General features: G+C 40.8%; 58 protein-coding genes and 9 pseudogenes (1 of these 67 running past the window's edge). 22 read left to right on the top strand and 45 right to left on the bottom strand.

The genetic code is table 11. The features are described from left to right. The 3 genes from M8E35_RS02500 to M8E35_RS02490 form a co-directional block, all read left to right on the top strand. Positions 1-466, top strand: partial view of a methionine gamma-lyase family protein gene (locus tag M8E35_RS02500; RefSeq protein WP_252467164.1) — the 3' portion only. Its footprint begins 800 nt before the window's first position; the window shows 466 of its 1,266 coding nt (coding positions 801-1,266); its start codon lies beyond the left edge, outside the window; the stop codon is at positions 464-466. 62 nt (positions 467-528) lie between these two features. After that, positions 529-1,074 carry a signal peptidase I gene (gene lepB, locus M8E35_RS02495; RefSeq protein WP_252467163.1) on the top strand — a complete coding sequence of 182 codons (546 nt, stop codon included), beginning with the start codon at positions 529-531 and terminating at the stop codon, positions 1,072-1,074. 143 nt (positions 1,075-1,217) lie between these two features. Further along, positions 1,218-2,321 carry a D-alanine--D-alanine ligase family protein gene (locus tag M8E35_RS02490; RefSeq protein ID WP_252467162.1) on the top strand — a complete coding sequence of 368 codons (1,104 nt, stop codon included), beginning with the start codon at positions 1,218-1,220 and terminating at the stop codon, positions 2,319-2,321. A 155-nt stretch (positions 2,322-2,476) separates the two neighbouring features. Here M8E35_RS02490 and M8E35_RS02485 read toward each other — a convergent pair whose 3' ends face one another. Next, on the bottom strand, positions 2,477-2,623 hold the full coding sequence (locus M8E35_RS02485; protein ID WP_252467161.1) for a DUF2281 domain-containing protein: 147 nt from the start codon (positions 2,621-2,623) through the stop codon (positions 2,477-2,479). 107 nt (positions 2,624-2,730) lie between these two features. Beyond that, a complete protein-coding gene (lexA, locus tag M8E35_RS02480; RefSeq protein WP_252467160.1) occupies positions 2,731-3,345 on the bottom strand; it encodes a transcriptional repressor LexA in 615 nt (204 codons plus the stop codon). 109 nt (positions 3,346-3,454) lie between these two features. Between lexA and M8E35_RS02475 the strand changes: the two genes are divergently transcribed. The 8 genes and pseudogenes from M8E35_RS02475 (at position 3,455) to M8E35_RS02440 (ending at position 10,605) form a co-directional block, all read left to right on the top strand. After that, positions 3,455-4,255, top strand: a complete 801-nt coding sequence (locus tag M8E35_RS02475) for a M23 family metallopeptidase (RefSeq protein WP_252467159.1) — start codon at positions 3,455-3,457, stop codon at positions 4,253-4,255. A gap of 154 nt (positions 4,256-4,409) precedes the next feature. Then, positions 4,410-5,432 carry a D-alanyl-D-alanine carboxypeptidase family protein gene (locus M8E35_RS02470; RefSeq protein ID WP_252467158.1) on the top strand — a complete coding sequence of 341 codons (1,023 nt, stop codon included), beginning with the start codon at positions 4,410-4,412 and terminating at the stop codon, positions 5,430-5,432. Between the two features lie 44 nt (positions 5,433-5,476). Further along, complete coding sequence (locus M8E35_RS02465; protein ID WP_252467157.1) at positions 5,477-5,725, top strand: hypothetical protein; 249 nt, start codon at positions 5,477-5,479, stop codon at positions 5,723-5,725. A 665-nt stretch (positions 5,726-6,390) separates the two neighbouring features. After that, positions 6,391-6,558 (top strand): annotated as a pseudogene (locus M8E35_RS02460) (PspA/IM30 family protein); the annotation flags it as partial. 306 nt (positions 6,559-6,864) lie between these two features. Beyond that, positions 6,865-7,272, top strand: coding sequence for a DUF2000 domain-containing protein (locus M8E35_RS02455; protein WP_252467156.1), 408 nt, complete (start codon positions 6,865-6,867; stop codon positions 7,270-7,272). A gap of 456 nt (positions 7,273-7,728) precedes the next feature. Then, positions 7,729-8,379, top strand: a complete 651-nt coding sequence (locus M8E35_RS02450; protein ID WP_252467154.1) for a C40 family peptidase — start codon at positions 7,729-7,731, stop codon at positions 8,377-8,379. Between the two features lie 462 nt (positions 8,380-8,841). Then, complete coding sequence (locus M8E35_RS02445; RefSeq protein ID WP_252467152.1) at positions 8,842-9,741, top strand: NAD-dependent epimerase/dehydratase family protein; 900 nt, start codon at positions 8,842-8,844, stop codon at positions 9,739-9,741. A gap of 660 nt (positions 9,742-10,401) precedes the next feature. Next, positions 10,402-10,605 carry a nucleic acid-binding protein gene (locus tag M8E35_RS02440; protein ID WP_252467151.1) on the top strand — a complete coding sequence of 68 codons (204 nt, stop codon included), beginning with the start codon at positions 10,402-10,404 and terminating at the stop codon, positions 10,603-10,605. A gap of 1,005 nt (positions 10,606-11,610) precedes the next feature. Here M8E35_RS02440 and M8E35_RS02435 read toward each other — a convergent pair. The 11 genes and pseudogenes from M8E35_RS02435 to M8E35_RS02390 all read right to left on the bottom strand — a co-directional run bounded on the left by M8E35_RS02435 (position 11,611) and on the right by M8E35_RS02390 (position 22,396). Beyond that, entirely contained in the window at positions 11,611-14,757 is a 3,147-nt protein-coding gene (locus tag M8E35_RS02435) for a molybdopterin dinucleotide binding domain-containing protein (protein WP_252467150.1), read from the bottom strand. Then, on the bottom strand, positions 14,720-16,021 hold the full coding sequence (gene nrfD / locus M8E35_RS02430) for an NrfD/PsrC family molybdoenzyme membrane anchor subunit (RefSeq protein WP_252467149.1): 1,302 nt from the start codon (positions 16,019-16,021) through the stop codon (positions 14,720-14,722). The genes M8E35_RS02435 and nrfD overlap by 38 nt, the downstream gene beginning before the upstream one ends. Before the next feature lie 80 nt (positions 16,022-16,101). Further along, complete coding sequence (locus M8E35_RS02425; RefSeq protein WP_034596890.1) at positions 16,102-16,989, bottom strand: 4Fe-4S dicluster domain-containing protein; 888 nt, start codon at positions 16,987-16,989, stop codon at positions 16,102-16,104. Between the two features lie 120 nt (positions 16,990-17,109). After that, the gene (locus M8E35_RS02420; protein WP_252467148.1) at positions 17,110-17,754 is read right to left on the bottom strand and encodes a response regulator transcription factor; all 645 of its coding nucleotides are present in this window, start codon (positions 17,752-17,754) and stop codon (positions 17,110-17,112) included. Continuing rightward, complete coding sequence (locus M8E35_RS02415) at positions 17,742-19,187, bottom strand: ATP-binding protein (protein ID WP_252467147.1); 1,446 nt, start codon at positions 19,185-19,187, stop codon at positions 17,742-17,744. The genes M8E35_RS02420 and M8E35_RS02415 overlap by 13 nt, the downstream gene beginning before the upstream one ends. A gap of 4 nt (positions 19,188-19,191) precedes the next feature. Next, the gene (locus M8E35_RS02410) at positions 19,192-20,109 is read right to left on the bottom strand and encodes a substrate-binding domain-containing protein (RefSeq protein ID WP_252467146.1); all 918 of its coding nucleotides are present in this window, start codon (positions 20,107-20,109) and stop codon (positions 19,192-19,194) included. Between the two features lie 152 nt (positions 20,110-20,261). Next, complete coding sequence (tatA, locus tag M8E35_RS02405; protein WP_034596884.1) at positions 20,262-20,450, bottom strand: twin-arginine translocase TatA/TatE family subunit; 189 nt, start codon at positions 20,448-20,450, stop codon at positions 20,262-20,264. 58 nt (positions 20,451-20,508) lie between these two features. Continuing rightward, entirely contained in the window at positions 20,509-20,685 is a 177-nt protein-coding gene (locus M8E35_RS02400; RefSeq protein ID WP_252467145.1) for a hypothetical protein, read from the bottom strand. A 190-nt stretch (positions 20,686-20,875) separates the two neighbouring features. Then, positions 20,876-21,112 carry a helix-turn-helix transcriptional regulator gene (locus M8E35_RS26390; RefSeq protein ID WP_289710659.1) on the bottom strand — a complete coding sequence of 79 codons (237 nt, stop codon included), beginning with the start codon at positions 21,110-21,112 and terminating at the stop codon, positions 20,876-20,878. Positions 21,113-21,187: 75 nt separating this feature from the next. After that, positions 21,188-21,418, bottom strand: a pseudogene (locus M8E35_RS26385) (response regulator); the annotation flags it as partial. A gap of 180 nt (positions 21,419-21,598) precedes the next feature. Continuing rightward, positions 21,599-22,396: a HAMP domain-containing sensor histidine kinase gene (locus tag M8E35_RS02390; protein ID WP_252467143.1), complete on the bottom strand. Its 798-nt coding sequence runs from the start codon at positions 22,394-22,396 to the stop codon at positions 21,599-21,601. A 361-nt stretch (positions 22,397-22,757) separates the two neighbouring features. Between M8E35_RS02390 and M8E35_RS02385 the strand changes: the two genes are divergently transcribed. From M8E35_RS02385 to M8E35_RS02375, 3 genes are all read left to right on the top strand, one after another. Further along, entirely contained in the window at positions 22,758-23,309 is a 552-nt protein-coding gene (locus M8E35_RS02385; RefSeq protein ID WP_252467142.1) for a Chromate resistance protein ChrB, read from the top strand. A 98-nt stretch (positions 23,310-23,407) separates the two neighbouring features. Then, positions 23,408-24,052: an ABC transporter ATP-binding protein gene (locus tag M8E35_RS02380; RefSeq protein WP_252467141.1), complete on the top strand. Its 645-nt coding sequence runs from the start codon at positions 23,408-23,410 to the stop codon at positions 24,050-24,052. Further along, positions 24,049-24,828 (top strand): ABC transporter permease, encoded by a 780-nt coding sequence (locus M8E35_RS02375; protein WP_252467140.1) that lies wholly within the window; start codon positions 24,049-24,051, stop codon positions 24,826-24,828. The genes M8E35_RS02380 and M8E35_RS02375 overlap by 4 nt, the downstream gene beginning before the upstream one ends. An 84-nt stretch (positions 24,829-24,912) precedes the next feature. Here the strand turns inward: M8E35_RS02375 and M8E35_RS02370 are convergent, their stop codons facing one another. The 4 genes from M8E35_RS02370 to M8E35_RS02355 form a co-directional block, all read right to left on the bottom strand. Next, positions 24,913-25,134 (bottom strand): hypothetical protein, encoded by a 222-nt coding sequence (locus M8E35_RS02370; protein ID WP_252467139.1) that lies wholly within the window; start codon positions 25,132-25,134, stop codon positions 24,913-24,915. Positions 25,135-25,139: 5 nt separating this feature from the next. After that, complete coding sequence (tsoY, locus tag M8E35_RS02365) at positions 25,140-26,270, bottom strand: selenoprotein TsoY (protein WP_376797699.1); 1,131 nt, start codon at positions 26,268-26,270, stop codon at positions 25,140-25,142. A gap of 26 nt (positions 26,271-26,296) precedes the next feature. Continuing rightward, positions 26,297-26,629: a CGGC domain-containing protein gene (locus tag M8E35_RS02360; RefSeq protein ID WP_034596872.1), complete on the bottom strand. Its 333-nt coding sequence runs from the start codon at positions 26,627-26,629 to the stop codon at positions 26,297-26,299. Positions 26,630-26,879: 250 nt separating this feature from the next. Continuing rightward, entirely contained in the window at positions 26,880-27,842 is a 963-nt protein-coding gene (locus tag M8E35_RS02355; protein WP_252467137.1) for a LysR family transcriptional regulator, read from the bottom strand. A 159-nt stretch (positions 27,843-28,001) separates the two neighbouring features. Between M8E35_RS02355 and selD the strand changes: the two genes are divergently transcribed. Further along, positions 28,002-29,006 (top strand): selenide, water dikinase SelD, encoded by a 1,005-nt coding sequence (selD, locus tag M8E35_RS02350; RefSeq protein ID WP_309446440.1) that lies wholly within the window; start codon positions 28,002-28,004, stop codon positions 29,004-29,006. Between the two features lie 380 nt (positions 29,007-29,386). Here selD and M8E35_RS02345 read toward each other — a convergent pair whose 3' ends face one another. Together M8E35_RS02345 and M8E35_RS02340 are read right to left on the bottom strand one after the other, a co-directional pair. Beyond that, on the bottom strand, positions 29,387-29,881 hold the full coding sequence (locus M8E35_RS02345; RefSeq protein ID WP_252467135.1) for a GNAT family N-acetyltransferase: 495 nt from the start codon (positions 29,879-29,881) through the stop codon (positions 29,387-29,389). Between the two features lie 101 nt (positions 29,882-29,982). Then, a pseudogene (locus tag M8E35_RS02340) lies at positions 29,983-30,123 on the bottom strand (DUF3102 domain-containing protein); the annotation flags it as partial. 279 nt (positions 30,124-30,402) lie between these two features. On the opposite strand from M8E35_RS02340, the gene M8E35_RS02335 reads away from it, so the two are divergent. Continuing rightward, positions 30,403-31,371, top strand: a complete 969-nt coding sequence (locus M8E35_RS02335; RefSeq protein ID WP_252467134.1) for a LysR family transcriptional regulator — start codon at positions 30,403-30,405, stop codon at positions 31,369-31,371. A 179-nt stretch (positions 31,372-31,550) separates the two neighbouring features. Here M8E35_RS02335 and M8E35_RS02330 read toward each other — a convergent pair whose 3' ends face one another. Then, on the bottom strand, positions 31,551-32,444 hold the full coding sequence (locus M8E35_RS02330; protein ID WP_252467133.1) for a DUF3102 domain-containing protein: 894 nt from the start codon (positions 32,442-32,444) through the stop codon (positions 31,551-31,553). 254 nt (positions 32,445-32,698) lie between these two features. On the opposite strand from M8E35_RS02330, the gene M8E35_RS02325 reads away from it, so the two are divergent. Together M8E35_RS02325 and M8E35_RS02320 are read left to right on the top strand one after the other, a co-directional pair. After that, on the top strand, positions 32,699-32,923 hold the full coding sequence (locus M8E35_RS02325; RefSeq protein ID WP_252467132.1) for a DUF1659 domain-containing protein: 225 nt from the start codon (positions 32,699-32,701) through the stop codon (positions 32,921-32,923). Positions 32,924-32,990: 67 nt separating this feature from the next. After that, positions 32,991-33,230 (top strand): DUF2922 domain-containing protein, encoded by a 240-nt coding sequence (locus tag M8E35_RS02320; protein ID WP_252467130.1) that lies wholly within the window; start codon positions 32,991-32,993, stop codon positions 33,228-33,230. Between the two features lie 154 nt (positions 33,231-33,384). On the opposite strand, the gene M8E35_RS02315 is transcribed toward M8E35_RS02320, so the two are convergent. The 5 genes from M8E35_RS02315 to M8E35_RS02295 form a co-directional block, all read right to left on the bottom strand. Next, on the bottom strand, positions 33,385-34,014 hold the full coding sequence (locus M8E35_RS02315) for an HAD family hydrolase (RefSeq protein WP_252467128.1): 630 nt from the start codon (positions 34,012-34,014) through the stop codon (positions 33,385-33,387). 566 nt (positions 34,015-34,580) lie between these two features. Continuing rightward, the gene (locus M8E35_RS02310; RefSeq protein ID WP_252467127.1) at positions 34,581-34,904 is read right to left on the bottom strand and encodes a helix-turn-helix domain-containing protein; all 324 of its coding nucleotides are present in this window, start codon (positions 34,902-34,904) and stop codon (positions 34,581-34,583) included. Positions 34,905-35,619: 715 nt separating this feature from the next. Continuing rightward, positions 35,620-35,805, bottom strand: coding sequence for a hypothetical protein (locus M8E35_RS02305; protein ID WP_252467126.1), 186 nt, complete (start codon positions 35,803-35,805; stop codon positions 35,620-35,622). A gap of 884 nt (positions 35,806-36,689) precedes the next feature. Then, positions 36,690-37,268: a Uma2 family endonuclease gene (locus tag M8E35_RS02300; protein ID WP_252467125.1), complete on the bottom strand. Its 579-nt coding sequence runs from the start codon at positions 37,266-37,268 to the stop codon at positions 36,690-36,692. Between the two features lie 393 nt (positions 37,269-37,661). Next, entirely contained in the window at positions 37,662-38,588 is a 927-nt protein-coding gene (locus tag M8E35_RS02295) for a DUF1848 domain-containing protein (RefSeq protein ID WP_252467124.1), read from the bottom strand. A gap of 97 nt (positions 38,589-38,685) precedes the next feature. On the opposite strand from M8E35_RS02295, the gene M8E35_RS02290 reads away from it, so the two are divergent. Then, positions 38,686-38,883, top strand: a complete 198-nt coding sequence (locus tag M8E35_RS02290) for a hypothetical protein (protein WP_252467123.1) — start codon at positions 38,686-38,688, stop codon at positions 38,881-38,883. Between the two features lie 148 nt (positions 38,884-39,031). Here the strand turns inward: M8E35_RS02290 and M8E35_RS26830 are convergent, their stop codons facing one another. Both M8E35_RS26830 and M8E35_RS26825 read right to left on the bottom strand, forming a co-directional pair. Further along, complete coding sequence (locus M8E35_RS26830) at positions 39,032-39,115, bottom strand: putative holin-like toxin (protein ID WP_366557028.1); 84 nt, start codon at positions 39,113-39,115, stop codon at positions 39,032-39,034. A 219-nt stretch (positions 39,116-39,334) separates the two neighbouring features. Continuing rightward, positions 39,335-39,859: pseudogene (locus M8E35_RS26825) on the bottom strand (SGNH/GDSL hydrolase family protein); the annotation flags it as partial. Positions 39,860-40,033: 174 nt separating this feature from the next. On the opposite strand from M8E35_RS26825, the gene M8E35_RS02275 reads away from it, so the two are divergent. Then, positions 40,034-40,180 carry a hypothetical protein gene (locus tag M8E35_RS02275; protein ID WP_252467120.1) on the top strand — a complete coding sequence of 49 codons (147 nt, stop codon included), beginning with the start codon at positions 40,034-40,036 and terminating at the stop codon, positions 40,178-40,180. Between the two features lie 90 nt (positions 40,181-40,270). On the opposite strand, the pseudogene M8E35_RS27155 reads toward M8E35_RS02275, so the two are convergent. The 11 genes and pseudogenes from M8E35_RS27155 to M8E35_RS02225 all read right to left on the bottom strand — a co-directional run. Beyond that, positions 40,271-40,426 (bottom strand): annotated as a pseudogene (locus tag M8E35_RS27155) (DUF3102 domain-containing protein); the annotation flags it as partial. Positions 40,427-40,677: 251 nt separating this feature from the next. Continuing rightward, complete coding sequence (locus M8E35_RS02265; RefSeq protein ID WP_252467119.1) at positions 40,678-40,866, bottom strand: cysteine-rich KTR domain-containing protein; 189 nt, start codon at positions 40,864-40,866, stop codon at positions 40,678-40,680. Positions 40,867-40,921: 55 nt separating this feature from the next. After that, on the bottom strand, positions 40,922-41,638 hold the full coding sequence (locus M8E35_RS02260) for an SAM-dependent methyltransferase (RefSeq protein ID WP_252467118.1): 717 nt from the start codon (positions 41,636-41,638) through the stop codon (positions 40,922-40,924). Further along, positions 41,635-42,276 carry a TetR/AcrR family transcriptional regulator gene (locus tag M8E35_RS02255; RefSeq protein WP_252467117.1) on the bottom strand — a complete coding sequence of 214 codons (642 nt, stop codon included), beginning with the start codon at positions 42,274-42,276 and terminating at the stop codon, positions 41,635-41,637. Before M8E35_RS02255 ends, M8E35_RS02260 begins: the two co-directional genes overlap by 4 nt. Positions 42,277-42,658: 382 nt before the next feature. Further along, complete coding sequence (locus M8E35_RS02250) at positions 42,659-44,509, bottom strand: acyltransferase family protein (protein WP_252467116.1); 1,851 nt, start codon at positions 44,507-44,509, stop codon at positions 42,659-42,661. Between the two features lie 208 nt (positions 44,510-44,717). Then, positions 44,718-44,969 (bottom strand): hypothetical protein, encoded by a 252-nt coding sequence (locus M8E35_RS02245; protein WP_252467115.1) that lies wholly within the window; start codon positions 44,967-44,969, stop codon positions 44,718-44,720. Positions 44,970-44,993: 24 nt separating this feature from the next. Beyond that, on the bottom strand, positions 44,994-45,470 hold the full coding sequence (locus M8E35_RS02240; RefSeq protein ID WP_252467114.1) for an RHS repeat protein: 477 nt from the start codon (positions 45,468-45,470) through the stop codon (positions 44,994-44,996). A gap of 92 nt (positions 45,471-45,562) precedes the next feature. After that, positions 45,563-46,159, bottom strand: a pseudogene (locus tag M8E35_RS02235) (DNRLRE domain-containing protein); the annotation flags it as partial. Between the two features lie 296 nt (positions 46,160-46,455). Continuing rightward, positions 46,456-46,590 carry a hypothetical protein gene (locus M8E35_RS26380; RefSeq protein ID WP_289710651.1) on the bottom strand — a complete coding sequence of 45 codons (135 nt, stop codon included), beginning with the start codon at positions 46,588-46,590 and terminating at the stop codon, positions 46,456-46,458. A 183-nt stretch (positions 46,591-46,773) separates the two neighbouring features. Then, positions 46,774-47,067, bottom strand: a complete 294-nt coding sequence (locus M8E35_RS02230) for a hypothetical protein (protein ID WP_252467113.1) — start codon at positions 47,065-47,067, stop codon at positions 46,774-46,776. A 344-nt stretch (positions 47,068-47,411) separates the two neighbouring features. Continuing rightward, complete coding sequence (locus M8E35_RS02225; protein ID WP_373887417.1) at positions 47,412-47,876, bottom strand: cell wall-binding repeat-containing protein; 465 nt, start codon at positions 47,874-47,876, stop codon at positions 47,412-47,414. On the opposite strand from M8E35_RS02225, the pseudogene M8E35_RS02220 reads away from it, so the two are divergent. Further along, a pseudogene (locus M8E35_RS02220) lies at positions 47,865-48,050 on the top strand (tyrosine-type recombinase/integrase); the annotation flags it as partial. The gene M8E35_RS02225 and the pseudogene M8E35_RS02220 overlap by 12 nt on opposite strands. A gap of 41 nt (positions 48,051-48,091) precedes the next feature. Here the strand turns inward: M8E35_RS02220 and M8E35_RS02215 are convergent. The 6 genes and pseudogenes from M8E35_RS02215 to M8E35_RS02190 all read right to left on the bottom strand — a co-directional run bounded on the left by M8E35_RS02215 (position 48,092) and on the right by M8E35_RS02190 (position 56,110). After that, positions 48,092-49,597: a glycine betaine uptake BCCT transporter gene (locus M8E35_RS02215; RefSeq protein ID WP_252467111.1), complete on the bottom strand. Its 1,506-nt coding sequence runs from the start codon at positions 49,595-49,597 to the stop codon at positions 48,092-48,094. Positions 49,598-49,797: 200 nt separating this feature from the next. Beyond that, positions 49,798-50,598: a methyltetrahydrofolate cobalamin methyltransferase gene (locus tag M8E35_RS02210; protein ID WP_252467110.1), complete on the bottom strand. Its 801-nt coding sequence runs from the start codon at positions 50,596-50,598 to the stop codon at positions 49,798-49,800. 95 nt (positions 50,599-50,693) lie between these two features. Further along, positions 50,694-51,324 (bottom strand): annotated as a pseudogene (locus M8E35_RS02205) (cobalamin B12-binding domain-containing protein). Between the two features lie 111 nt (positions 51,325-51,435). Further along, a complete protein-coding gene (gene caiT / locus M8E35_RS02200) occupies positions 51,436-52,944 on the bottom strand; it encodes an L-carnitine/gamma-butyrobetaine antiporter (RefSeq protein ID WP_252467109.1) in 1,509 nt (502 codons plus the stop codon). A 17-nt stretch (positions 52,945-52,961) separates the two neighbouring features. Continuing rightward, positions 52,962-54,374 (bottom strand): trimethylamine methyltransferase family protein, encoded by a 1,413-nt coding sequence (locus M8E35_RS02195; protein ID WP_252467108.1) that lies wholly within the window; start codon positions 54,372-54,374, stop codon positions 52,962-52,964. 281 nt (positions 54,375-54,655) lie between these two features. Then, a complete protein-coding gene (locus M8E35_RS02190; protein ID WP_252467106.1) occupies positions 54,656-56,110 on the bottom strand; it encodes a sigma-54 interaction domain-containing protein in 1,455 nt (484 codons plus the stop codon). Between the two features lie 363 nt (positions 56,111-56,473). Here M8E35_RS02190 and M8E35_RS26820 point away from each other — a divergent pair. Continuing rightward, a pseudogene (locus M8E35_RS26820) lies at positions 56,474-56,622 on the top strand (ATP-binding protein); the annotation flags it as partial. A 93-nt stretch (positions 56,623-56,715) separates the two neighbouring features. Here the strand turns inward: M8E35_RS26820 and M8E35_RS02180 are convergent. Further along, entirely contained in the window at positions 56,716-57,438 is a 723-nt protein-coding gene (locus M8E35_RS02180) for a VanZ family protein (RefSeq protein ID WP_252467104.1), read from the bottom strand. Positions 57,439-57,671 lie beyond the last annotated feature (233 nt).

The following is a 57,671-nucleotide window of genomic DNA, read 5'->3' as shown; positions in this document are numbered from 1 at the left end:
GTACATGGGTGCAACCTTGGAATGGCAACGCTTATTTTATCAAGGATTGTTCTTTAGCCCCTTAACCGTTTCTGAATCCATAAAAGGTGCTGTTTTTTCTGCGGCATTTTGGCGGGCTTTAGGATTTGAAGTGCATCCTCAACCAGAAACGGTGAGAACGGACCTTATTCAAGCCGTCAAACTTGGATCTCGGGAAAAGATGATCGCTTTTTGTCAGGGCTTACAGAAAGGGTCGCCGATTGATTCTCATGTATTGCCTATTCCTTCGGGAATGCCTGGTTATGAAGATGAAATCATTATGGCTGGAGGAACGTTTATTCAGGGTTCAACCAGTGAATTCTCCGCAGACGGACCTCTGCGAGAACCCTATGTTGTCTATCAACAAGGGGGAATATCCTGCACATATATACAGATGGGCAACATCTTAGCAGCCCTGAATTTATGGCAACAAGGACTTCTGAGCTAATAAATCTTCCATTTAAACATCGAAAAATCTATGTTAATATGTAGAGTAGAAAGAGGTGCACTATGGAAAGTTCGGAGAAGCCGAAAAGTTCATTACGTTTTTTTATAGAACTCGTAGAAATAGTACTCATTGCTTTCGCGCTTTCCTGGGTATTACGCACCTATGTGATTGAAGCACGAAAAATCCCGACAGGTTCAATGCTCCCAACAATACAGCTGGAAGACCGGGTCATTGTAGACAAGTTTTTCTTCAAACGATTTGATCATATTAACCATGGAGATATTATAGTTTTTCATCCGCCACCGAGTGCTCATGCCACTGATGACTATATTAAAAGAGTTGTCGGCTTAGCAGGGGATAAAGTAGAAATACGCAACAAGATCACTTACTTAAATGATCAACGTCTTAACGAACCTTATCTGTTAGAAAAACCCAACAACGATTTTGGTCCGATCGTTGTTCCCAACGATTCTGTATTTGTGATGGGGGATAATCGTAACAACAGTGCTGATTCAAGAGAATGGGGATTCCTGCCTGTTGAAAATATTACAGGAAGAACTCTTTTCCGTTATTGGCCTTTAGATGAAATAGGAGCTCTTGCCCGTTAGGCGGGAGCTTTTTTCTTTTTCAAGCATATACTTTTATAGTTGCTTCTTAAACCGATTTTCCCTGTTTAATATCGGGGTCTATATAGGTTGTTGAGCACATACTTAATTAACTATTAATTACTTATTAGAGAGGGTGGGGCATTGTGGATGATCACAAACAAAGTGTGGTTCTTCTGTTTGGCGGTCGCTCAGGTGAACATGAGGTTTCATTGAACTCAGCTCAGTCGATTTACAAAGCGATAGACAGAAACCGTTACAGTGTAGAAACAATTGGCATCAATAAACAGGGGCAATGGTTTTGGGGAGTTTTGCCGGAAGAAATTATTAAGAATGGGTTTCCTGCGATAACTGAGGGGATCCAGGTGACTTTAGTCATTGATCCTACCAAACCGCATTTTATGACCATTGATGGCAGGCCACTTCCAAACCAGGGGAAATTTGATCTTATTTTTCCGGTTCTTCATGGACCCTACGGCGAGGATGGAACTCTCCAGGGATTACTTGAGATGGCCAATGTCCCTTATGTAGGATCTGGAGTATTAGGGTCCTCCCTTGGTATGGACAAAGATCGGATGAAAGCAGTCTTTCTGGAAAAAAACCTACCCTTGGCACGCTATGTTACTCTCCTTAGATCAGAATTCCTTGACGGCCCTGAACTATGTCTTAATAAGATTGAAGAGAAGATAGGCTATCCATGCTTTGTGAAACCTGCCAATCTAGGGTCCAGCGTGGGTATCTCGAAAGCACATCACCGCGAAGAGTTGATGGATGCCTTAAAAACAGCAGCCATCTTTGATCGAAAAATTGTTGTAGAAGAGACGATCATTGGGCAGGAAATTGAAGTCTCAGTTTTAGGAAATGACGCACCAATAGCATCTCTTCCTGGTGAAGTCTTGCCTGCACATGAGTTTTATACTTATGAAGCCAAGTATTCTAATATTGGGTCCAGTCTTATGATTCCGGCGAATCTGGATGATTTAGTCATTAAAAGCTTGCAGAGTATGGCTATTGAAGCTTTCCGTGCTGTCGAAGCAAATGGCTTAGGTCGAGTTGACTTTTTTGTGACTCCTCAAAACGAAATATTTCTTAATGAGATAAATACCTTACCTGGATTTACGGAAATATCAATGTACCCTAAGCTTTGGGAAGCAACAGGGATTCCTTATTCTGAATTGATTGACCGTTTGATCGCATTAGGGTTGGAGCGTTTTCAGGACAGACAAAACTGCAAAATCTCACGAACCTGATCTGCTCTTCAAATACTCTCAAGATAAAATATTCCTAAGATATGCAAGCAAAAAGACCGGTTTTCATTTGAAAGCCGGTCTTTTTTATATTTAGTTAGGAAGCTTAACTTAGCGTTATTTACTTTCTGGAAGATTCCTTCTCGCCTCTGCGGACATCACCAGGATTGGCGATTTTCAATTTCGTCCCAATCGGGCCGAGTATAACGTGCGGTCAAGAACTCTAAGAAATCATAGGCTGATTGCTTTGCTTCTTCAGGAAGTTTACTAACCAGCTTATATAAATCCTCATTACTAATAGCCATGAAAAGACCTCCTCTAATGTATGCGTAGTTTTTTTTCGTAAGTTAACAGTATCAATGTTAACTCATTCTCATAGTGCATATCTTTGTAATTAAGAGACTTCACATCATTAGAGAGTACGGAAAACCCCGACGACCTTACCTAAGATTGAAACATCCTGAGAGTAGATCGGTTCCATTGATGGATTTTCAGGCTGAAGTCGAATAAGCGTTCTTTCTTTAAAGAACCGTTTAACCGTCGCCTCATCTCCAATGAGGGCGACAACAATTTCGCCATTTCGGGCATCACTTTGTTGACGAACGATAATGTAATCTCCATCTAATATTCCTGCTCCTATCATGCTTTCTCCCTGCACGCGAAGCATGAAAATGTTGTCATGGCGTACAAAATCAGCAGAAAGGGGAAAGGTTCCTTCGATGTTTTCAACAGCCAAAATAGGCTGGCCGGCAGTTACATGGCCGACAATTGGGACCTGGACAACTTTCTTCATTTCTAGAGCTTCACTGGAACTGTCTAAAATTTCGATCGCTCTTGGTTTTGTGGGATCGCGTCGGATGTAGCCTTTGTCCTCCAAGGTCTGAAGGTGGCCATGCACAGTAGAACTTGATAACAACCCAACAGCTTCGCCGATTTCCCTAACGGCAGGCGGATATCCCTTTTTACGTATTTCCTCTTTAATAAATTCCAAAATATTCGTTTGTCGTTGAGATAAATCCGGGTACATAAAAAAAACACCCCCATCTTTTCAGGAATATTGTACCATTCATTCTAACAAAGTGCAAACAAATGTTCGTTATGTTTAAAAATTTTAAAAGAGAGCAGGTATAAAATCTATGAGAATTCCTTTGAAAATTGTAAGTGGATTGGCACAGATAAGTCTTTTAGTTGTTTTAGCAATAATCATTTGGCTGGTACTTCATCGTCCACCCAACATTCCTCCAGACGTATATCAATATTTAAATACCATATCTCCTTCGCAAGTGAAACAATGCGTACAAGAAAATCAGAAATCCCCGCATATCGCTTATGAGGATCTTTTAGCAATACATTCGACAATCCCTAAAAATGAGGCTCAAATGCTTATTGACCAACTTCAGGATAATATCACTATGTCAGACCTGAATTGGGGTATGATCTCCGCCGATACAATAAAAGCAATTCGCAGACATCGTGAAATTCTAAGGGAATATTCATATTATCATCCTAATAAATATACTTTTCCGGTCGCAGGAACCACTTGGTATGAAGATAGTTATGGGGCAGATCGAGAGGGTGGGGCACGCAGGCATGAAGGAACCGATCTCTTTGGAAAAGAAGGGACGTATATCATCAGTAGTTGTGGGGGGAAAATCGAACAATTAGGGTGGAATCGGCTAGGCGGTGAACGTGTCGGTGTACGTGGAGATGATGGGAATTATTATTATTACGCTCATCTGCAGTATATTTCTCCAACACTCGTGAAGGGGGAACGAATCGAGGCGGGGGAGTTCATAGGAGGGATGGGACATACCGGAGATGCTTTAACAACACCTGACCACCTTCATTTCGGTATAGAACTGCCGAATGGAGAATGGACTAATCCCTATCCTTTTTTGGCAGTGTGGCATATGTGGGAGAGAGGGGAGAAGTCTTAGTTGTCTCATTTCATAACAATACTCTAGTGTGAAACTTGCCTCGATGCTTTAAATTAGTTATAATAGCGTTGTTTGTATAAAAGTCTAAAAAACATAGAGAACAATGGAATTTAGAAAATAGAAAACATGTCTTTTCAAAAGAGGGGTTAATTTTTTGAAACATCCGGAATATCGTATTTCAAAATCAAAGTCTAAAAGAAAGTCCAGAAAAGTGATAAAAATGACCTTGCTTATCACTGTCATTGTGATGTCGATTATTGGATTTCGTTATTTAAGTCCTGCTGGTGCCAATTCCCTCGCTAATTCTCTAATAACATCAATAATCGATGAGACCCAACCTTCTGATTCAATTAAGGCTGGTTCATCATCTGCTGAACTATCAACAGATGATGAAAGCTACGTTCTTATTGATCCACATACCAATAAGATTTTAAGATCCCATAATGCTGATGTACAACGCGCCCCAGCAAGTACATTAAAACTTATTACTGGTCTTGTTGCAGTCAAGAACTTAAAAGGGACGGATATCGTGAAAGTCGGTACAGAAGTGAATGTTGAAGGTTCACGACTTGGGCTGAGACCGGGTGATCAAATATCAGTTCATGATCTTTTAACTGCCTTATATGTCAACAGTTCAAATGATGCGGCAGCAGCTTTAGCAGTCAAAGCAGGTGGTTCAATTCCAGCTTTTGCTCAGCAAATGAACGAATATGCAGCTAGTCTGGGATGTCAAAACACACACTTTACCAACCCTCATGGATTGCCGGATCCCAACCAATATACTAGCGCCAATGACCTTAGCAAAATCTCAAGAGAATTTGTTAATAATGATACACTCAAAGAATACGTTAAACAAACAAATGCCCATGTTCAATGGAAAGACGCACAAGGGGTATCTCGTGAGTCTTATGTGCAGAATACTAATCGTCTTCTAGAGATATATCCGGGAGACCAGGGTCTGAAAACAGGGACAACGACTGCAGCTGGACAATGTCTTGTTTCTTATGTCTCAAGACCCGACGGGGATTTGTTACTTGTCCTGTTAGGGAGCAAGGAGCGTTATAGAGATACTATCAAATTACTTGATGAAGCTTGGGCTGAACAGCGCTCAAAAGCTGCCCTGCAAGGTCTGGCAGATGACCCAAGATCGCTTATCTTGAGTCCGGGAATATTTTAGTATTATTACTATCATTAATAATGGATTAATTGGAGGTTTGGAAATTGAATAGCCTAGGAGAGCCCTGTTTATTGGAAGATCGTGTTTGCACTGAATGCGGGGAGTGCGATCTTTGTGATCTTGATCCAACGAAACAATGTGATAATTGTTGCCAGTGTATTAATGTTCCTGAGGGAGATTACGCAGAGATAGAGATAGATGATGTTTTATTAAACACCGAAGCTCCAGAAACTGCTAAGCGCCATAATAAGCATAGTAAATATAAAGTGAAATCAAGTTTACTTCCTTTGTAGGCATACTTTTTAGTAGCGTCATTAAATAGTGAGTACAATTTATAGGATTATGGCTTTTCAACGGAAAAACTCTTTTCATCAGGCCATACTCCTTGAGGGATATATAAGCAACCGAAGCCAGATTTCATTTGGGGAAAACTGGCTTCGGTTGCTTATATATGTATTAAAGATAAATTGAATTACGAAAACAATTAAAATAAAAATACCACAATCGATTAAATCATTTTGTGATATCAAAAAAAAATATTTATAAAGTAAGGAAATTCTGTAACCTTTTGACTAACTCAAACCCTCTATATAAATAGGGTCGTAATCTCTTTTTTCACATGGAAACTGAATATAGCTCAATATCCATTCCTAATATTGGGAAATGAGGTGCACAGCCCCTTAGAGCTAGTCTATTATTCTCAAAAAACAGGAGGCGAATATTATGTTTAACAGAAGTAGTTTTAATAAGTATAGGGATGAATTGATATTTATTGGATTATCCTTACTTTTGATCTTTGGTCTAAGTTTATTGCCTAAATGACCTCTATTCAGCTATGATTCCAGATTGCCCTTTGGATATGAATAACCGAAGTAGTTTGATGGGTTAGGAACTAACTAATAAGAAGGAGAGGTATATAGTAGAATTTCTAAGTCTATACGTAAAGGAGAGAAGTTTTATGGGTTTATTTAAGAGGGTTAGTGACAACATCAGAGCAAATCTTAACTCGCTGCTGGATAAGGCAGAGGACCCGGAAAAGATGCTGGACCAATACCTGCGTGATATGGAGGAGGATATCGCAGATGCTGAGGGCGCTGTGGCGAGACAGTTGGCTGTAGCCTGTAAGTCGCAGTACAATGATTTGTTATTTGTTGATGGTAACGGTTGTGGATATAACTACGGGTATGGATCACTGGGAAGGAATTTATGATCCGCTTTATAACTTTCTCGAGTAGGGATAGTTGACTAAGCTTAAATATTTTTCTATATAGAATCATCTTAATTAATTAAAACGCAATTTTTTACAATAGAAATCATTAAATTATATTTATAATAAGAGGATAATCTTTTCTTTGCAAAAGGTTATCCTCTTCAATTTTATGCATGGGTTGAAAAGGGCGGTTTTATTGCATATAAAAGGGAGGTTGCTTAAATGAAAACAGTAATTATTGTTGATAATGAATTGCCACTTGGCCTTATTGCCAATACATCAGCAGCTTTAGGGCTTAGCTTAGGAAGTAATATTGCGGGATTAATTGGGCCCCCAGTAAAAGACAACAATGAGAATATTCATTTAGGGATAACAAATATTAATATGCCTATCCTATCTGCTACAAGGGAGCAAATAAAGAAAATATACAATAATCTTAAGGCAGAAAGCAACAGTGAGCTAATAGTAATTGATTTTTCAACCCTTGCTCAACAAAGCAAAAGCTATGATGATTACGTTAATAAAATGGAAAACGAAGACGCGGACGGCTTATCCTATCTAGGTATTTGTATTTATGGAGCAAAGGGAGCGGTTAATAAAGTTACAGGAAATATTTCTACGCTAAAATAAATTAATATGAGGTAAATGGGGGAGTAGTTCCCTGGTTTTATTTGAGGGTCCAATTCAACAGTGGTCTTCATTACACATATATGAATTTTCTTCGTATATTGCTAGGGTAAGGTTGACTGTGAATATAGCGTTATACTTGAATATGGTAATGGGGGTCGGACATGACCAAAGTGGTGGAAACAAATAACCATACATATTAGGGTTAATAAGCCGTAAAAGCGACCTAGAAGGTCGCTTTCGTTATTGTAGGGCATTTGAAGTAAGTAGTTATCTACAATAACTTTAGGACAAACATAATTGACATTCTAGACATCGTTCTTAATGCCTCTCTTAGCATCTGATTAACGCATTATATGATATGTCAAACTCATAAATTGTTGTTCTTGTGAAGATACTAAGTCTTTAGAAGATTACCTTGAACAACAATAATGCTAAGTGAGTGCAGGAGGAAATTAGGTGTTAAGAATTATAAAGAAAACTTTCTTATTTCCTATAGGTCTTGTGTTACTACGGGTTTGGACTCTGTCCCATTGTCCTTTTCGGTTTGGGTATTCTTATGAAGACAAAAGTATTCTTGGTCCAATACCAAGTTCAACAGAGACTATTTTAGATGATGGCTCATGTGTTATATCTGCCAAGGTTCAGCCTGGAGACATTCTTTTAGTTCGGGGCAACACTTGGATTGACAAGATAATCCGAATAATTACTGGAAGCCCGTATACTCATGTTGCAGGTGTAGTAAATCTTGATGAAGCGGTTGATATTCTCCCGTTTAAGAGAACCGGATTCCAGAAACTGAGGTCGTACACTGGACATGCAGATATATTTACCTGTAAGGATTTAACGGATGAACAACGAAGAAAAATTGTTGAGCATATTGTTAATAAAATAGGAACGAAGTATGATTATAAACTTGTACTCTGGGAAGCTTCCAGATATTTGCTTCATTGGAAATGGGCTTATAAGGCGGGTAACAACATTCTTTGTTCAACGCTCTGGGCTGAAGCCTATCGTAAGGCCGGAGTGAACCTGTGTCCAGACATTCTCTTTCCTTCACCCGGAGATCTAGGAAACGCAACCATATTGCAAAAGGTAGAAAGCTATTAGAGCTAAGCAAGAAAAATAGCCAGTGTAGGTAAAGTTAACTACACTGGTTTTGATTTTTTAAGAAGATGCTCTAAAAACACTTTTAGTCATTTATTGAGCGCTCTCATGAGGTCAAAGATATCTAGGGTTATTCCGAGGTGATGTAAATAACTTTTCTACGATACCCTAATTTAACGTAGCGGAAAAGAAAACCTCGTTATAGCAAAAACTCTTGAATTAGTTTATGAATTGAGGTTTTATAATGGTTCGTTTCAAAGAGTTCCAAGTAGCCTTTCTCATCTCTCTGATGTAGCCATTATCAAAGAAATTATGAAGTTACTTTAATCAGGCGAGTTCATTTTTTTCTTCTCTAAATGCTTATTATAAGTTTTACTACTTTAGACGCGCCTCTGATGGGATAGCATAAAAGGTCCTAAAAGGGATATCCTAATATGGAAAATGCGGAGAAAAGAGGAAGATCTGATGAAAGTAGTGGTGACAGGGGCAGCTGGTAAAATCGGGAGATGGTCTGTAAGGGTAATCTTAGGTGCTGGTCATGAGGTTATAGCTTCAGATAGAATATTGACAGAGGAATCTGCATCTAAAAACTTTATTCAAGCTGAATTGCGTGATTATGGTCAGGTATGCCAGCTTTTGATGGGAAGTAATGCAGTAGTACATCTTGCAAATATCCCTACGGATGTTAGGAATACATCACAGGCTATATTTGAAAATAATATGCTGGTTAATTTTAATATCCTTGAAGCTTGTAAAGACCTTAAAATTCCTAAGCTTGTATGGGCATCAAGTGAAACTGTTTTAGGATATCCTTTTGTACCGGAACAACTTAATTACCTTCCGTTAGACGAAGAGCATCCGAATGTAGTAAAGTCGTCATACGCTATGGCAAAGCTATTAACTGAATACCTCTCAGGAATGTATTATAATCTTACTAACACACAGATAGTTGCACTTCGTTTTGCAAATATATATGAGCCTGATGAATATATAAAAATTCCTGTAATGCACTGGAATGATCAGCAAAAGGATGTTGAAAAGAAAAATGCATGGGCTTACTGCGATGTTCGTGATGCTGCAAAAGCTTGTCTTCTTGCTGTAGAGACTAGTAATTTGGGAAATCAAGTCTTTCATATCACTGCTCCAGATACGATTATGCCAGATCTTAGCCAGGATCTAGTAAATAGGTTTTTCCCAAATGTATTGTTAAAGAGAGTTATACAAGGCTATGAAACCTTAATGGCGATAGATAAGGCTCGTAAGATTCTTGGTTATGAACCACAGTATACATGGCGCAATGTGCTAAATACAGATGGTACATTAAAAGCATTGCCCAAGGATCAGCTTGCTTTGACAAATATATAACTAATATAGAATCCTAACCCATACTGAGTCATAAGTAAGGGTTTATTTAATATTAAGCCAATTAACATGATAAAAGACTAAGGACATCCAGTTCGGATCAAGCACTTTAGCATCTACCACAGTCAAACCATCGATTCAACCGGTATTTTTTCCGATTTCAAAAGTTTATCAAATTGGGGTTTATATAGCTTTTGTCAGACATCTTTTTGGAGAGGTGCTTCATAAGCCGTTTGAGGTGAAGCACGCGGAAAGCGACTTGAGACATCTCAGCTATCATCACAGCCAAATGGTTCGATAGCTATAAAAAATTTTTGTGGTTCCCTTCCTTTAGGGAGCCATTTTTTTATGCTTCAACGAGTTATACTGTAGTCAAGGTCAACTGTTGGGACACAATGCCAATTGGATGAAAGGCGAGATTTTGGCACTTGCCGAGGAAATGGGAGTATCCGGCATTGGCGAGGTTTCTTAACAAAACAGACGATGTACCTGGACAGTACGACAGGATAGAGGGAATGGGGGATGTTGATCAAACTATCAGCATATCACAGCAACCGATATAAAAAATAGTTCGCAATGTTGTTTATAAATACCAGCGGCCCATTATCTATAGATAAGACGAAACAAAGAATATCAAGATAATATTAGATGGGAGGGATAAGAATGAGGATTTGTCGCCAGTGTCAATGTGAAATGCTTGAGGGTTTTGATATCAAAGTTGAAGGAGCGGCGTACGGTATTAAAATCGCTAAAGGTACTGGTATCTTTGCAAATAGGATAGAAAAACCCAAAGTTGCAATCTGTCCTAAGTGTGGTGAAATCTCTTTGTATGTGGAAAACATAGATGAAATTTCTGAAAACAAATAGTAACTTAAAGGGATGTAATTTAAGTTACTTATAAACTAAACAAGCAAGAATGAAAAATACGGTCAGAATAAAATTGATTCAATTATTATATTGGGTCCTATAATAGATATTATGTAAAGTAGCGTGTAAATTACCAATGGGAGTACTCATTAAAATAGCCCAATCTATTGATAGTTAACCAGATCAACTGATTGGGCTATTTTTGTCGAGAGTTCCTGTTCTTCGGATTATTGTAGACTGTAACACAGTCAGGTATGTTTATTACAAAGCCAGAAATCAGGTTGCACGTTTTTCTGTAATTCGTTTGCTAATTCCCTGATGTTAAACCGCTGAAGACTTTCATTTACAAAACGTCCTCTAGAATACACTGTAATGCTTTGTGGAGTCTAGTTCAGTATAAACCCATCTAATACATGAAATCCACACTTATAGGGTTAGTATATACGCATGGCCACATTGTACTTACCAAACTCATCTAAACATTAACATAATAACTAATTTAACCGATTATGTTTAAACTTGTTCACAAGATGATTTTACCGTATTACTGAGAGTTAGTTCTATTGTCGTTTTAACTATGCGCTAAATGCCTATTTAGTGTATAGTTGATGAATATAGTTTTCTATAATTAGTATTCGAATAAGTTCACACACGACTGTTTTACTTGAGTCATTTGAACAATGTTTCATTTTGTTTCCCTTCTTTAAATTAAGTGTCTATTTTACACTTGCTTCTTTTGCATTTGCTTTGCTAATTTAGCAAATAGATTTATACACGGTTTATATTCTTTACCCTTCCCCCACTCTTGCCAAAAATACATACTATGTCGACTTATTTTCATCTTCCCAATCCTCTATCGCATCCGTCTTATTGACTGTCACTTTTGCTATCTGCTATGTCCTTGTTGTAAGCTTCTGGTACCCACTAATTCAGAGAGGAACCCTTAAACAAATAGACAAAAGCTGACCTAGTCAAGACCAGATCAGCTTTTGTAAATCTATCACCTTATACTTTTTGCAGCGTTACCCACGTATCGTAGAATGATGCACTTCCTCCAATAGGTTCACTTAATGGTGTACCGCGCAGATTGTCATCCAGGCGGAAGATTGGATTGACGTGAATCCCTGTAGCTCGTCTTGAATCACCTTTGATGACCACGCCGTCGACTACCACATCACTTGATCCAAAAGCCCAGTGCCCATACCCCGTAGAAACAGCAACGACTCCCGGGCGAATTCCTTCCATTGTTTTGACTTTTCCTTCAACAAATCGTTGTTGACCATTGCCTAAATCTTGTACCCCTTCCGGGTTGCTCTGTGATTTAACTCGTACCATGTCTCCGTTTTTAAGGCCAAGTCTCTGAGCATCTTGGCGACTGATCTGAACATAGTTTTCAGGTTGTAAACTGAGTTCAGACCAATAGTTGCTAATGGTTCTGGATTGAGTGACAAAGACCTCTTTATGCGTGATGAGCTTAAGGTCTCCCTCCACTTCAATCTTTTTACCCATGGAATCTTGAATTTCCTGATAGATCCCATAGCCTGAGAAATAGTTTCCGTTCATCGAATGACGGCTGGTCGCTACTTCTTCGATATAGAAACGTTTTATACCGCCTAAAATATAGCGTTGTTGTGACCCTACATAGGCCTTATCGATACTTTCAAAACGTCCACCCCGGTTTAAGACGGTAACAACCTTTCGCCAGTCTTCTGGTTTTACAGCTTTTTGCCAAGCTTGTTCATTAAATACGGCAGGAGACAGATGTCTGCGGCTTTCCGTAAACAAATTGAGTTCTTGGTCATTAGCCTCAGGAACTACATCACCTTCTTTATCCCCGTAAGCTACATTGGCCATCAGTTTAAGATAAAAATCTTCAGGACGTTTCAGGGGTACTCCAGAGCCAAAAGCATTGGAACCGAAGCCGGAAAGATTCAGTTTCTTAGAAATTGCCATCATTAACGTTTCTAAGGACATGGGCAACTGTTCCCCGTCAAATTCTACAGTCTCAGTTAAAGCCGGAATAACGGGTTGGCGTACCGCCGTCGACTTGACGCGAACATGGTGTGGACCTTGACCGACAGACCAGCGCTCCAGATAGGTTATATCCGGGAAAATATAGTCAGCATACATACTGGTTTCTCCAATTACAATGTCGCAGGCAATCAGAAGCGGAACTTTTTGGGGATCGAGCAAAGTCCTTAACTGGTGCGTACCACCGGGAACGGAATACATAGGCGTATGACTGGAAAGGAGAACGGCTTTAATGGGATAGGGGTAACCATCCGCGATGGAAGGCCAGGTTTCCTGAGCTACATTTCCACTGAAAGGATACCAAGGTCTCTTAGCCGGATAGCCGGAAAAGAGGGTGGACTCTTCATACTGCCAAGTCTCCTTGGTAATCGGCACACCAAAAGCGCTTAATTTGCCAGGATGTAATTTGCCCATGTCATAGGGCTTATTTGGTTTAGAACCGATATAATCCCATCCGCCCGCCGGTTTAACAAGGCCGCCCTTCCAATCCGGGTTGCCAATAAGATAATTTAAGGCAATCAGGGCTTGGGCGTTATACCAGCCATTGGTATGCTTGACTGATCCGCGATAAAATTCAACCGCTGCTTTTTTGCCATGGGAGGTAAACTCCCGGGCCACATCGATGATATCTTGAACCTTGAGTCCCGTTATTTCCGCATACTGATCTAAGGTTTGTTTAAAGGCCTCTTCTCTCACGAGTTGTAACGAGGTTTTGAGCTGGATCTCCTTAAACACGGTATCAACAAGAATATCCCCTTCAACAGGCTTTTCTGTATCATTAGGATCGACCGCAACAAAATTCCCACTGCGGTACACAACGAACTGCTCCTTATTCCCAAGCCCCACTTCATCCGCACGCAGGTATTTACCTGGTCGACCATCCTTCACCTTGACCAGATAACTGGCATCACTCCAAGAAGGTTCACCGTCTGCTTTTGCGGCAGCAGAGTTCGCGTTTTCTAAATACTTTTGATCATAGCGACTATTCTCTAAAATCCAACGAATCATCGCCAGGCCTAAGGCTGCATCAGTTCCAGGTTTCAAAGGCAACCATTTCCAAGCTTTGCTGGCAACCTTGGTCAAGCGCGGATCGGCTACCGCGAGTTTCAAGCGGCCGCTGGCCAAACCTTCCGTAATCGGTTCACTTTCCTGTACAGGGCCGTAGTTCGCTTCAAAAACTATCGTACCGAGCACCAGCGTAAACTCGATGTTAGCCCAGTCCGGACGAGGTGCTTTGACCCCACCGGTCCACTTTCCTTCCTTGTAATCCATTGTCGAGCGAACCCAGGCTTTATTACTGGTCTGTCCACAAAGTGAGGTTTTTTCAATCCAGTTCACACTACCCAGAGCATTATTAACAAAACGTTTCGTAAATTCGATACGGCCATTATGAATACGGCCCACTTGGAAGAGAAACTGATTATTCTTAGGCCCTAAATCAGGATGGTTCGGATCAATGAGCACATCTAAGTGATCTTTGTACTTCTCCTGGAATTGTGCCACTGTAATTTTCTTTTTCCGTAGGTCGGCAATGTCGGCAGCCATATCTTTAGCTAATTTGGCATCCCGTAAAACTGCAATATCCTTGAGTCCGGGAACCTGACGATCTTCCCCAATCTCATTAAACAATTGCCCGCCATTAACGATTTCATCGACGGCCTGTTCAAAAGGAATCACGTTCCATTTTCCTGATCCCCGGGCACCTGCTCGCTTAAGCACTTTGCGCAAGCGATACGGATCGTAGACGTGCTGAATCCCAGCTTGTCCTTTAGGGCAAAGTTTTCCATCCACTCTAACGGCATCTTCCAGAGGCAAGTTATAGGGGAGGTTCGGAACCATGTTGGCTGGGCTATAGGGATTTCCGTCAATCTTAGACAACACCCCATCATATACTTTCGTTTTGATCGAACAGGCAACTGTACACTGCAAACAGCACGTATAAAGAACATTTTCAGGTTTTGCTAATTCATAAGCGTCACCGTTTGTCTCGGTTGCAGCATTGGCTTTACCGATCTTGCCGAAAATTCCCGCTTGAGTCGCTAAAAGTCCCGTTCCTCCAAGAAATGCGGTACTCTTCAAAAAATCACGCCGTGTGAGTTGTCCCTTTGGTGTCGATTCCATAATTTTCAGTCCTCCTTCCAGAAGTTTTGGGATCATTGTTGCTAACAATTGGGAGCAATTCCCAGGCAATGCTAAACAGTAATACCACAAAGGCAATGATTCCGAGTGTGCTTAGTATTTCAATGGAACTCGGGAAGTAATCATAAACAAGGCGAGAATCCACATAGGCATTTTCTAAACCAGGAATTTGGGGTGAAACGTAGGCCGGGAGGACGAGATTGATGCGCACAGCAATAATTCCAATCACGGTAGACAGACCGGCCAATCCCTTCATAACCTCTGAACCATTTATACGAGATAAACGAATCAAGAGGATCGGCAAGATAGCAGCCATACCGATTTGACCGAGCCAGAAAATGAGTCCGTATTGTCCGGTGACCACAGCTTTCAGAGAATGCATATCTTCCGGAATCCCGCTATATAGTCCAACAAGGAATTCCGCTAAAACCAAAATAAGGTCGACCCCAATGAAGAGAATGAGTAGGTTCGTCAAGGACGCAAGAACGTTGGGTTTATCCGAGTCTTTCTTGCCAAAGAAGGCATAGAGAAACGTCACAAGAGCAGATCCGGAAACCAAAGCCGAGACGATAAAAATGATCGGTACGATACTATTGTTCCAAAAGGGCTTCGCAATCTGTACTGCGAAAATCGAACCTGTACCCCCATGAACACCTATGGCCATAGGAATTCCTATCATTCCTAAGATTCTCACCCAACGCTCGGCAGTATGGATTTGTTGGGTTCGTCCTTCTGACGTTGGCGAGGTTCTATATCCTAAGGAAAGGACTTTCCCAAGGATTCTGCGAATCCCTATTTGATTCAGAGACATGGCTGAGAGATCATCCCGCATTACCAACCACAGTTCACCTAGAACAAGTAAGATATAAAGCAGGTAAAAGTGAATTTCCCATTCTAAGACAGAACTCATATTACGATAAACCAAAGTATGCCAAAACCTCTCCGGGTGACCCAGATCGATAAGAACAAACATAAGTCCGGCGACCAGAGAAATTAGAGCGCTTAAGAGGGAGATACGCCCGACCTTTTCCAAGGCATGCATCTTAAACACATAAATCATCGTCGATAACAGAAACGAACCGGCAGACAATCCAATAAAGAAAATATAGAAGACGACCCATAATCCCCAACTAAAATAGCTCGTTAAATTCGTGACATTCATTCCGTCCATGAAACGGACACCTAAAGCCCAGAAACCTACTCCTGTCAATAGGAGCAGCAAACTATAGTAAAAACGCTTCAGCATGTTAACCCTCCTTCTTTATTGGGGACATTCCTCCGAGCGACATATAATTGTTCTTAATAAGGAGGTGTGTCCCCTTTCCTCTAAAGCAAGTAATAAACGTTTGGCTCTGTACCAAGCTCTTCCTTAAGCCGCAGCACACGTGAACTTCCGATCAGTTCGGACACCAAACTTTCCGGGTTACTTTTATCTCCGAAATACGTAGCACGCCCGATACAGGTGGTAACACACATTGGAAGCATTCCTGCATTTAAACGATGTAAGCAAAAGTGGCACTTTCTAGTGTTATTAATGGGAGATTCGTTTTTTGTTCGTGCTCTTTTTTCCCCGTACTCAAAAGCTGGTTCCAATTCATATTTTTGGAGCTCAGGAGTTCCCTCGGTATAGTAATCTCCCCAGTCAAAGGTTCTAGCTCCATAAGGACAAGCTGAAATACAGTAACGACAACCAATACATTTATCGTAATCAATACTGACAATTCCATCCTCCCGTTTGTAGGTAGCTCCTACAGGGCAAACCTTGGTACATGGAGAATTAGTACAGTGCATACAGGGACGCGGCAAAAAGCGGCGAGCAACATTGGGAAATGTTCCGTACTCTTCCTCTATTACCGGTCGATAAATGACTCCCGGGGGCAATTTGTTTTCCGCCTTGCACCCTACGGTACATGATGAGCAACCGACACACTTGCGCTGATCAATAACCATAGCCCACTGTCTTTGGTCAACTGGCTTTTGCATTGCTGTATAAAGTTCCCGTTGCATCCGTAAAACCATCTGATCCTGAGGGATTTGCTTGGAAAGCGACTGAGGCAGTTGCTCCTGCGGTGCACCAGAAGGTTCTGCTTGAACTTTGGTTGCTGATACGACAGCAACTCCCGCTGCTAGCCCAAATGTCGCTTTAGCGAGATCGGAAATAATTTGACGCCGTGATACTTTCTGGGTTCCTTCCTCCTTGGTAATTTCGGACATGCCGTGTCCCTCCTATATTTCTGCTAATTATGACAATCATATTTTAATTATATTCTTCACAAACTTTTGACGCATGAAGAGTTCTCTTCAAATTTTAAGGCTTGATATAGGGGATTTCCCCTATATCAAGCCTTGTTCCATGGCATAACGCACCAGCTTCGATCGGCTGGTTATTTCTAATTTATCTTTAATTCTGGTCTTGTGATTTTCAACTGTTTTAACACTAATGATCAGTTTTTCCGCAATTTCTTGATTTGAATATCCCAAAGCAACATGCTGCAAAATTTCTTTTTCCCTTGGAGTTAGATCAACAGATCCTCGGCTTTTCCCTTGTCCTTCGGGCTTCATAGCCCGAGTTATAAGATAGCGTTGAAAGCTGGTATCAACATACACTTCTCCTCGATTAACAGCTTTAATGGCTGTTATAAGTTCTACATCTGCCACGCGTTTCAGCACAAAACCGTTCCCTCCAGCAGACAGCACCTTCTCTAAAAATACAGAATCCTCATGCATTGTGAGCGCAAGGACACGCTGCTCGGGCTTAAGCGCTTTGATCTTCTTAATAGCTTCGATCCCATTTAGTCCTGGTAAACTAAGATCCATGATTACTACATCCATTGAAATCCGATCTATTAAATCAATCGCCTCTTCGCCGGTGGATGCTTCAGCGATCACCTCAATGTCTCCCTTGTCCTCCAGCACCAAACGTAATCCTTTCCTCATGACCTGATGATCATCAACGAGCATTACCGTTATTTTCTCCATACATTCGCACTCCCCGGAACTTTAACGTAAATCGTCGTTCCTTGACCTGGAGAGGACTCAATCTGTGACGTTCCGCCAAAAGCCATTACCCTCTCCTGAATCCCAAATAGACCAAATTTCCGGTTTTCCACTCTATTTGCCATCACTTCCGGCACATTAAAACCAATTCCATTATCCTCTATCGTAAGATTAATATCTCCCAAATGAGAATTTAACATTAGCACAATACTTACTTGACTAGCTTTGGCGTGACGGGCTACATTCGTGAGAACCTCCTGAACAATCCGGTAAAGAGAGCTAGCCACCTCCTTAGAGAGCCCGTTGGGAATGTCGGCTATTGTGATGTCCACTTCAATTCCAAACCGATTTTCGTATTCTTGAGCATATCGTTTGATTGCCTGACCAAGTTCTCCTTCTTCAAGAACACAGGGTCGAAGTTCAGTCACAAGTCGGCGTATCCCACTAAATGTCTCATCCAGGAACTTCCTAACCTCTGTTAATCGATTTTTAACCTCTTCAAGATTGTGTGCTTCTTCCGCATATTTTAAACCGAGACGAAGAGAAGCTAACGACTGGCTCGTCTCATCGTGCAGTTCCCGCGCCAAGTGAATTCGTTCCTCTTCTTGTAAACCCATAACCTTCTGTGCCAAACCTCGGCGCATGATGCTGAGCTCTTTGATCTTGTGATCTGAAATTTCCATAGTTTCAATCATCCCATTAAAAGCTTGAGTTAGCTGCCCGCCTTCGTCCTGAATGCCCGACTCGGGCAAGCGATAGCTCAAATCACCCTCTGCAATGATTTTGGTGGCTTCCATCATTCTCCGATAGGGCTTTGCCAGAATATGCGAGAGCAGGTAAGCAAAATAGATACCCACCAGTAATACAGAAAACGTCACAATAATTATGCCCGTTAATAGATTGGATCTGGCTTTAGTTATTCCCTTCACGGACATTCCAATGCGAACGGTTCCTAACTTTCCACCGGATATGGGTAGAGCGATATCGCGAATTAACCCTTCTTCAGTGTCGATCACACTGACATGATCCATTTCACTAGCTCCGACTTGGTTGGCTTTTAACAACCCACTCGGTAAAGCATTCCCAAATGTATTCACTAGCACCTTATCTTCGGGGTCGACAATAAAAATATAGCGAATGTTTTCATTGCTGTTTCGAGCATCACGCACCAAGGCATAAAGTTTAAATAAATCCCAGCGATAAATATATTCCGGGCTGCGATCAGCAATATACTTGCCTGTTGAAATCCCCTGAATGTCCAACTGCTGATTCAAGAAAGGATTGATACTGCGTTCGGTTTGGAATATGGCAGCCGCTGCTAAAATCAGGAGCAGGCTTATGACAAGCCCCATAATTTTAGATCTCAATGTAACGCCTAACAAACGGCTTAACGCTTTTTGCAGGACTAAGCTCATAGCCTCACTCCTTAATCAGCTCAAGCAGGTGCCTTACTGAACCATAAAAGTTATCTTCCAACAAATCAAACCGCTCATATCCAGCCATTTTCAAGGCATCCTGCCCTGAAGAATCCTGATCCATATTAATTAGAGCAGCCTGAACGGCTAAATAAGTTTGTTCATCCAGTCTGGGGCTCGCCACAACAGGATTATTGGCATATTCAGGTGAATTATCAATAATTCGGATCGTATTAGTCAACTGTGGTGAACTTGCTAAAGCAGAGGTCAACGTATAATTATCCACTGCTGCTGCGTCTACCAGACGATCGCGAACCGCCGCGATGGAATTGCTGTGACCATAGGTGTAGATATAACTTTTGAAATAATTCAGACCACCGCGTTCTTTCACTTGACTCATGGCATATAAGGCTCCTGATGTGGACTGAGGATCGACAAAAGCAAAGCTGCGGCCTTGTAGTTGTGACCAATTCCGTATATCTGTATTAGCATTTGCGATGATCACCGATTGATAATACGGTGATCCATTCGTAATCGGTACAGCTATCAGACGCTCGCCGAATTTCTCATGACCAATTACATAAGATGATGAGCAGACAAAAGCAATATCTACGTTTCCTTCTTCGATCAAGTCATCGACTTCTTTATAGGTTTTCTTCTGAATCAATTCAACGGGTCGGTTTAATTTCTCGGACAGGTAAGTGGTAAGAGTCTGGTACTTGGCTATACTCTGCGTGGGGGATAAACCAACAGCCAAAGCCACACGGAGAGTATCTTTGGACCCTTGTTCCGGAGACGACACTGGCTCTAAATTAGAAAGCGTCACATATTTAACTGGCTCAGTTTTACTACAGCCGATTAATGATAAAGCAATACCGATAATAGTGAATAGAGTTAAGATCCATCGAATTGTACTGCTCATCTAATTCACCTCAACGATAATAATATATTTATAACAACTTTTTCGCGAGTCATTTTTATGGTCACAATGTTGTTTTATTATAATTGAGTTATGGTATACTATCAAATGTCAGTTTTTGGACTACGTCCAGAGGTTCATCTGAACATATTATCCTAACCTTTTTTTAAATCCTTGGTACTTTCAACATTCTCTAAATCAGTAGTCGCTGATCTAAACTCCTTAATTCCCCGACCTAAGGACTTACCTAAATCCGGTAATTTTCCGGGTCCAAAGATAATGACCGCAACAACTAGCAATACCACGGCAGTCGTTGGTGTGAGAATTCCAAACGTTGTTAACATACTAATCGCTTCCTTTCATATTGAACGTAAGAAGATACTTGTATCAAACGCTCCTTCTCTAGGCCTTCCCTAATGGGCAAACCGGATATCTGCACTCTGAACATTGGAGACAAAGTCCACCGTGTGCTAGTTCAAGCAAATCTTGCTTCTCTAATCTCTCACCAGCTAAAATTCGGGGGAGAATAATATCAAAGGCTGAAGCTTTGCTGTACATCACACATCCAGGAAGACCCATGATAGGAATCTCGCCATCGTAATGCCAGCATTGGAGATGGTATGATCATTATTGTCTTAAACTTCAAGTTTGTAAATAAGAGAAAACCCCTATCATACAGGGAAACCCCTCATAACTAACTATGTTGTGAGTTAATAAAAGGGAGTCAGCTATAACCCCATAACCTGGCGTTAGCCGATTCCCATTCTTGTCACATATAGCCGTTTTCCATAGCAAATTTAATTAAACTGGCTAATCTTTTTGAACCTGTCTTATCTTTAATCTTTAGCTTATGCTTTTCCACCGTTTTGACACTAATGTTCAGCATTTCAGAAATTTCCTTGTCAGTATACCCCCTGGCGACTAATTTCAAGACTTCCACTTCACGCTCAGACAAATTGGCTCCTGAACTCTCTGTATTTTTCTTCTTGGCTAGTTGTCCTGCCATGTTGAGCCGTAAAAGTTCTCCTGCTAAAAAAGGGTCGACGGCAATTTCTCCGTTTTGTACTCTTCTAATCGCTTTAAATAGTTCTTCTTCCCCGGTGGTTTTTAAGACATATCCGTTGACTCCGAGAGCCAGCGCTTTATTTAAAAAGGGTGTCTCGTCATGCTTGGTCAAGAGAATAATCTTTACTTTCGGGAATTGCTTTCTTATCAGAGGAATGACCTTCAGACCATTAACGTTTGGCATACTAATATCGAGCAGGAGGACATCCGGTTCGTTTTTTTCAAGACCTATCATGACCTCCTCCCCGTAACCGGCCTCCCGATTACCTCAAAGCTCTGCTGGCTCTTGAACAAGGACACTAGCCCTTTGCGAAATATTTCGTGATCATCTGCAATAACCATTCTTATTTTCATGAGGCACCTCAACTTCCACAAGATAAAGGAACCGTAAGATAGATGGTCGTGCCTAGTCCGGCTTCTGACTCGATCACCAAATTCCCTCCATGAGTTCAGCTCTTTCCATCATTCCATAAAGCCCCAAAGTGGTGTGCTTACCGGATGATCTTTTTTCAAGGTCAAGCACGTTCGCCGCATCAAAACCTTTACCGTTATCCTCAATGATGACCATAAGCCGTTCAGGAGCCTTCGTGAGGATGATTTCAACTTGATCTGCTTTAGCATGTTTCACAATATTGGTCAAGGCTTCTTGAATGATCCGATAGACTACAATACTCGTTTCCCCATCTAAAACATCGTCATCGGCAAGTTCACAAGTACAGCTGACGTTAATATGATAGTTTTTAGTAAAGGTATCGACATAATTTTGAATCGCTAAGGTTAGACCTACTTTATCAATGGCGCTTGGTCGAAGCTCCCAGGCCAAGCGTTTTAAATCAGTACTCGCCTGCATGACAATCTTTTGCAATTCCTTACTTAATTGTTTACTCTTAGCAACTTCCTCTTCTTCGTACATTCGGTCTAGCCCTAGATTGATAGCTGCTAAACATTGATTCGTTTCATCATGAAGTTCTCTCGATACCCTAGCCCGTTCTTCCTCTTGGGCATGGATAATTTTCTGTAATAATGTCTTACTGGCCTTCTGAGCAGCTTCCATCTTTTGGGATGTCTCCAGAATGTTACCGGCCATCTCATTAAAACTCCCCAATAAGGTAACAATTTCACGGTTTGCCCAGCGATTAATTTTGAGTGTAGCATCGTATTTCCCTTGACCGATAGTTTCTGCGAAATTGACTAATTGTACAATTGGCTTTTTTCTTGAGTTCAACTGTCATCACACAGTCCTCCTCTCTACCACCGAGTTTTCCTCCATATATGCTAATTCCTGATCTCATTTTTCATATAAAATTGAGGATAAGCAAAGGCATCTGCGCGTTTACAACTCATAAAACCAAAGCCTACTTAAGTTTGGAACTTTTCACAATAATAACGAATCCCATTAGTGAAAAATTTCCATAGATAAAAAAGATATACTGATTTGCATTTCGCTCGTTGACTTAATATGAAACAAGTGTTACATTCTAAATAAAATAGGTGTTTTGTTAATAATCTAATAATCATTCACTTTGATTTGCAACCTTATCAACAACTATACTTTCTCAAGTTTGGACAAGGAAAGAGGTAAGACAATGGAATTAACCAATAAATGGCTTGTTTTATTTTATAAAACACCGTCGGACTCAAGTACCAGCAGGGTATATATCTGGCGACAGATTAAAAAATTAGGTGCACTCTACATGCAGGACGGTGGGGTCATTCTTCCCTACTCCAAGGAAAACATGGTAAGTTTCAAGAAATTAAATGATAAGATTAAGGAATTAAACGGAGATCCTACCATTTTAATCTCTTCGTTTTTTGACAATGAAAAGGAGAACGTTATCATTGAAGAATTTAAGCATACAAGAAACCTTGAATACAAAGAAATCTTGGAACAATGCGGCAAATTTTTTGCAGAAATAAAAAAAGAAACTGAAAAACACAATTTCACTTCGGAAGAACTGGAAGAAATTGAAGAAGAACTCGATAAGTTAAAAAACTGGTATGAAAAAGTAAAGAAAAGGGATTTCTTTCAAGCTTCCATGTCGGGTAGGGTAAACGAAACCTTAGAGGAATGTCAACAAGGGCTTGAAGAGTTTTCCGACAAGGTTTATGAAACCATCGTTATGAACAGAAATTTATAATTATTCTTACGGAGTGAGTTGGGAAACTCGAATCATTTATTATCCAAAGAATTGAGAAAACAGTAAGAGAAAGTCGTACGGCAATGGGGGGTATTTTTTTGTTCAGCTTAAATAATGTTCGATTTAAAAATATTTTAGATATAAAACATCTTAAAGTTCCCAGTAATAAGGTCACGTGTATCGTTGGAGAAAGTGGCAGCGGTAAATCTACGCTTTTGCGGCTCTTAAATAATCTAATTAGTTGTGACAGCGGTGAAATCTCTTTCAATGACCGCCCTTTGTCCACTATTAACTCAGTCGAGTTGAGGCGGACCATCGTTACGCTTTCCCAACAACCGGTAATCTTCCCCGGAACCGTTAAGGATAACCTTCTAATAGGGTTGAAATTCGCCGAAAAGCCCTTGGTTGATGAGGAAAAACTTCGGCAAATCTTAAGAATGGTAAGTTTAAGCAAGGAACTCTACGAAGACAGCGATAAACTGTCCGGCGGTGAAAAACAACGGCTGGCTTTAGCTCGAGTGATCTTACTTGACCCGGAAGTATTTTTACTAGATGAGCCTTCTTCTGCCCTGGATGAAGAAACAGAGCGAATTATCGTTGAAATGTTAGTTGCTTATACAAAGGATACTAATAAAACGTTGATCATGGTTACTCATTCTAAAAAAGTCGCCAAAGATTATTCCGATAACATCATCGAAATTAATCAAGGTAAAGTTGTTAACTATACGGGGGATCAAGTATGAACAGTGTCATCGACCTGCAATTATGGCAGATGATTGCAGCCTATGTCTTTGTGTTAGTATTAATGCTAATCACCAAATTGAAGGGGATTCCCAGAGAAAAGGAAATTCTAATAGCCTCCGTAAGAATGACAATACAGCTTATTCTTACCGGGTATATCTTGGTCTACCTTTTCAACGCACCTTCCCCACTGTACACTATCCTTATCTTAGTGATCATGGAGATTTTTTCTGTCTACAACATTATCAAGAGAACGAAAACAGCAATTTCACCAAAACTTAAGCAAATCATAGCCTTTTCCATGATTGTTGGTACAGTGTCCTGCCTGCTGTATTTTTTGCTTGTAGTAATCCATATCTCCCCTTGGTATGACCCGCAATACTTCATCCCAGTTGCCGGGATGCTTATAGGTAATTCTATGACAGGTATCTCACTAGGAATTAATCGCTTGGTTGATGGAATGCAGAAACAAAAATATTTAGTGGAAGGCGCCTTAATGCTTGGGGCTACGCCAAGAATGGCTGCGAAAGAAATCGTTGATGATGCTTTTGACTCGGCAATCCTGCCTACCATCAATTCCATGGTGGGTATGGGAATTGTCTTCTTACCAGGTATGATGACCGGTCAAATATTATCTGGCATTTCACCCATTACAGCGATAGAATATCAAATTGCGGTTATGCTTGGTATACTCGGGAGTGTGACCCTAACAGTCATTCTATTTGTACAATTAGGTTATAAAACCTTCTTCAACGAACACCAACAGCTTAAAATATGAAAACAATTGAATATCTTTCATATCCCTTAACCAAGAGCCAGCAGAACTTTATCTCAAAAGTCTGCTGGCTCGATTTTTCTTTTACTAACTGTCCATCTCCGTAACATAAAACCTACTAATTTGGTAACTAGCTTGCAGGACTGTTTCTAAAATTTGATCATAGGACATTTTTTGGGAATCATACCGAACAAAAGCTTCCCTATGCGTTAGCTTATAAAACAAAATCCCTTCTAACTGTCCTAGGACTTGTTGCAAACCTATATTGTCCTCTTCTCCCAAAACCAGAGTTATTTCACCGGCAGCCATTACTATCACGCCCTCTTGACTCTGTTGGCTCGATAAAACTTAGCCAATACAATGAAATAAATCATTGAAGCTAACAGGATACTTAAATAATTCACAATTGAAAGTATAGAACTCGGATAATAATTTCCGAATGTGTAAACCCCCAAAACTTGAGAGCCAACTAACGCTCAAACCATAGCCCACTGAGTCGGGAAATAGTCACTTTTACGAAAATAAGTTTTGAAGTAATCAGTCATTAAATATACTGTAAATATAGCCCAACCAATTGCTATGAGGTAAGAAAATGTGACGAAGAAAAAGGATGCTAATTGAATGTCAAAGGAAAACCAGGTCTGCAAGTAGAGCATGATTTTGTAATAACTTATGGCATACAAACAAGTAATGGGCACGACTAAAAAAAATGCGGGTTTTATTTGATTATCCGGCAAATTGCCGGATTTTAGCTGTTGGTAAATCAAATAAACAAGTTTAATAACAAGTAAGAAAGAACCCATACTCAAAGCAAACAGAGTTGCAACAGCTGCGAGGGAGGCAATCACTCTGTTACCGGCCATGGAGGCTATTCCTGCCCCGGTTAAATTGACTAACCCAAAGGCAAAAACGTCAAGCAGCCAGACGAAATTCAACTTTGTGACATCCAACGGCTGGCTTAACCAGCTTTTAAGCAATGTAAATTCCAGTTTGAGCAGAATCAACAACAGAAATCCAAACATGATCAAGCCAGGCAGCATCATTCCTTGGATATTGGCATGTAGTTGCGGAATAAAAAATGCTAAGGGAGCTAAAATCACATTCATAGTCATAGACAGGGAGGCGATGGGAACACAAATGCCTGTATTTCTTGAATGTGGGCCACTCAGAAACTCTTTGTAGCCTTCCTTAGTCGCAAGCCATTGAATAAGGTCTTTTGAAAAAACAACAATTGAAAGTAAGTTGATAATGGTAAAAATCAGCATAATCCCAATTAGAGGAACATACAAGCTGGTTTGCAGTGTTGTCAAACTTGCCCAGGGGATATCTGATAGCTTAATTAATCCTTCTCCATGAGGCACTGCAAACTGCAGATAACTGAAGGCCATGAGTGTGATACCACCGGCACCTAAAGGCACCTGGAAATTAAATGGCGAGAACTTCAAAATGCTTCCTCCCTAATCTCATTCAATTAGTGTGTCCAGGTAATTAATGGTACTTCCGGACCGACTTTTTTTTCGACCGCACTTTTAATACTTTCAAAATGGGGACATGGGAAACCGATTGGGTTTCCTTTGCTCATACAAGAAGCAAAGGTAATAATTTCCGCACCCCTCTCAATCATTAGTTTTGCTCTGGCAACGGCTTTCTTGCCAGGACATCCGCCACAGGATACAAAACCGATGACTTCAACAGGACCTGTTTCGGCGAATGCCAGTTTACCTTCACTGGCAACTTTAAAATCTGTGTTTCCCGGACATAAATCCTCAGTCTGCTGACAACGGATGATTCCGACTTTTGGCATATAACTTCCCTCCAGTTATGCTTTGTTTGTTTGTTTGTTTTGATTTTTGCTTTTGTTAATTGTCAGTGTCCATGTTGTTTATGCTATGTTACCACAGGCGAGGCCATAATGGTTATGCATTGTCATCATAGATATTATGCAATTACAGCATACCTTGATGAATATTCAAAAATCATTACAGAATGATAAAACAAAAAGGCTCACTGTCATTTGAGTGAGCCTTTTGTTCTCTGCCGGGTTTACCCGGGCATCATTTATGGATTAATTTATGAATAACTCCAATAAATAAAAGGGCCGGATGAGGTAAGCGAAAATCTTTAGGATATGTTAAAATGACTGGGTAAGTGCAATTTAGAGGGACCCCTGACAAAGCCCCCTGCTCAAGTTCTTCCTTGATTAAGCTTTCCGGTAAAATACTGCTTCCAAAACCGTTAAGCAGGAAGGTTTTAATTCCTTCTAAGGAGTCAACGGTTACGGCTGCATCGGCAGGAGATTGCTCCTCAGGCAGAAACTCTTTAAACTTAGAAAACAAGTCAGTTAAGGGAGGAAAAAGAAAGGGGGAATATTCAGCCATAACTTCGGCAATTCTGGCGTTATCGGGAAAACTATTCCTTGCCGGGTTCTCCTGTTGATTCCACGCTGTCGTGTGATTGGCCAGGCCCGTAGTTTTCAAGGCGGCTCTGGAGCCGGGTTTCGCCGGAGTGACCAAGAAAAGTCTTTCTTGGTACAGCGGTTCAAGGGTAAGGGGTAAATTATCTGCCGGTTCTGCCCCGCAGAAGAAGGCGAGGTCGATCTCTCCTCCGGCCAGAAGATTATATAAATCGCCATGAGGATGAGAACGAATCTGAAGCTGCAGGCTCGGATAGCGACGGTGAAATTCCCCCGCAAAACGCGGTAAGAAGTAGTTGCTCAAATAACGGTCCGCGGCTACTGTAACCGTTCCCTGGCGCAAATCCCGCAGGTCTTGAATGGTCCGGTTGGCCTGCTCTAAGGTTCTGATAATCTCTTCGGCATAGGCTAAGAGCTTCCGCCCAGGTTCGGTAAGGGAAACATGATTCGCCATCCGGACAAACAGTGGTAAGCCGATTTCCGTTTCCAAGGACGATATCTGCCGGGAGACCGCAGGTTGGCTTAAATATAAGGCTGCGGCAGCTTTAGAAAAACTTTTCCAGCGCGCAACTTCATAAAAGGCTCTTAAATGCTGAATGTCCACACTATACTCCTCCCGCATAGGCTTTCTGATTTCGCTGCATTTCAAGCATACATAAAATTATGATACGCTAAAATAGATAAGGAGGCAAGGCAATTGACAGATCTTAATCGTTCAATCCGTTTAACCAATTATTCTCCCGGATCTGGCTGAGCTTGTAAAATAGGTCCGGAGGACCTAAGCATTCTTTTATCTTATTTGCCCAAACAGAACGTTCCCGGTTTGCTGTCCGGTCTGGATGATGATGCGGCTACTTATAGTGTCAATGAAAATCTAGCCATCGTACAAACTCTGGACTTCATTACCCCGGTCGTTGATGATCCGTATTCTTTCGGAGCTATAGCGGCTGCCAATGCCATCAGTGATATTTACGCCATGGGAGCCCGGCCGATATTTGCTCTGAATATCGTCAGCTTTCCCATTAGGACCATGCCGATGGAAACCTTAGGGGCCATTTTGGCCGGCGGTGCTGCGAAGGCTGGGGAAGCCGGTTTCACCATTGTCGGCGGCCATTCTGTGGATGATGCTTCTCCAAAATATGGTCTTTCCGTAACAGGACTGGTTGATCCGCATAAATTAATCCGCAAAAATGGTGCCCTTGTCGGGGATGCCCTAATCTTGACCAAACCTCTGGGCACCGGAATTCTTGCATCAGGGATTGATGCTGGGATCGTGGAGGATGAGGTAGAAGCCGCTCTTACTGCCGTTATGCTGGAACTTAACCTCAAAGCAGCCCAAGTTATGCAGGCCTTTCCTGTTCATGCCTGCACGGACGTTTCGGGATTTGGTTTACTGGGCCATCTCAGAGAAATGTTAAATCCGGATTTATCTGCACAGCTTGACTATGACAAGCTGCCGATTTTACCCCAGGTTTGGGATGTTCTTAAATATGGCGGAATTTCCGGCGGGACTCATTCTAATGCTCGCTATTTAGGAGACCAAGTCCAATGGGAAGAAAAAATAACGTTTTTTGAGCAAATGGTTTTATTTGATGCCCAAACCTCCGGAGGCTTACTCATGGCCGTTCCGGCAGAGGCGGCTGATTCGATGATCTCTGAGTTGAACCGGGCCGGGACTCTTGCTGCAAATATCATAGGCTATATCGGTAAACGAACAGATTTTCCAATTAAGGTTCGAAGGGGTTTGGGAAGTGAAAACCCCTTTTAGCTATCCAATACAAGTACTAGATTAGAGTGAAGAAGACGCGGATGTTTATCTGCGTCTTCTTCCTATTTATTCCACTAGTAAACACTACCCATTCTCTAAGAATCACTATATATCTGAACCAGGGTTAACCTCCTGAACTATATTCATGAGAAACAGTTTCAGATTCCCTTAGAATGCTTTAAGGATTCTTGGTCTCGTCTTTAGCCCAATACGGGATAAGCCCCCACCGAATATATTATGCCAAGTTAATAATTACCTTTATGTTACTTCTTGGGTTCGATAAAGAATTATGACAATAACACCAGTGTTCTAAACACAAAACGCTGTTGCTATTAAAATCTTCCTGGGTGGTATCAGAATAATGTTTAACAAAAAGTCCTTTATAATTTCTTCTCAAGTAAATTAAATAATCCTTTTCTCCACTTTACTTCTCCAACCTTTTGATATCCGAGAGTCTGATACATTTTTAAGGCATATGGATTTAGAGAATACGTGTCTAATCTTATAGATTGAATTCCCTCTGTCTTCAATATCTCCTCTATCTTTATCATAGTTTCTTTCCCAAATTTTTTATTTTGGTAGATTGGGTTAACACACAGTCGATGTACAACAGCAAACTTGTCATTGTCATATCTCCAGTTGCCATACTTATACTCTTCTTCACATTCATTATTAATCACTAAAGCTGAAGCTATTTCGCCATCTTTAATTCCAACATACATTTGTCCATTTAATACGTCTTGTTCGAGATCTGTCGTAGTCGGGTAAAGGTCATCCCATTGGTTAATATTGTTGTCGTTCATTACCTTAATAGCATTCTTAAATATTTCTATGATTATATTTAAATCCTCATACTCTGCTTTTCTGATTAGCAAACCGACACTCCCTCTCATATATAGAAAACAAGCAATCTTTCCTACGCTTAATCCTACTATGGTCAGATTATTATTCGCCTAAAAACATGTATTTACCTTTATTTTGCTCCTTGAGTCCGATAACTGTTGGTCATTCCCTCGATATCCATATCGATGATAAATTGTGCCCGTTCCTCCTTTGGGATACCTAATAGAAGCACCGCCTGGCTGTAGTTCAAATTCGGATCCGGATCCGAATTTGAATATGAACTTTCTTGGACAAACATTTAGTAGAGTTTTGTCGAAAAAACGACAAATGATTTGTCAAATTAACGACAGTAATGCTGAAGGTAATGTGCTATTTTTTATTATAGAGTCAAAGCCTTATAATTGGGCGGTTTATGTGGATGCAGTGGTTAGTAATGCTGATATTTAGCTGGTCATAGATAGGAAATTCATATGGAGATTCAGATACACTTAGGATTAATACTGGATGAAATTATCAGTGTTTGGATTAGCTTACTGCGAAGGGAGATCATATTATGGATGAACGCTTGCTTGTATTTCAAGAAGTAGCTAAAACTAACAATATTTCGTTATCTGCTAAGAAACTTCATATAAGTCAACCATCCGTTACTGTACAAATCAAGAGTCTTGAAAAAGAATATGGTGCAGAATTTTTTAATAGATCAAATAAAGGCGTAAGTTTAACAAAAGAGGGCAAAGTCTTCTACGGTTATGTTCAAAGTGTTCTGGATACCTTAACGTCTGCCAAAGAGGCGATAGAAGCTCTAACTAAGAATCAGAAAAAAATAATCAGTCTCGGCGCAACCTTGACGATCGGCGAATATATACTTCCGCATCTTATAACATTTTTGCACAGAATTCATCCGGAAGTTGAGTTTAAGGTTAAAATCGCCAATACTGAATCCATATCCCAAGATATCTTAGAGAAAAAAATGCATATTGGCTTGATTGAGGGGCCAGTGGGCAAGAACAAAAATCTAAATGTTGAAAGTTTCTGGGAAGATCAGTTGGTAGTTGTTATACCTAATTTCCATCCCTGGGCAGCGAGAAAAACTATTAGACTCGATGAACTCTTGAACGAGCGCATCTTGACCCGAGAAGAGGGTTCTGGAACTCGTAAGGTGATGGAGATTATGCTAAAGCAGAGCGGACTTGATCCTGCGCAGTTAAATATAGCAATGGAGTTAGGAAGTACTCAAGCGATCAAACATGCCGTAGCTGCCGGACTAGGTATAACCATCATTTCCGCCTTAACTGTCAGCAAAGAAAGTGATCAAAAAGTTTTTAAGACATTACAAATGGAAGACAGCCCCCTTTATCGCCCCCTTAATATTCTCACAGATGCCCGCATTAAGAAAACTAAAGAGGAGAATATCTTAATCAACCTGTTAACTAATCGTGATTTGATTCAGAGAATTTTAGGTAAAGATGATTATGACATAGCGGAACCGGTCATTAAACCACGTTTAATTGCGTCTAAATAGAAAATGTAAATTGTTAAAACTTATTAGCTTTGAATCATAAATAATTTAATCTGACCAGGCTCTATATGCCTGGTCTATTATTTTTGTTTAGGACTGAATCTTCCCTTTCGATGTCGCTTATTTTATCCCGCTTAATAATGGCCGGGAAAACATATTTCCTCTTCATCATCCACCATTCCTTACTGCCCATCTTCGCCGGGACAAGCTTGTCTGCTCCACGTCTCATCCTTAAGCCACACATTCAAAAGATCGTAAACTTTATTCTTATAAGTGATATACGTCTCCTTATCATTGGGGGCGATTTGGAGAAGCTCATGCTTTACTTCCTTAATGGTTTTATCCAGGTTTTCACAGAGGAAGGCGATATGGTTGGCCCTGACCTTGAGCGAGGTATTAATGAAGTTCGTTTTCATCCTCTCGTAGCCCTTGGCGGATGAGCTTTGTTGGAGGGATTCCAGCGAATCCTTCAGCTGCCTGGCCGTTTGATCGAGTTCCGCTTTGGACGTTTTGACGTTCTCCAATTGGACCTTCAGATTGGCAAGCTCCCTAGTCAGCTCGGTGATGATACTGCTTTGGTCTTCCACTGCCTTCTGGAGGTACTCGTTCTCCTGCAGGGCTTGTTTCTTTTCCAGCAAGGCCCGGTCTTTTTCTTGCAGGGTCTGCGTTCGTTCATTGACCGCTTGCCTGAGTTCCTGTTTGGTCATTCCCTCGATATCCATATCAATGATGAATTGTGCCCGTTCCTCCTTTGGGATCCCTAAAAGAAGCACCGCCTGGCTGTAGTTCAAATTCGGATCCGGATCCGAATTTGAGGAGGTAGGCTGTCCGTCTCCGTACTCTTTGAAGATACGCATCAGTTTATTGGCCCTGCTCTGGGAGAAATCCACCGACTCCTCCAGCCACTTGCCCCACTCTCCATACTTGAGCAGGGCCTTGGCCTCCGTCAGCCGCCTTCCGATCTCGACGGCGGCGGCCAGGTAGACCCTCTCAGCCTGGTATTTGATCAGGTTAATTTCAGCCGCGATTACCTGGGTGGTGCGTCCGCTGATGACATCAGTTACTGAATCAGTCACGATATCCACACCTCCTTGGGGCTAATTTCACTCATAGGATATGTAGCCAGGCTTAAGAGTGTGACAACCTCAGTCGTCAGGCTTTTTAATCTAAAGAAGTACCCCGCTGTTTGTTGGAGACAGCAGGGTACTACCCTTTTTAGAATCTTTTTAATGTCCCCAAGCCTGTAGCAGGCTGTCAATCATTCTCATAGTATATTGGGACAAGAGTGAACAAGCTCAGCTTGTCAAACTGCTGAAGGGAGGGATAAACTATGGCGGTGACAGAGATATCTTTGGATTCGATATTGACAACAAAATACCAAACCGGGACTACGCCGGCAGGCGGCCCGGAGATCCGAAAGAAAAGCTTGAATTATGTCAAGCCTACAGCCACGAGTCAAGACATCTATGATGTTGCAGCGGCTCTATCAAGTCTGAGCCAGTATCCGCTGCTGAATGTTGTGCTCGGCAAAAACTGGGAGCTTACTAATGAATAAGCAGCGGGAAAGTCTGCTGAAAGACCAGCTATGAAAAGTCAAAGTAAATCATTAGGAGGTGATTCAAATGGCGATTATTACAAGCAAGGTGTTAAAGCTAACTTTTCTTACAACCGGCGGCAAATCCTTCGTTATATCCGTCGCACAGCCGAGGGAGAACCTGACGCTGCCTGAGGCCCAGGCTGTGATGGAAACGGTTATAGCAAAGAATGTTTTTAACAGTCCCAGCGGCGAACTTGCTGCGATACGGGATATTAGGGTGGTTGACATGACTACGAACGATCTCTATGATCCGCCGGTGACGTAAGCAATTTCCCACAGAAAAGGAGCGCCTTTTAAACTGCTCTCAGTTCTTTAGGCGCCTCCTTGTTTTATCTTCATTCCCAGACATTGGAATATATAATTTCCCTTTATTAACTGGAACCAAGCAGTTAGACAAAGAAAGCTATAGTGTTCGGTTTTCAGGCGAATATTATCGTTAACAATTCTTCAAAACAATCAATCACATAATCATATTCTTCAACCTTACCAAAGCCATATCTTGCATATACAAACGGAATTTCCGCCACTTTGGCTGACTGGGCATCTCCCATAGTATCTCCTACATAAATAGGTTTTTTCAGTTCATTTCTTGCTATGAGGATTTTATTGGTTTCCCCTTTCGACAGCCCTGTTACACCCCAACATTCAAAATCACCGAAGTATTTATTTAAGCTGTGGGCCTTAAAGAAGGCTTGGATATAGCCATCCTGACAATTACTGACTATGAACAATTTGTATTTTTGAGCTAACTTTTCAAGGGTTTCTTCTAATTTAGGGAATAACATTCCGCCATGTTCCTCTAAATGAGCTTGTTCTGTTTCACAGAATTCTTTCATTAATTTCTTTTGATCATCTTCATCTAATTCCGGGAACAACTTTTTACCTATTTCGTCCATTGGCAGCCCCATGCAATCCTGCATATCTTCTGGTGTTACTGCTTTTGTAATCTTGGGATAGTTGGCTAAGACCGTTTGCCAGGCCTCACAAATACCTGCTATGGAATTCCAAAGAGTGCCGTCTAAATCAAAAATAATACTATCAATCTCCATTATCTTACCATCCTTTTAATTGTTACCGATCCAATATGTTTGCTTTGCAGAAGAATAACGTCTCCGCTGGCCATAAGTATCTAAAGATATTGTCGCCTGAGCCTGGCACTCTCTAGATATAGGGAGATCCCACAGAAGCCATATGGGTTGTCAAACTTTTTTGCTTAAATCTATATATGAAGTGGCAATTACCAAAGCAATAGCACCCTATGAATATCAGAGAAGCAATACTTTTGATTTCATTAAATCTCCTTGCTTATGGCAATTGTTAATTAAATTATTATTAACATGTTCTATCATATTACGGATTTTTTGGGTAATCAAGATGACGAGTTATTTATAAATTCGTAGTATGTCAATGTTGCCCCATTGCATCCGGTGCTTTATGGATTTCATTGTCGAGCAGTATGGGAGGACTTTAGAGGAATTTGTGGAAAAAAATAAGCGGCCTGGGCATCGTACGCGTGTACGATGCTCAGGCCGCTTATTTCGCGTAAACATTCAGTCCCGGACTATTATGGAACTTCGAGCCAGATTTGTATTGGGTCATTTTTTTGTACGAACACTTATTTAACATCACAATATTTAAAAACCGTTTTAGAAATATCTGTTATCATTCTTATTTCTTGCTGGCTGTGATCGCGCAGTAGGTAAGTCAATTCATCAAGTTCTGGATTTTCTCTCGGCGAGGCACTAACCAAATAATCTAAGCTGGCACCTAAAACTTTAGCAATTTCAATTAAAGTTACAAGGCTTAATTTTCGTTCTCCCCGCTCAATTTGCCCAAGAAATGAGGCGGAAATATTCGCTTTTTCAGCTAGCACTTCCTGAGTCAATCCTTTATCTAATCGTTCCCGTTTTATTCGTTCTCCAATTATGCCGTAATCCACTAATCACAACCCCTTTAATAGTAACTATAAAGGTTAGCTTATGCTTAATTAACACTCTATAAGCGTTAAAAAATATTGCCATAAGCTGTATTTTGTCTTATACTGTTAATATCGTGATAAGATTCTACATTTCGGGCAATTAAACCTGATTATAAAGGAAGAATAATAATGCTGGTAGCAATTTACGCTAGGTCGGCTAACGAGGATGATATCATCATGCAAGTTGAGAATTGTAGGCGATATATCCTAGAAAATTGGAATCTAACAACACAAATAAATAAAACAATTTACCGAAATTGTGGAAGGCCCACAAAACCTTGCGAACTGTTTGGAATTACAAAAGCTACTCAAAGAAGCCAATTACCTTGATGCTGTGGTGGTCTTCCATCCCTTTAGCTTCTTCTCTCATATTATTAACGAATTTATAATTATTTATAAAATAATTGGGAGGCGTAAAATTCATTATGCAATCAACCTTCCAACTGATAATTAAATAAGATTACTGTCTTATCCGGCTAAAATTTACAACAATACCGGTAGTCCTAGCGGGTTTGAGGATCGTTACAAAGGCTTTATCCGCTGTTACACCTAGAATTTGCAGCGGGTAAAATCACAGGTTTGTACTTCTTTATCAATAGGAAATCGCAAGCTTTTAGCAGAAAATTAGCCCCATTTGGCAAACCAAATCGGGGCTAATTATATTTTTTAAATTACACTAATCAACATCTTTTTCAATAACAATATATGCTTGTCCAGTGTTTATGCTTTCGCCTAAAGCACATGCAGATATATGCTTAACTTTCCAGCCTTCTTCTAAATGCCTGTTTACGATATCCAAACCGTCATCTTCTTTTGCACCTATCATTTTTCCATTACTTCTAACCCATATAACCTTTTCCATTATCAAACTCTCCTCTTGTATAATTAATTAAGATGTGCAATTACACATAATCCGACTAATACGCAATATATAATCAGTATAACATACCCATCTACTTATAGTGGATTAACCTCTTTCCAGCAGGATTTCAGCACATTTCTAGCAGACAAAATAGCAGATTTTCAGCGTACTTCTAGCAGCAAAATAATTATTCTTTTGCGGATGAAGTGCTAATATAATGCGCATTTTGTACTAACCATATAACGATATAAGAAGTCAGATTTCCTGTACGCTAAGGAATTCTGACTTCTTATATTTACTAAATACCCATAAAAACTGGTTTTAAATCTATTGCGAGATCGGGGAAGATAGTTACTGCAATTTGGTCTTCTTCTGAATATACATCCGGGCCTACCGTATTTATTGTTGTCTTGCAGCAAGAATACGCTCACGATCTTTTGTTCAGGTTCAATAATCCAGTATTCTTTCACGCCGACCTTTTATATTTGTTGAACTACGTTATTTTATCCGTTCTTGCAGTTGAAGGCGAGGTTATTTCGATGATTAACTCTTGTACTCCAAAATAACCTGTTTTTCTAAGTTTGCATTTATCACAAATCACAACGATATCTGGCTGGGAGATAACGTTAGAAATTTTATCATCACTTTCATTAGTTTCAGGAATACAAAGGTCAAATGGAGCAGCAAAAACCTGACAAGGCTTGCCTTTAAGGTATTTATTGTGCCGTATCGAACAGCGGGGTGACAGGACAAGGTAAGCGGAGAGCAGCATTGGGCGGAATTGCTGTCAATATCTAAAACAAGCGCAAAGTCCAGGTTCATTCATAATATTGTGGTTATAAAACAAACAATGTATCGATTATGAAAATGCGTTGCCTCCCTTGTTAAATAGAAGGAAACACCGCACTCAAATCTACCATTAAATCTGGAAATATTGATACATTAATTGTTTCCTCTTCTGTGTATATTTCTGGCCTACCATACCTACCGTTACTTTGCAATATGAATACACTTACAAGCTTACCTTCAGGCTCTACAATCCAGTATTCCACAACTCCAGCTTTTTCATATTGATTAAACTTGGTAACCCTGTCATGTTTAATCGAAGATGGAGAAATAATTTCAATTATCAAGTCGGGTATACCCTTACAGCCTTGTTTATCAATTTTAGATTGGTCACATACAACAGTAATGTCAGGCTCAAAAACATTCTTAATGTCTTCGTCTTCCTTTTCGTCACCCTTAATTAACCTAACAGAGAATGGTGCTGCATAAACTTTACAGGGTTTTCCCTTTAAGTAGACTGAAATCTGAGTAGATAAATTCATTGATATCTCCTGATGTTCTGGTGAAGGGGTTGCTTGCATATACGGAACACCATCAATAATTTCTACTCTTTCATCTTCAGGCCATGCTAGGTAGTCTGCATACGTGTATTGTCTTTCTTCTTGGGATATTGGCATAATAGCACTCTCCTTTATTCAAGATAACAATCTTCTGTACATAGCCATTGAGGAATCCTGTTAAAATTATTTACTTCATCATATACGATATTTTATAATAATCATGTTAAAGATCATCACCTGTCGGAATTGACAGGCCTTTGTTCTTCATGAGCGATTAACGTCTAAGTCATGCAAAGATACTCAACCATATTATACCATTAATTGACATGCTGATAAAGGAACGTCTTCAGCAATTTTTATATTGGATGGGAAATGATTTCTTGGACGCCTATAATTGAAAGTTACCGAACAATTGAAGAAATCATGCGAACCTCCATAGGGATGCTAGAATCCTAATTAGAATGGGCCAGACTCACAAGTGTGATCATACAGATTGTCTGATTTTAAACTTCAAAACAATCGAAATTGTAGTTGTTTATTTGATTTACTCTTTCTGTCCGTTATTTTTTCACCCTCTGCTATTGAACCGATAAGAATTTGACCTTCTAGCTTGTGGGAGTTATAACGCCACAGAGTGGTATCCGGACTGTTATTAGCGTAACAATAAACACAGCCATTGGGGCAGGTGTTATAGGCCCCGATATCAATGCTTTCCATACAGCCGCAGCCGTGACGCTGATTCTTATCGGGTGAAATATTTAAACCACAGCCGCAAACTTTTTCTAGCATAGATCGGTCAATACAGCTTGCCTTTTCGATTCCATAAAGTGTCAGGTCTGTTTTTTCAGAACAGGCCTTTGCTGTAAGTCCGTAGGCCTTGGCGGTTTTCCCGATAAAGCCGGCAAGTTCAGCTTTCTCTTCATCAGTAATTTCACGGATAAGTGATGTTTTTAGTTTACGATAGACTTGAACAAAGCTGATGGTAACACTTTCAGTGAAGGGTGCAAGTTTTTGGCAAAGCCGTTCAAATTTTAATTTATGATAATCTATGGTTAACATAGCATTGAGCACAATTGGGTCATATCGCCACAACACTCGCTCTTTGCCAATTTGTTGGGAAAGCTCAATAAAGGTGTCCTCAATAGACAGTTTATCGCGCAGATTTTGCTCTATAGTGCGGTCATAAGGTGTCAGCGTAAACTGAAAATAGTATTTGTATCCCATCTCATCAATAAGTTTAAGTGAACTGAGGATATTTTCTGCATCCTTTGTCCAGAATACTAGGCAGTCAACCACCTCGGGATTAAGCGGCAGGCACGAAATCTGTGCGTTGTTCCTCGGGTTTCTGGTAACTATAAATCCTGCTTTCAAGCGGTTTATAAACCATTCTGAATAATAACAGGGAATATCTGTTCGCCGGGACGCTGAAACTATCATTAAACATCACTCCCATCACAACACTGAAAACTCAACTATGATTATAATTTCTAAAACTTGATTCATTCTTTTAAATAATACAAGGCTGGAGGTAGATTTGACAACAATACGAGCCTGCTCAATTGCTGGCTTTCTATACCGTGAAATAAGCGGCCAATCCGATAATCCTACAATTATACGATTATCGGGCTGGCCGCTTATTTCGCTTAAGGAATCGATCCCGGACTTATATGCTCTCACGCCTGATTTGTACTTAGCCAATAATCTATCTTTAAATTTTATAAGTATTGTCTAACACTATCAATAGTGATACTTTGAATCAACTGTGGTATACTACAATCAAAGAGGAGTCATGTTAGTAGCATGACTCCAATGTAACAGCCGCTTAAAGAGCGGTCGGCTTCAAAAGTGCGGAATAGACCGAACCTTTGCTGTGAGGCGGTCTATTTCCGTTTATGGAATGAAAGTATTAACACTACCAATGTTGCAAATGAAATCATCAGCATCAAAGTCTGGTATACTTCCATGGCATCACCTCCCTTCGGAGGAATGCCGACCGCCCTCAAGCCTTTTTCTGTTACAAATAAATTATAGCATACAAGCACTCAATTTTGGGTGCTTTTTATTATGTCTAAGTGGTTTAAGAATTATCTTATGCTATTGATGATTTATGAATCTCTGATGCTAAGATTATCACAAGCATAACTGAAAAAAGTATACCCCATAAAACCCTGTATCTTTCCGTTTTAATTACTTATTACTTCCCTTTCATCATTTTTATTAGAAATTAGTGCATCGATTAGCGTCTCCTCGTAGGCTTTCATGCCCGATTGGGTCAGATGAACACCGTCTGGATAAAAATAATCCTCATGGCCACTACTGATCAAATGCCAATCTATCAGCTTAGTATTTGGGTATGACTCCGCTGCCTTTGTCAGGGTCTCATTTACTACTGATTCCCAGGGCTTCGGGACACGTGTATTCACCAGCAAGATTTTTTCAGTACTTTGCAGGGAGTCTAAGGTGTTCATTAACTCTTTTTCTGTGAACGAACCGTTTGTTCCTAATTAAATAATTACAATTTTTCCGAGCTTACCTTCTTTTTGGAGACTGGAAATGAGATCCGGAGCCTGATACATCTGCCTGCCGAGTTGCGCGTCGATTATAATACCAGGCAGGCGATTATGCAAAACAGGCTCTACATTGATCATTATGGAATCTCCAATGATCGTAATATCATCCCCATTGATAGCATTTTTCTTATCTGTTGCCTTAGATCCCATGAACGCAATGGGCCGTAGCGGAAGTCAAAGCGACAGCTATTGTTCCCCCGATAATCCATTTGCGCTGACGAAAACAACGTAGCCCCATTACTAAAAGAAGAGGCCAGAATAGATAAAACTGTTCTTCTACCGCCAAAGACCAGAGGTGTCCCAGAGGAGACCATGGGAAAACTGGGACTGAAACTGAAAGCCGCTATTATACAGGAGCCAATGAGGGCGAATACCGTAAACATTGAAGCAGAGTTGTTCCACTATAGTCAGATTGGTAAATCGGATGATATCATGATAGCTAAGAATGCATATATCTAGATGTCTAAATGTATATTATGAGCATTGCACCTGTCGTTGCCCTAAAGGATCAACTTGTCATTCATAACAATTAATTAATCAACCTTATCTCTAGGCACTGTCTTTTTTAATATGCAAATTTGTCTTAATCCCTGTAGGATATTTTGTGAGCGTCCCCACCATGTTAGTCGCTATCTTTAAAGGCTCTTTCCTGTTTGCTTCCTTCTTCACCGGGTCTACTCTGTTTAAGTCAACGAGAGTTTTCAACGCCCTGCTCGGTGAGGGCATTGGCGATACAGGCGGCGGCAGCTACGGCACTTTTGCCTTGACTGCGTTTGATGACCTTAATACTGCAATGGTAAATTGCCAAGGGCAGACCTCCTTTCGGGTGGCATAATCAGACTTACCTATGCTGTTTTGTTTTGGCGCAACAAAGAGCTATTGCATCACAGGCGGATTGTGATAGTGTAATCCTTTTACAAAAAAAGAGCCGACAACCAAGAGTTTTATCTCTGTGGTTATCGGCTCTGCGTCTGTGCGTCTGGCTCTCTAACAACTGACATATTTTGTTGTCGTACATTAATTAAGGTTTCTTGCTTACACTTTGGACAAAAAAGCGGGATGTTTTCAAGTACGGTGTCTTTTCTTAATCGGATACGAGTTTTATTTTTACAAATCGGGCAATGCAACCACATTGTTTCCTCCATCAGACCACCTCTCTATTGAATTTATTATTGCGTCTTTCACATCAAATCCTTTCATTTACTTCTTTTGCAGTACAAAAGCGATAAAGTTCAAGTATTTCCCACCGCCAGCTTCCATTGTTTTGCGGTCATTGACCGCAATCTCATTTTCTTGGTTCAGCCACACTTCCCAAAGTTCCTCATTGCCCTCCATCTCGTATATGGAAATGACTTTGGCGTCTTTACATTGATTTAAAATTTCTGTCCAATAGTGAATATCACGCAAGTAGATAAGCTGTTCCGGCGTCCACGAGAGAAGTAATTCTTCCGGTAGATTATCATGGCAATCTCTTTTCATGCCGGGAACACAGGCATAAATATAACCGCCGCTTTTGACGAAAGGCAGTAGCTTTGCATCCAAGTATTCCGGGTCGCGTCCCCAATAATTATAAGAATCTGTGCTGACTACCGCATCGAAAAATTCTTTTTCAAATGGCAAATCGGTGGCGTCGGCCTTGACCGGTATAATCTGTTCGTGGGTTAACCCCATCTCATCAAAAAATTCTCGGTTTACCTGCGGTTCGCTCCAAAGATCGGCGGCGTAAACAGTGAAACCATAATCGTGAGCAAGCATAATGCTGGTAACCCCTTGCCCGCTGCCCAAGTCGCAAACGAGGCTTCCGGCGGGAATTTTATGATTGATAAGCATTTCCTCCTGCAATTTTAAGGGGTTAGGTCCCATCATTTTTGCTTGTAATTCGGGCGTATTGTATTTTTGGCTTATAATATATTTCATTGTGATTGCTCCTTTTCTTTACTCATTTTCGCTGTGTTTTTTTGCATAAAGCGCTCGATGTGCGCCGCTAAAAGATTCGTGGCTTTCTCTTTATCCGGGGATACGTCATAAATACTTAACAACAGGTAATACGGTGCATAGAACTCAAGTGCTAATTGCGTCGGATTACTTTTGCTCAAAACACCTTGTTCTATCATTTCGCGGAACAAATCTTCCATATAATCTACCGGCCCACCTGCAAGACACTTTTGATACAGCTCTGCCATATCAGGATTTCTGTATTGCTCCAATGTAATCATTTTGCGGAAATGGCAGCCAAATTCATCCTCTGTCCAAAAACGGAATTGCGCCTTGATGAAAGCGTCAATTTTATCTACAGAAGTATTGTGGTATGGCAATGGTGCTTTCTCGAATACTTCTTCTGGAACCTCAAATTCCTGCGCTCGTTCATAATCCATTTGATAGATACGCTCCACAATGCTGTCAAATATATCCCGCTTATTCTTGTAGTGCTTATACAAAGCTCCTTTTGTCATTCCAAGCTCCCCGGCAATAGCGCTAACCGAAACAGCTTCATAGCCATCTCGCGCAAACAAGCGGAGCGCGGTATGCAAAATATTTTCTTTTGTATCCGACATCTAAAAACCCCTCTCAAGAGCAGTAAACTATCGTTCACCACTTATTATAGTAAACGATAGTTTACTTGTCAATAGGTATGTAAAAAGGAGTACGATAGTTGTTACGCTGCCGCACTCCTTTGTCTTTTATCTTGCCATTACAAATTAGCGGTATGGAGTGGATTTACAGCTATTTGTGGCTCAAATTGCGGCAAGCTGCCCACCGGGGATAAATACTCCCTTTGTCATGTCCTCGGCTCGTATGGCGGCTTTCCTTGCATCCATATCAACCTTTAGACGAGTTTATAGGAAGAGCAACGGATTCATCATATTTAGTAAGGTTAACGTATTCATTGTATTTTTTTTCGATATCCTTAATAAACTCCTTCGAGTAGCTGGTTGATTATTCTCCATCGTTTTGATTAGAAATTAGAGCATCGATTAGCGTCTCCCCGTAGGCTTTCATGCCCGATTGGGTTAGATGAACACCGTCTGGATAAAAATAATCCTCATGGCCACTACTGATCAAATGCCAATCTATCAGCTTAGTATTTGGGTATGACTCCGCTACCTTTGTCAGGGTCTCATTTACTACTGATTCCCAGGGCTTCGGGACACGTGTATTCACCAGCAAGATTTTTTCAGCTCTTTGCAGGGAGTCTAAGGTGTTCATTAACTGTTTTTCTGTGAACGAACCGTTTGTTCCTAATTCAATAATTACAATTTTTCCGAGCTTACCTTCTTTTTGGAGCTTAGAAATGAGATCCGGAGCCTGATACATCTGCCTGCCAAGTTGCGCGTCGATTACAATACCAGGCAGGCGGTTTTGCAAAACAGGCGCTACATTGATCATTAAGGAATCTCCAATGATCGTAATATCATCCCCACTGATATCACTTTTCTTTTCTGTCGCTTTAGGTTCAATGTTAGCGAGCTCATCTTTGTCAGCTACTTGAGCTTGGTTTTGAGTCACATGGCTCTTCGCTAAAGCTCTTTGCGAAATTTGCATGCCCCCATTGAGGGTCACAAACAATATTAAAAACATCAGCAATATACTAAATGAAATTTTAGTACTGGGGGCCAATGGCCTGTGCCACCACTGAAGGTCCGACCTCCGCCTCCGAACTTGTTTCCGTCGTCCGTACCGGATCGGCTCTTCGATTAAGTAGCGAGATAGAGCGGCCAGGATAATGCTTACCGCAATTTGCAGGAGTGTGCGTGAAAGGTTCAAGCCTTCTGTACTCACAACTGGATTTGTCAGTATGATGACCGGGTAATGCCACAAGTAAATCCCATAGGAACAATCTCCTAGCCAACGCAATGGGCCCCATCCGAATAACCTACCCAGATAGCTGGCCGGGTGGGCCAGAACTGCCACCAGGCAAGCTGCCGCGACAGAGTAAAGCAAGAGTCCGCCCTGATAGAGAGAGGTCTGGTATTGGTTTGTTTTCCCGATCATCAAAAGTACGACCAATAACCCCAGGCCTCCCGCCACATCCAGCGCCAGTCTCTTTTTGCTGGACAGATCTGGGTTCATCTTCCGGCTGGGCCATACCATTGCAAGTAGTGCCCCGACAAGTAAAGCGAAAGCACGTGTATCCGTTCCATAATATACCCTGCTGGGGTCTTGACCCGGTATGTAAATCAGCGCCATTGCCGCAGCGGAAGTCAAAGCGACAGCCATTGTTCCCCCGATAATCCATTTTCGCTGACGGAGACAGCGCAGCCCCAATCCCAAAAGAAGGGGCCAGAAAAGATAAAACTGTTCTTCTACCGCCAAAGACCAGAGGTGTCCCAGCGGAGACGGCGGACCGAAGCTTTCAAAGTAGGATACCTGATGGAAGATCAGATACCAGTTACTGGTATAAAATACCGCAGCCAGCGCCTCCTGCTTCAAGGCTGCCATGCGTTCCGGAGCGCAAAGCATAACCCAGGACATCACGCCTGCCAGCATCACAAAAAGAGCCGGCAGCAGCCTCCGGGCCCGACGCAGCCAGAAATCTTTCAAGTCAATCGCTCCGGACTGCTCCCATTGCTTCAGTAAAATATTAGTGATCAAATACCCGGATAGCACAAAGAATAGACTTACCCCTAAGAGCCCTCCCGGCACCCAAGTCAGATTGAGATGGTAAGCGATCACGGCAAACACTGCCAATGCCCTCAGTCCGTCTAATCCCGGCATATAGCCGATGGAATTCCCCTGCAATCCCCTTTGATGTAAATTCGTTTGATTCATTTTCTTGCTGCAATTCATGTTTCTTCACTCTCCACTTAGGTCAGGCTTCGGATTTTCGCATCATAGCCATTTCTCCTTTTTACCATACCAAGTTTAGAGTTATAGTGCTTTACAAAAAACTTAAATTATCTTACGAAAAAGTTAAAATACGCGAATAATTGCAGATTGTGTAGTATAAAGAAATAAGAGCGTCTAATGGTAGTTATTCGTCGTGCTCCCTACAGTCTTAGTTTTGCGCAAACCATTCGGATGATACGTTTACAGCACTACTCACACGTTTGTTTACGACTTTGCCAAAAGGCTTGCCTCCTGGAATAACGGCACTAGCACTGTAACTTATAGTTATGATAAAGCCGGAAACCTTAAGAATCCCCATGGCTTGAACCTGACTTTCAGAAGTCATTCTGCGCAGCTCATCGTAGGCAAAGGAGGTTATTTGACTCATCCCGCCCATAGCTTCCGTGTACTTAACCCGCATGCCGTTGGAATTTCCCGGTGTTTGTCAGTATTCATTGCTCAACGAAAAGCTGCTGCCTGGCTCTGAAGCTGTCAAGATGCGATGGTTGGCATCGTAAGAATACGTGTATTTTGTCACACCGTCTGCCAACGTCATTTGCGTTTTCTCATCTGCATGATTATAGACATTGGTAAATTGTTTTACGCCTCCGATATACGTTTCCAGCAGCCGATTTTTCCGGTCATAAGTGTAGCTTTCCGATTGGACTATATTCACCCCTTTACCCCTGGTACTGGATTTTAGGTTGCCGTTCTCATCGTAATCGTAAGTGATAAATTTCCCTAAGGGATCTGTCTCAGTAACAGCCTTATTAATTGCGTTGTAATCAAAATTAGTAACACGCCCATTGGGATCAGTTCTAGACTTTAAATTCCCCTGTGCATCGTAATTATAGCTGGTCTGAATATCTTCAGCGAGGGTCGGGCCTTTTAGGTTGGCACTTTTGACTGAACGTCCAGCCATAGCCCCAGGCATCCTGATAGGAGGACCGGCTGTTGTAGACCATTTTTAGATTAAACGCATTTACTCTGCTGGCTAAATCTAAAACGGGAATATCATAGACAGTTGCCATTGATGACGTTAACGACGCCGGTTCCTTCGCCCTGAAATATGTCAGGGGTAAATTTCCAATAATCCGCTAAACCCAGAAATTCTTTAGATCTAAAGGAGATTACAAGTTTCGGCTTACCAAGGGAAGTTCTATCCGGATTAATCCAATCCGAGGAATAGAAGCTCCTTCTTGTATTCGAGTTTTCCTGGCTGTCGGCATATTTAAAAATCACCCCATTATTGGCTTGAGGGTTAGCGTACCATTCTTTAGTAAGACTAGTAGCTTCAAAATAATTATAGCCTGTAACTAAGCTTCCTAATGTAGATTCGGCAGAGGCATTAAAGCTTGGCAGTGCATTCCACGTTACTTTGTCATGAGCCCATCCACTTGTTGTCACCTTATGCATCTCTACCGGAGCAATCTGTGAGTAAGCATGGTATTGATAAAATCCGATTTGACCACCAAGTACTTCTGCATTAGGGATATCCGGTAAAGTGGGCCATTTAACCAAGGAGCGTGTCGCACCAATTGTGGCATCGTGACCGACATAGAGATAACTCGTATTATAGTAATTAATGTAAGGGTATGCACTGGCAACGTAGGTATCCTGAGCATTTACTTTGAGTTAATTCAAAAGGGATAAAATCCAAACAACAAAATAAACCGACCAAGGTGTGAACAACTACCACCCAGTCGGCTATAACTTATTATCCTTATTTATTATCCTTATTTAATTCCACACTTTACCTCTGACCCATCTAGGAGACTAACAATACACCTTATTGTCAACCACTGTTCACCTGACGTATAGTCACTTTATTTTAAAGCTACTTCGAGTAGTTTGACTTACACCATTAAATGTTAACATCAATCTAATCTTGTAGGCCTTTCCTGAAACTAATTTCCAATTCCATAAGGCCTACCACGAACATCGTTCCATTCAAACTGCCACGTTAAAGTGAGATCAGCCAACGGAAGTTCGGCATTGTGGTTAGAACTATATTTATGTGCAGCTATACAATCATCTTTCATACATTACCCCCCCGTGCGAAATAAGAACAATACGTATTAAGCATTCTCGAATCCTCTACTTATCCAGAAGATTACCGGAGAAAGTCCGATAATGATGGTTACGTTAAGTCCCCTCGTACATTTTTGAACGAGGGGACTGTTAATTATCATCTTGAATGCTTTTGTTATACGATGTGGCCTTCCCTATGAAACGCTTTTAGAAATAAATAGCCATAAAGCTACATGAGAAACCAGACCAATTAAAGAAGTTATTATCATTGCTTTTTGTTTAGTCTTAATGAAATAGAATAAGACAGCCACAAATATTGCGACAATAAAGAAATCAAGAAATATTTGCATACTAGACTTAATTCCAACGAATCCGATTGAGACTGAACTAAGTGCATTACTCAAGAAAATTAGTCCTAAAAATAAAACTTCGCAAGCAGCTAATAAGGATGTAAAGAGAATAATAATAAGATTGGCGAACTTCTTCAAAACACTCCATCCTCTCTTTTAAGAAATATATATAAATAACTCCATTTGAAAAATCAATTATCTTACTTTATATGTCTTCGTCATATTGGCATAAAATTCCTCCTGCGTCGGATATCTCTCACAAGTAACTGATCATTTCTCAATTATCGATGCTCTAACCTCGGTAGTTTGGAACTTTATTTTGTTCGCTAAACTCCCAGTAATCGAACTATGAACAATTCCTGACGCCCACATTGTATTCTGTTGGTAAATCTTGTCAGTCGAAAGGCGGTCATAATGACTACGATAAGTCGCAACTTTATTAATGTTAACGTATGAAAATATCGTCCAGATGCGTTAAATTGTCATGCCCAAGTCCTTGACGATAACCCTAAATCTTGATAGCTAAAATCTTCCCCCGTTACAATTGCAATTTCACTAACATTATCTAGTTGATTGGCAATAATTATATTGGTTTCATATTTGTCAAGTCCACTTAATCTATTAGTATTAATCCCTAATGCATTCAATTGATTTTCTACTGACAATGAAATTACACCTGTTCCACCAATAATTGTAATATCATTAACATGTAATTTTCTTATTACATCCAAGGTATCTTTTGGAATATAATCCCTTTCGGTCAATAGGATCGCTGCATTTTGAGGCCCACTACAATATTTTTTAGTTAATGGCACTGCACTTAAAGCATCTGAGAAATCTTCACCATAAACGAGTATTGCATGGAATGACAGGGCTTCGCCTAAGCGAAGTGGCCTCTCTAAAAGTCTTAGATATCCATAGCGATAAAATGCAGTTATATGAGGCATAGTTTCGCGACTCACCTGCTGGAATCCGGTACAAGTATTTATCACATCAAGCAACTAATTGGTCACTCAAATATCAACACGACCTGCGTTTACTTGCATTTGGCTAAGATTGAATCTCTGAACGTAACAAGTCCCCTTGATCAGATGGTTGAATCATACAAAGACAATGGCTAAGGTCCAAGATATCTTCATAAAATACGGTAAAAACTATCGAACTAACTTCCCTTGCCCATAGCTTTAACCAAGCTTACAACCATTAGGATCATAATTATCATGAACGGAAAACTAAACATAAATGAAACTGTTTGAACTGCGGAAAGTCCGCCGGCTACGAGGAGTATAGCAGCTAAAGATCCTTCCACAACACCCCAAACAATTTTTAGCCGGTTATCCGGGTTTAGTTCTCCACCGGAAGTAAACATACCTATAACGAAGGTCGCGGAATCAGCAGAAGTGATAAAAAATATTGCCAGTAAAATCATCGTAAGCACGACTGTCAGGCTACTTAATGGGAAATGACTTAACAATGCGAAAATACCGCTGGGAACATCCTTATCAACGGCGGCACCAATTCCTCCACTGCCAAACAGCTCAATGTTAAGAGCGCTGCCGCCTACGATGCTAAACCATATTGCACTTAACAAGGTGGGCGCAACAAGTATACCTACCATGAATTCACGAATGGTTCTACCTTTAGAAATCCGGGCAATAAAGCTTCCTACAAAGGGAGCCCAGGTAATCCACCAGGCCCAGTAAAAAACTGTCCATGAGCCAATCCAGTCATTACCTGTATGTTTTGCAACTGTTCCCTGAGTATCCATAAAGAAGCTCAAGGAAACAATGTTTTGCAGATAATCACCCATCGATTCGGAAAAAATATTTAGGATATATCTTGTAGGGCCCACGATTAAGAGAAAAAGCATGAGCAGGAAGGCAATAACCATATTGGTATTGCTAAGAAATTTAATACCCTTATCTATTCCGGTAACAGCTGAAATGATAAATAAAACTGTGATGATCGCGATTAACACAACCGCTACAGTGGTAGTGTTAGGAAGACCGTATTCAAAATTCATTCCTGAGGTAAACTGTTGGGCACCTAGTCCAAGGGAAGTTGCAACTCCAAATAAAGTTACGATAACAGCAATTGCATCGATGATTTTGCCAATAGGGCCTCTGATACCTTTTTCCCCAATTAATGGGTAGAGTGTGGAGCTTATTAGGCCGGGAAGACCTTTGCAGAATTGAAAGTAAGCCAGGGCCAGAGCAACCACAGCATACATAGCCCAGGGATGAAGTCCCCAGTGGAAAAGTACCGTACGCATCGCAATCCTGGCAGCCTCTGGAGTCTTGCTGTCCGCGAAAGGAGAATAGTTAAAATGCATAATCGGCTCGGCCACGCCCCAGAACACTAGGCCTATACCCATACCTGCAGCAAAGAGCATGGCAAACCAGCTTCCACGACTATGCTCAGGTTCTTCATCGTCTTTACCGAGCTTGATATTGCCGTATTTGCTTAACGCCAAACCAATACAGAAAGCAACACACATTGCCGCAGTTAACATATAGGCCCAACCAAGGTTCTTGGTAAAAAAAGAGAAGATCTCATTAAAAACCGTTGAAACACCAGATGGAGTCACCAGTGTAGCAACTACAAATGCTGCTGAAATTATCAGTGAACTCCACAGAATTGGTTTATCTACTTTGCTTACACTTTTCATAGACACCCCCCATTCTACAATCTTGGCTTTTCTGTTGGGCGCAGGAAGATGCTATCATACATTTCCGGATCATATACAGCTTTTCTGTTGGGACATTTCTTTGAACATAACATACAATTCTCGTATTTATCGTTGGGAAACCAAATACCGGAGATTGACTTCATGGGTAATTACTCCATGATTTGCTTAAGACTTACTTGTTAAATTTCATATAAGCCTTTACGATGAGCGGCTAAATAGTTCATACAATAAGAATCTTGGCCTAATAATGCCTGTGAAGCATAGATTACTCCCATCATCTCTTTATCAGTTGGGTTCAGTATATAGCCATCCATCCCCATTGTCATGGTCTGTACAACGAATAGCCTGTTCAACACCTTGCGGTTTGGTAGCCCATACGAAACATTACTGAGGCCACAGGTAAAATGTACATTAGGGTATAATGTTTTGATTAATTTTATGGACTCTAATACTTCAACACCCGCTTTTTCTACAGCACTAACTGGCTTAACCAGGGGGTCAAAGTAAATGTTTTCGTCAGAAACACCAGCTGCAGTAAGTTTTTGATAAAGGCTTTTGGCAACACGTACACGATCCTCGCCGGTTTCCGGCATTCCGGTATCATCCATGCATAATGCCACAATTTTAGCATTGTATTTAACGACTAACGGTAAGATGCTGTCAAAACGTTCCTTCTCATCAGAAATGGAATTAATCATGGGTTGGCCATATTTAACAAGTCTTAAACCGGCCTCAATGACTTTGGGATCCGGGCTGTCAATACTGAGCGGCGCCTCAACCGCTTCCTGTACAGTATTAACCAGCCATTCCATGATCTCAACCTCGTTGTTAACCATGGTTCCACAGTTGACATCAATATAATTTGCTCCAGCTTCCAACTGTTCTCTAGCCACTTGTTGAATATAATTGGCATCTTTGGTTGCTACTGCTTCTTTAATGGCTTTTCTGCTCGTATTGATAAGTTCTCCTATAATTAACATCTCTTAACCCACTTTCTAATATTTTTGTTCTTGACAGCAAATCTAAGGAAAGGGTTCAGGCAGTTATATTACTACCTGAACCGTATTCATACAGGCTAAACCACAAGTTTCTCGCATAGTTCCTTGGCAGTCATAGCATCCGACGCATAACCGTCCGCACCAATTTGGTTGGAAAATTCTTGGGATAAAGGAGCTCCACCCACAATAACTTTTAAATTCTGGCGTAAACCTGCTTCCGTAAGGGCATCAATCGTATCCTTCATGGCAAGCATGGTTGTCGTTAGAAGAGCTGACATACCAATGACTTGTGGATTATACTGCCTTGCTGCCTCAACAAATTTTTCTACCGAGACATCGACACCTAAATCGATTACCTTGAAGCCGCCGCTTTCTAAGATCATGGCTACTAAGTTTTTACCAATGTCGTGGAGATCCCCTGCCACAGTTCCAATTATTACAGTTCCTAGAAGGAATATCCACATCATTAATCAAAGGTTTCAGTAATTCCATTCCCGCAGCCATGGCTCTGGCAGCCATCATTACTTCCGGCACAAACATTTCCCCGGCTTTAAACTTAGGTGCTACTATATCCATACCTGCGATTAAGCCTTGGTTGATGATTGCTAAAGGTTCCGTACCATTATCGATAAGTTCCTTTGTAATTTGCCCTGAACTGCCAAAGTCTCCTCGGAAAACAGCATCTGCTAACTTAGTGAAATCGCTCATTATTATTTCCTCCCTATTTCTGTTAATATTAAAATGTCCCTTTTATTCTTCAAATCATCGACATCTTCTGATCATTCCCTCAGATTTTCATCCCAGGACTTAAAAAATCATTTAATCCCATTGATTGGGTTCTTTCAAGAATCCATAGAATATTAGGCCCATAATGATCATTGTAGGGAACGATCCGGCAGTAGCCGATGTCTGCAGTGGTTTAAGACCACCCAAAAACATAAGTGTAAGGCTTAGACAGCCAAGAATAACTGCCCAAACTATCCTACTCAATTTACCTGGCTCTTCTCCACTTTTCAGTTCTTTTGACGAAACCATCGCCAAGGTATAGGCCACACTATTAATAACGTTAGCCGTGGAGATAAAAATCAGAATCATGAAAATTGGCAGGATAATCATACTCAAGGGCAGAGTATTCCAGATTTCAACGACAGCCCTTTGGGCTCCATAGTCGTTAAAGATTTGTGTTACGTCGATAACCTTCTCATTAAAGACTTGAATACTGTAGTTGCCTAGAACAGCAAAATACAGATAGGCACTTAATACTCCGGAAAATGTAGCTCCCAATGCAAATTCACGAACTGTGCGTCCTTTGGATATGCGCGCCAGATACATGCCTGTACTGAGTGCAAAGGACATAAACCAGGCATAGAAGAAAATTGTCCAACCTTGGGGGAAGCCGGTCTGCAGATGTGCATCAGTATACAGACTCATCCGCATAAAACTATTCAGAGAAATGCCTAGAGCATCAAAAAAATTGTTTAACATAAACGTGGTTGGACCAACAAGAATAATAAAAATCAACAAGCCATACCCCAAATAAACCCGTACATTACTAAGAAAAGCAATACCCTTTTCCAAACCTGAATAAACAGATACTGTAAAAATGATCGTCCAGATAATGATAATGGCCGCATCCAAGCCCAGGGTATGCTGAATGCCGGACATCTTGGTAATTAGTTCACTTATGATAGGAGTTCCTAAGCCGATTGAGGTACTTACCCCTGCTATCACTCCAATCATATAGAAGATATCAATGACCTTACCAACAGCTCCGCTGGCGTGTTTACCTAAGAATGTTTCGCAGGCCGTACTTGGACGAAAAACCTCTTTCTTCTGAACAAAGAAAAAATAGCCAAAAACAACCCCAATTGCTACATAAAGTCCATATCCGCCTATTCCCCAGTTAAAGAGACTGTAAGCCATGGACCAATCCCAGGCTTCGGGGGAAAAGGGCTCAAGCCCAAACGGTGGTCCGGAGAGAAAGTAATAGAATTCGATGGTGGCCCAAAAAAAGATGGTGCCGGTGGTACCTGCCGTGAAGAGCATTCCCAGCCAGGTCAAGGTGCTGAATTCCGGCTTTTCATCTCCAAATCTCTTTTTGGCATATTTGCCGAAAATGAAGTAAAGGATTAGCCCGATGTTAGCCAATACAAATATCTCATAGGTCCAGCCAAGCTTCCCGGTTACCACTGCAAATACGCTGTTGACAACATTATTACCGCTTTCCGGATTTAAAACTATAAAAGCACAAAGTAAGACAATCACCAGCAGTGGGGGCCAAAACAACATGTGGTCAATTTTGGCTTGATTATTAGCTTTATCTTTCATATTTTTGCTCCCTCTGTTCAGATCCTTTTTTCTTTAAATTTTTTTAAGGCGGCATCAACATCTTTGTCCAGAACAGGTTCTACGTATTCATCAAGTAGTTTCTTCCATCGGGCATTGGCTCTCTTTTCTGCAGTAAGAGAACCTTCCGCTTCCCACTGGGTGGGGTTATTGCGATCGCTCAGGGTTGGACGGTAGAATTCGTTGCGGAAATGGGTGAATGTATGCACATGGGTGAGGAACTGGCCCTGAGGACCGACCTCCTTGATGACATCGTAGGCCAGGGTTTCTTCATTGACGACAACGCCCTGATTAATACGACGAATCATACCAATAATTTCATCGTCAAACATCATTTTTTCCAGCGAAACCGTGTTATAGGTGTCAATGATACCAGCACTGTGAAGAATGAAATTGCCGCCGGCCATTTGGGCCATGCTCAATGTCAGCATAGATTCGTAAGCCGCCTGGGCATCCGCACATTTGCTGTCGGAAAGAGCACCGCTGATCCGGCAAGGAAGATTATAGAATTTGGCTAACTGACCATTGATTAGTGAAAATACCGCATCTTCCGGAGTGCCAATTGCGAGAGAACCATTGCTCATTTCGGCATTGGAAGAGGATGCGGAATAAATAATAGGAGTTCCTTCACTGACCAACTGGGCAAGAACTATACCTGCGAGAACTTCTGCATTCTGGAGGGCTACAGTACCGGCGATAGTGACAGGAGTCGTTGCACCGGCGATGCAGAGTGAGTTCACTAACTGGGGCTGCCGGTATTGGGCATAGGCAATAATGGCCCCTGCCATTTTGTCATCGTAGCTAAGAGGGGTTAAGGTACACGGAATGCCTACTGCAACGGGTTTTTCCTTTATTACCTCTAGGCCGCCAAAAACGATTGCAGCCATTTCAAGATTCCTTTTTGTCATCTCATAACCTAAAACAGTGGCCATCAAAGGTTTGTCACTGTGTTTCAGTGTCTGATAAACCATCTCCAGACTACGAACCTCTACATCCACGTCTTGAGGCTCACATGGAATGTGGCTCATGATGTCGATATTATCCATTTTGTGTTCGAGTTTGCAGATGTTAATGAAATCGTTTAACTTTGCAAAACGGCGGCCGTTGTCCATATCCATGACAAAGGGGGAACCATAAGGACCAACATAGGCTGTTTTCTGAGTATTAATCAGAACATTCTTTTCAGGGTTCCTGGCGTAAAGAGTAAAGGATGAGGGGGCTTTTTTTATTTCTCTTTCTACCATAGCTTTTGGAAAGTATACTCTTTGTCCATCAACCTTGGCCCCTCCTTTGGCCAGGATTTCCCGGGCGGGAGCGTAACTAAAAATCACGCCCACTTCTTCCATGATCCGTAAGCTTGTCTCATGAATTTGTTCAATTTCATTTTGTGACAAAATCTGATACCTTTGCATGACTGCAACCTCCTTAAATTTTTTAGTGTCTGCCTCATTCAAATACACGCAATATTCGTGCCATAAGAAAAATTATGAATTATGCCATGATATTTACTTAAATCAAAATATTTTGACTAGAATCGTTTATATTTCAACAATATTGTTTAAAATTGTATAGACTTTTCTGTTAAAGAAATGGTAGAGGGAATAAATCCTCATAAAAGGAAAAATAAGCCCACCAAAGCGGCAGGCTTATTTGTACAGGCAATTCGTAATTAACATAGAATCTACTTTGCTATCTATGTAATATTAAATTTTTTAATTCTATAAATAAGAGACTGACGATGCATCCCTAATTGTTTGGCGGTTTTGGAAACATTCCCTTTATTCTCCATCAAAGCCTGGATAATCTCTTCTTTTTCTTTCTGAAAAATTGTTGAAAATACGCCGGTCCTTTCCGGCTCAGGATATTTAAGATGTTTGTTTTTATCAATCGACTTTTTTTGGAGGTAACCACCAGTGGTAACATTATTTCCGGAAAGCAAGTAAGCAGGTAAATGCTTCATTTTGATTTTCAGATCGTCATCGGTAACTAAGTTCATTGCAGCTTCCAAACAATGCTTCAACTGGCGGACATTACCTGGCCAAGAGAAATCCAAAAAGAATCGTAAAACGTCCTCATCGAGACCCATGATATGTTTTTGGAAGCTCTCATTAAACAACTTGATAAAATGTTTGGTTAGTAAAAGAATATCACTTTTGCGACTGGCCAAGCTAGGGAGCATAATATTCACCACGGCCAAACGATAAAAAAGGTCTTCCCGAATCTGCTCTTTACTGATTGCATCCTCTGGAAAAACGTTGCTGCTGCTGATAATACGGACATTGATCTTGATTCGCTCTTTACTGCCAAGATGTTGAATTTCTTTTTCCTCCAAAACCCGAAGCAGTTTTGACTGGGAAAAGAGAGGCATTGAATTGATTTCGTCTAAAAACAATGTACCTCCTTCAGCCTCTTCAAAAAGGCCTTTTCGTTCCACTGCCCCGGTATAAATACCCTTAGAAGTACCAAAAAGAATGCTCTCCAGCAAGGTTTCCGGAATAGCTGCGCAATTTATTGCCAGAAAAGTGCCATCTTTCCGGTTACTGTTTCGATGGATGCAGCGCGCAAAGAGTTCTTTGCCGCTACCCGTTTCCCCGGTGAGAAGAACTGGGGAGTCGCTTCTCGCCGCCCTTATTGCCATTTCCTTGCATTCCTTGATAAGAGGATGCTCACCGATGAGACGGTCTAGGCCAACAATATCTTGGCGTGATTCCTCTGGATCATCCTCATTTGGCAAAAATACTTGTTTTTGGAGACTGATATTTTGTTCTATAACCTCCATTAACTGAGTCACATCTTTTTGGATAGTATATGCCCCCACTTTTTTCTTTTCAAAAAAAAGAGGACGGGCATTACATATCTGATAAACCTCCCGACCATTAACAATATAGCGAAAAGCCTTATCCACCACAGGTTTTTCCGTAGTTAGTGCCAGTAACATCGGGCTGGTTTTCTCATCTAAACCATAGGCCTCTCCTACAGTACGGTCATAAAGTTCTTCATTGGTATACCCATCCAGTCGTTCTGCCACTTTATTGATATAAAGCAGACGGCCATTAATATCACAGAAGTAGACAGCTGAGTCAAGGGTTTCTAACATGTCACAAAAGAACGGATATTGATTAATGAACTCTTTGAACCTATTCTCCATACCTTCACCTCAAACACTTACCTCTTAGCAAAATAAATTCGATATATTTCCTTAATTTCCTCTAAAGCCACCTGAATGAATATTTCAATATATAAACCAAGTCTCGGAACCCCTCCCCTATCTAAAGTGCCGGTCCCAAATTCGAATGCGCATTCGAATCTGGGACCGGCATGGCGATAGCGCTGATTAATTGGCTTTGTTGAAAGCTCAATGTCCTGAATAAACTCACCCAAGTCATAATAAAAAAGGTTGACAATTGAACCTGACTAGGCCTTGGCAACCATTTTCACTCACAGCATTTGAGAATTTTATGCCTTTATAACCTGTCATCCCTCCTTCAAACCCCCAGCTAAAAAATCAATCACTCTGCCACGAGAAAAACTGGAAACGATATTTGAGAAATTTTTTCGGCTTGAACATCCCGTTCTACCAATACAGGCGGTGCCGGGCTTGGACTGGCTATTGCCAAAGAAATCGTAAACGCGCATGGAGGCAGTATTCGTGCAAAGTAATACAGAAAAGACAGTCTTTAACTCTCGTGCTTCCACAAAAGCAAGAAAAGGACAAGTTATCTGCTTAAGTCAGACAGCTTGTCCTTTTGTAGATTAAAATAAAGATCTTAAGAATGGATAATACACAAAGTTTAAAGATTTTAAAAATGGGTAATACACAAAGAACATACCGGAGAATGCGCTGACCATATAAAAACATGCCTCTTCACGAAGGAGTAAGGGAATTTTTTCGGTATTGGTACTTTGGACAGAAACCTTGTCCCGTAATTTTGATAAATGTTCTTTCAGCAGCCTAAAAATTACCCATCCGATTAACGCTCCGAGAGTATTCATCAGTAAATCATCAATATCCGTTATTCTTCTATTGAACAGTTGACTCAATTCTATTATAAGAGAGAATGTAATACCGGATAATGCTGTTTTCCATAACACTTCATACTTTTTCCAAATAAATGGAAGAAAAAATCCAAGAGGTATAAAAAGTAATATATTTTCAATGTATGGGCGAACACCCTCTGTAATCCAATAAAAAGGAATCAGATTGATCTCATCCAGTGGAATATTCAACCCCTTTGGTGTTATTACTCCAAAGCTGTTATGAACAATGTCCCTTATGGAAGGAATACCAGTAAAACTTAGCACACCAGTAAAGTAGTACACAAAGATATATACTATTACAATATGTTCAATTGACAGTTTATAGTCAATCTTTTTGCTTTGAGAGGTCAGTAGTATCTGGTATGGAATCAAGAATGGCAAAGTACTAATAAAGCATGTAATCGACACTAAAATAAATATTAAAATCGTAATGATCACTAAATTCACCTCCGTTGTAATTAACTTGCTTATTGTAGGATATTTAAAAAGGCAATGTCTTAATTAAACCTTAAGATATGGTGATTTCCTCCTTAATATGTTTTTTTACAACTATTAAGATGCAGTAGTGTCGCAAAGAACATGTATGTCACAGTGAAACTCCAGATACCGAGATAAGAAAATCTTAAGAATTCATAAGCTGGAATTCCAACATAGCTCCTAGTTCTGATACT

This window comes from Desulfosporosinus nitroreducens, assembly GCF_023897015.1.
GTDB lineage: Bacteria > Bacillota > Desulfitobacteriia > Desulfitobacteriales > Desulfitobacteriaceae > Desulfosporosinus > Desulfosporosinus nitroreducens.
Note: the sequence above shows the minus strand (reverse complement) of the source record. Positions and strands in the feature narration are given on the sequence as shown.

Coding starts and splice junctions, on each gene's coding strand:
- M8E35_RS02485 (WP_252467161.1), bottom strand. CDS start 2,623: ATGGCTATTAGTAATGAGGATTTATATAAGCTGGTTAGTAAACTTCCT.
- M8E35_RS02370 (WP_252467139.1), bottom strand. CDS start 25,134: ATGGCTGCCGGTGAAATAACTCTGGTTTTGGGAGAAGAGGACAATATA.
- M8E35_RS02300 (WP_252467125.1), bottom strand. CDS start 37,268: ATGCCAATATCCCAAGAAGAAAGACAATACACGTATGCAGACTACCTA.
- M8E35_RS02435 (WP_252467150.1), bottom strand. CDS start 14,757: ATGGAATCGACACCAAAGGGACAACTCACACGGCGTGATTTTTTGAAG.
- M8E35_RS02225 (WP_373887417.1), bottom strand. CDS start 47,876: ATGCCTCATATAACTGCATTTTATCGCTATGGATATCTAAGACTTTTA.
- M8E35_RS02275 (WP_252467120.1), top strand. CDS start 40,034: ATGGGAAAACTGGGACTGAAACTGAAAGCCGCTATTATACAGGAGCCA.
- M8E35_RS26390 (WP_289710659.1), bottom strand. CDS start 21,112: ATGGCAGGACAACTAGCCAAGAAGAAAAATACAGAGAGTTCAGGAGCC.
- M8E35_RS02440 (WP_252467151.1), top strand. CDS start 10,402: ATGAGGATTTGTCGCCAGTGTCAATGTGAAATGCTTGAGGGTTTTGAT.
- M8E35_RS02360 (WP_034596872.1), bottom strand. CDS start 26,629: ATGCCAAAAGTCGGAATCATCCGTTGTCAGCAGACTGAGGATTTATGT.
- caiT (WP_252467109.1), bottom strand. CDS start 52,944: ATGAAAGATAAAGCTAATAATCAAGCCAAAATTGACCACATGTTGTTT.
- M8E35_RS02475 (WP_252467159.1), top strand. CDS start 3,455: ATGAGAATTCCTTTGAAAATTGTAAGTGGATTGGCACAGATAAGTCTT.
- M8E35_RS02400 (WP_252467145.1), bottom strand. CDS start 20,685: ATGGGTCTTCCTGGATGTGTGATGTACAGCAAAGCTTCAGCCTTTGAT.
- M8E35_RS02455 (WP_252467156.1), top strand. CDS start 6,865: ATGAAAACAGTAATTATTGTTGATAATGAATTGCCACTTGGCCTTATT.
- M8E35_RS02375 (WP_252467140.1), top strand. CDS start 24,049: ATGAACAGTGTCATCGACCTGCAATTATGGCAGATGATTGCAGCCTAT.
- M8E35_RS02210 (WP_252467110.1), bottom strand. CDS start 50,598: ATGTTAATTATAGGAGAACTTATCAATACGAGCAGAAAAGCCATTAAA.
- M8E35_RS02415 (WP_252467147.1), bottom strand. CDS start 19,187: ATGAGCTTAGTCCTGCAAAAAGCGTTAAGCCGTTTGTTAGGCGTTACA.
- M8E35_RS02305 (WP_252467126.1), bottom strand. CDS start 35,805: ATGGAAAAGGTTATATGGGTTAGAAGTAATGGAAAAATGATAGGTGCA.
- M8E35_RS26380 (WP_289710651.1), bottom strand. CDS start 46,590: ATGAAAGATGATTGTATAGCTGCACATAAATATAGTTCTAACCACAAT.
- M8E35_RS02445 (WP_252467152.1), top strand. CDS start 8,842: ATGAAAGTAGTGGTGACAGGGGCAGCTGGTAAAATCGGGAGATGGTCT.
- M8E35_RS02190 (WP_252467106.1), bottom strand. CDS start 56,110: ATGGAGAATAGGTTCAAAGAGTTCATTAATCAATATCCGTTCTTTTGT.
- M8E35_RS02260 (WP_252467118.1), bottom strand. CDS start 41,638: ATGAAATATATTATAAGCCAAAAATACAATACGCCCGAATTACAAGCA.
- nrfD (WP_252467149.1), bottom strand. CDS start 16,021: ATGCTGAAGCGTTTTTACTATAGTTTGCTGCTCCTATTGACAGGAGTA.
- M8E35_RS02325 (WP_252467132.1), top strand. CDS start 32,699: ATGGCGGTGACAGAGATATCTTTGGATTCGATATTGACAACAAAATAC.
- M8E35_RS02295 (WP_252467124.1), bottom strand. CDS start 38,588: ATGATAGTTTCAGCGTCCCGGCGAACAGATATTCCCTGTTATTATTCA.
- lexA (WP_252467160.1), bottom strand. CDS start 3,345: ATGTACCCGGATTTATCTCAACGACAAACGAATATTTTGGAATTTATT.
- M8E35_RS02320 (WP_252467130.1), top strand. CDS start 32,991: ATGGCGATTATTACAAGCAAGGTGTTAAAGCTAACTTTTCTTACAACC.
- tatA (WP_034596884.1), bottom strand. CDS start 20,450: ATGTTAACAACGTTTGGAATTCTCACACCAACGACTGCCGTGGTATTG.
- M8E35_RS02425 (WP_034596890.1), bottom strand. CDS start 16,989: ATGTCCGAAATTACCAAGGAGGAAGGAACCCAGAAAGTATCACGGCGT.
- lepB (WP_252467163.1), top strand. CDS start 529: ATGGAAAGTTCGGAGAAGCCGAAAAGTTCATTACGTTTTTTTATAGAA.
- M8E35_RS02250 (WP_252467116.1), bottom strand. CDS start 44,509: ATGAATTGCAGCAAGAAAATGAATCAAACGAATTTACATCAAAGGGGA.
- M8E35_RS02385 (WP_252467142.1), top strand. CDS start 22,758: ATGGAATTAACCAATAAATGGCTTGTTTTATTTTATAAAACACCGTCG.
- M8E35_RS02410 (WP_252467146.1), bottom strand. CDS start 20,109: ATGAGCAGTACAATTCGATGGATCTTAACTCTATTCACTATTATCGGT.
- M8E35_RS02265 (WP_252467119.1), bottom strand. CDS start 40,866: ATGGAGGAAACAATGTGGTTGCATTGCCCGATTTGTAAAAATAAAACT.
- M8E35_RS02255 (WP_252467117.1), bottom strand. CDS start 42,276: ATGTCGGATACAAAAGAAAATATTTTGCATACCGCGCTCCGCTTGTTT.
- M8E35_RS02215 (WP_252467111.1), bottom strand. CDS start 49,597: ATGAAAAGTGTAAGCAAAGTAGATAAACCAATTCTGTGGAGTTCACTG.
- M8E35_RS02240 (WP_252467114.1), bottom strand. CDS start 45,470: ATGGCTGGACGTTCAGTCAAAAGTGCCAACCTAAAAGGCCCGACCCTC.
- M8E35_RS02335 (WP_252467134.1), top strand. CDS start 30,403: ATGGATGAACGCTTGCTTGTATTTCAAGAAGTAGCTAAAACTAACAAT.
- M8E35_RS02420 (WP_252467148.1), bottom strand. CDS start 17,754: ATGGAGAAAATAACGGTAATGCTCGTTGATGATCATCAGGTCATGAGG.
- M8E35_RS26830 (WP_366557028.1), bottom strand. CDS start 39,115: ATGGAAGTATACCAGACTTTGATGCTGATGATTTCATTTGCAACATTG.
- M8E35_RS02195 (WP_252467108.1), bottom strand. CDS start 54,374: ATGCAAAGGTATCAGATTTTGTCACAAAATGAAATTGAACAAATTCAT.
- M8E35_RS02315 (WP_252467128.1), bottom strand. CDS start 34,014: ATGGAGATTGATAGTATTATTTTTGATTTAGACGGCACTCTTTGGAAT.
- M8E35_RS02245 (WP_252467115.1), bottom strand. CDS start 44,969: ATGCGGGTTAAGTACACGGAAGCTATGGGCGGGATGAGTCAAATAACC.